We start from the raw sequence: 53934 nt of genomic DNA on the forward strand, positions 1-53934 counted from the left end.
CGCCGGGGCCGTTCTGGGAAGCCGGGCCGGTTTTCATCCATGAAGCGGCGTGCAGGCGGCGGCGCTGCAATGGCCGCCTGCCGACGGTGGCGCGGGGCGGGGCGCGGACGATCCGCGCCTATGACGCGGATCACCGGATCGTCTATGCGGAAAACCGTCTGGTGGACGACCCGGCGGCGCTGGAGATGGAATTGCGCGGCGCGCTGATCCATCCCGATGTCGCCTATGTCCATGTGCGAAACTCGCGCGCCGGCTGCTTTGCCTTCCGGGTGGAGCGGGCCTAGGATTTCCCGCCTTGAAGGATGACGCGGCTGGTGGTCAGGGCGGCGATGAACATGCCCTGGCTGAGAACAAAGCCGATGACCATCCATTTGGCGGCGGCATCGCCCCAGATTTCGTCCGCCAGGAACATGGCGAACACCCAGGCCAGCGCATGCAGGATGTGGAAGACCACGTCGCGCTTGCCGATAAGGAGGCGGTTTTCGCGGACGTGCGGGTCCGCCCCTGAGGCCGCCTGCGCCGGACGCCGTATGGATTTCAGGAGATAGTTGGCGCCGGCGAGCGACACGGCCGATAGACCGGCGATGGAGGCGATGAGCGGGGCGTCCTGCGGCGCGAACAGCCAGGCGGCGATCTGGACCAGTCCGGCCATGACAAAGAGCAATCCGGCCAGCCGTTCGGCCGCGGCGCGCGGATTGTCGCGGCGTCCGCCCAGCGGCAGCACCAGCTTGGGCAGGAGATTGCCCGCCACGATCAGCAAGCCGCCCATCGCCATGCCGATGATGCGCTTGGCGGCCATGTTATCGATGCCGCCGAATTCCTTGATAAAGGCGACGCCAATGACCGTGATCACAAGCAGTGATCCAAGGGTGGCGGCGGTCTTGTCGGACCGGGTCAGGGATTGCGTGCTCATTGATCGGCTCCTTTGGTTTCCGGCGGCGTATTTTCCGCCGGCCCGGCGTTCTGCAACTCCCAGCCGAAGGCGCGGGCGAAGCCCAGAAGGGCTTCTTCCAGAACGGACAGTTTCAACTGATAGACCACCGATTTTCCCTGCTTCTCGGAAGTCACGAGATCGGCTTCGCGGAGGACCGCGAAATGCGCCGACATGGTCGATTGCGCCACATCGAAGTGGCTCGACAGTTCGCCCGCGCTCATCGGCCGCTTCCTGAGCAGTTCAAGGACGCGGCGTCGCGTGGGGTCGGCAAGGGCTTTGAAGGCAGTGCTCATATCGACATTTAGCCAAACATCGAAATAAAAAGCAAGCATGATGACGGGATTTTATCGATAGGTGAATTAATTCAGTGGCCTAGAGGGCGGAATCGAGCGCCGGGCGGAGCTTGTTTTCGATGATGTCCCCGGTCAGCGGGCCGGCATGGCGGGCGATAATGACGCCGTTGGAATCAATCACGAAGGTTTCAGGGACGCCGGTGACGCCCAGCTCCAGCCCCATGCGCCCTTCCGGGTCCGCGCCGACCGCGGCGAAGGGGGAGCCGTGACGCTGCAGGAAGGCCTCGCCCGCGCCCGGCTCGCGCTCCTTGTAGTCGATGCCGTAGAGCGGGACGCCCTCTTCGGCGAGGGCCATCAGGAGCGGGTGTTCGGCCAGGCACGGCGTGCACCATGACGCCCAGATATTCACCAGGGCCGGGCCTTCGGGCAGGCCCTCCGCCGGGTTGAAGCGGTCATAGCCGGTCAGCGCCGCCAGCTCGACCTGCGGGAAGGGCTTGCCCGCCATCGGGTCGCGCGCCTCGGGCTCTCCCCGCACCAGCAGGGAGAGAAAGGCGAGGATAACGGCCAGCAGGATGGCCAGCGGCGTGAAGGCGATCAGGCGCGTGCTCATGGCCGTGTCTTATGAAGTCAGGCCGCCGCGGCCAAGGGCGCGCGGCGCCGCACGCATCATTCTTCGCCGCCCTGGTTCAGTTGCGGATCCGGCGCGGGATCGCCCGCGAACAAATCCCGGTATGCCGGGGCGATATATTGCGCGATGTCCGCCTGCGGCAGGACAATTTCATACGAGCCCTCGGCATAGGGGCCGACCGCGTAGGGCGGATAGTAGAGCTTGATTCCGCCGGCCTTGCCGTCTTCGGTGGAGGGGACGAGCGTCATCAGGTCGAAGGACGAAACCTCGGGCGCGGTCGCGTCTTTGATGGCGTCCATCCACATGGGGTCGACGTCTTCCGAAGCCTCCCTGTATTCGGCGAAGCGCTCGCGTTTGGCCTGCAAGAGTTTTCCCCTGGCGATGGCGGAAAGCCCGTCCCAGGTTTGCTGGTCCGGGACGAAGAAATCGCTGGTGACGAGCAAGCCGGATTCGGTGAAGGACCAGGTCAGCGTGTCGTAATAATTATTGCCGTGGGCACCGCCGGTATATTCCCAGACCTGCCCGATCAGGCTGGCGATTTCGCCATTGTCGAAGGGGGCGGTCCATTCCACCTCCCGCGTGTAGGGGCGGAAGGGATAGTCATTGGCCTCGGCGTCTGCCTTGCCCTCCTCGGCCGTTTGCTTGAAGTGCTCAGCCGCGGCGTCCGCCTCCACGAAAATCTGCTCATAGAGCGCGCGGTCGCGGGAGAGGACCTCTTCCGGCGTGGATATTTCAATCGTGGCGGTGCCGGTCTCCTCCTTGAGGGAGAAGGGGGCCTCGGCGGCCCAGTCGCCGGCGCCGGCCGCGTCCTGTCCGGTTTCGGCGGTGTCCTGCGCGGCTGGCGGTTGTTCCGGCGCGGGCGTTTCCGCCTCGCGGTCACAGGCGGCGAGGGCGATGATGACGGCGGCGCCGAGCAGCAATCGGATTGGGGCGGTCATGTGTCTCTCCCGGTAATCGAAAATTCCTAAATGTCGCCGAAATCGCCGCCACGGCCCTTGCCGGAAGCGAAACGGCCCGCGCCCATGGCGCTTTCGCCGCTGCGGATCACCTCCGCGCCGCGTGCGAATTCGCGTTCGAGCGCGCCCATCATATCCCCATCCAGCCCTTCGCGCGCGCTTTTCCAGTCGGCCAGCATGCCGTTGGGCGGATAGGCGGCGATCTGACGCGCCAGCTCAAGCGCGGTTTCCAGCGCCGCCCCGTCTTCGGTCAGGCGGTTGGCGAGGCCGATGGCGAAGGCCTCTTCCGCGTCCATCTTGCGGCCGGTCAGGATCAGGTCCATGGCGCGGGACTCGCCGATCAGGCGCGGCAGGCGCGTCGTTCCGCCATCGATCAGGGGGACGCCCCAGCGGCGGTTATAAATGCCCAGATACGCCGATTTCGCCATGACGCGGAGGTCGCACCAGAGCGCCAGCTCCATGCCGCCGGCCACGGCCGGGCCTTCTATGGCGGCGATCACGGGCTTGGAAAGCTGCAGCCGCGTCGGGCCCATCGGCCCGCCCGGGTCCAGCGCCTCGCCCGTGGGCGGGGCGATGTCGAGGCCGGTGTCCCGCGAGACGGTCTTGAGGTCCCAACCGGCGCAGAATGCGCCGCCCTCGCCGGTAAAGACGATGACGCGGATATCCGCGTCATGCTCCAGAGAGAGGAAAGCTTTTCGCAACTCGTTCGCAGTTGCAGCATCAACGGCGTTGCGCGCGGCGGGCCGGTTGATGGAGACGGCCGCGATATTTTTATCGCGTGTGAGAATAACCGGGGCGGTCATGGACCTTTCCTTATGCTCATGCGTCATATCAGCAAACACATGCGCCGCGTGGACGGCGCGCGCTGGCTTGGCTAGATAACTGCCAGCTACTCAAATGCATCCCGATGATAAGGAGCCCGCCCATGGCGTCCAAGGACAGTTTCAATTGCCGCCGCGAAATGAAGGTCGGCGACAAGACCTATGTATATTTCGACCTGAAGGAAGCCGAGAAGAACGGCCTCGACGGCATTTCGCGACTGCCCTACACGCTGAAAGTGCTGCTTGAGAATTTGCTGCGCCGCGAAGACGGCAATCTGGTCACCAAGGCGCAGATCGAAGCGGTTCGCGACTGGATGGAAAAACGCTCCAGCCATACCGAGATCGCCTATCAGCCCGCACGCATCCTGCTGCAGGACTTCACCGGCGTTCCCGCCGTGGTGGATCTGGCCGCCATGCGCGACGCGGCCAAGGAGCTGGGCGCGGACCCGGACGCCATCAATCCGCAGGCGCAGGTCGACCTCGTCATCGACCACTCCGTCATGGTCGACTATTTCGGCAACCCGACCGCGTTCAAGAAGAATGTGGAGCGCGAGTACGAGCGCAATCTGGAGCGCTACAAATTCCTGAAATGGGGCGCGAGCGCGTTCAAGAATTTCCGCGTCGTGCCGCCGGGCACCGGCATCTGCCATCAGGTGAATCTGGAATATCTGGGCCAGACGGTCTGGACCAAGGAAGAGGACGGCGTGGAATACGCCATGCCGGACACCCTTGTCGGCACGGACAGCCATACCACCATGATCAACGGCCTGTCGGTTCTGGGCTGGGGCGTGGGCGGCATCGAGGCCGAGGCCGCGATGCTGGGCCAGCCGATCTCAATGCTGATCCCGCAAGTCGTCGGCTTCAAGCTGACCGGCAAGCTGGCCGAGGGCGTGACCGCCACCGACCTGGTGCTGACGGTCACCGACATGCTTCGCCAGCACGGCGTGGTCGGCAAGTTCGTCGAGTTCTTCGGCGAGGGGCTGGACACGATGTCGATCGAGGACGAGGCCACGATTTCCAACATGGCGCCGGAATATGGCGCGACCTGCGGCTTCTTCCCGACCGACGACGACACGCTGCGCTATCTGGAGGCCACGGGCCGCGATCCCGAGCGGATCAAGCTGGTCGAGGCCTATGCCAAGGCGCAAGGCCTGTGGCGCCCGGAACAGGAAGAGCCGCTCTACTCCTCCACGCTGGAGCTGGACCTGGGTTCGGTGGTGGCGTCCGTCGCCGGGCCGAAACGCCCGCAGGACCGCATCGAGCTGTCCAACGCCGCCGACAAGTTCGCCGAGGATCTGGCGGATGTCTTCAAGAAGGCCGAGGACGGCCATCGCCGCGTGAAGATCGAGGGCGAGGATTATTCCATCGGCCATGGCGACGTGACGATTGCGGCCATTACCTCCTGCACCAACACGTCCAACCCGTCCGTGATGATCGGCGCGGGCCTTCTGGCGCGCAACGCGCTGGAGAAAGGGCTGGAGGTCAAGCCGTGGGTGAAGACCTCTCTGGCGCCGGGCTCCCAGGTGGTGACCGATTATCTGGAGCGCGCGAATTTGCAGGACGATCTGGACGCGCTGGGCTTCAATCTTGTGGGTTATGGCTGCACGACCTGTATCGGTAATTCCGGTCCGCTGCCCGAGCCGATCTCGGCGGCGGTGAAGGAAGGCGATCTGGTCGCCACCTCCGTTCTCTCCGGCAACCGCAATTTCGAGGGGCGGATCAGCCCGGACGTGAAGGCGAACTATCTCGCCTCTCCGCCGCTGGTCGTGGCCTATGCGCTGGCCGGCTCCATGAATATCAACCTGACCGAAGACCCGGTCGGCTATGACAAGGAAAACGAGCCGGTCTATCTGAAAGACATCTGGCCGAGCACTCAGGAGATCAAGGATCTGGTCCGCACTTCCATCACGCCGGCCATGTTCGAGGAACGCTACGGACAGGTCTTCGAGGGCGACGAGGACTGGCGCGCCATCGAGGTGACGGGCGGTCAGACCTATGAGTGGGACGAGGAGTCCACATACGTCCGCAATCCCCCTTATTTCGAGGGCATGTCCAAGACGCCCGACGCCAAGACCAATGTGAAGGGCGCGCGGATCATGGCCCTGCTGGGCGATTCCATCACGACCGACCACATTTCTCCGGCCGGTTCGATCTGGAAAGAATCCCCCGCCGGCCAGTATCTGATCGAGCACGGCGTGGAGCCGCGCGAGTTCAACTCCTACGGCTCGCGCCGGGGCAATCACGAAGTGATGATGCGCGGCACCTTCGCCAATATCCGCATCCGCAACCAGATGACCCCGGAAAAAGAGGGCGGCTACACCAAGTACATCCCGTCCGGCGAAGTCATGCCGATCTATGACGCGGCGATGAAATATATCGAGGACGGCACCGATCTGGTGGTGTTCGCCGGCAAGGAATACGGCACCGGCTCCTCCCGCGACTGGGCGGCCAAGGGCACGATCCTGCTGGGCGTGAAAGCCGTTATCGCCGGATCGTATGAGCGGATTCACCGCTCCAACCTGATCGGCATGGGCGTGCTGCCCCTGCAGTTCGAGGAGACGAGCTGGGAAGAGCTGGGCCTGAAAGGCGACGAAAAGGTCGATATTCCGGGCATCGAGGGCCTGACCCCCGGCGCGGAATTCGACATCACGATCACCACGGCCGACGGCGAGACGAAAACCGCCAAGGTTCGCGCCCGGATCGATACCGAGAACGAGCTGGAATACTATAAAAACGGCGGCATCCTGCACTACGTGCTGCGCAATCTGGCCGCCTGATCCGCTCTCAATGAGTGAAAAGAAGGGCCGGCGAGGCGACTCGCCGGCCCTTTTCTTTTCGTTACAGCGACAGAATCATTTGCGGCTGGCCGTCGGAGGTCTTCTCCGCCGTGCGGCCGTCCGCGCCGATGACGCAGGAAACGCGCTTTCGAAAAGCCGAGAAGCTGTCGAATTTCACGACATCGACGGGCTCATGGAAGTCCAGCGTGATGCGGGCGCGGCCGTTGTCCGAGAGTTTCTGGACGCCGATCACCTCGCCCGTGAAAGGCTGGCCCAGATAATGGCCGCTGACCTGAGCGCCGACCGCGACCGGAGTCCGGGGCCGGTTGCCGCAGGCGGCGTGGATGGTGTTCCAGTCGCGATAGCCATACTGGCGCGCGATAAGCTCCAGCGTCTCGCTGTGGGAAAGAAAATCGCCGTCCTCGGCAAGGCGTGCGCGCAGGCGTTTCGCCTGATTCTTGAGCGCATCAAGGGCGGGAAGGGGTGTTGAGTCATTCATAGCAAGCCTGTTCCAGTTACAAGCATGCGGAAATTGGACGGGCGCTCGCATTGCCATCGGACCGCATGCTGTTTTCTGAAAACAGCAAGGCCGTGAATAAGGCGGAAGACTCCACCGTGACGATTGCTCGCCCGCGAGCGGCGGGCGCTTCCTCAAGGCCCAGGGCGCGCTCGATACGGCGTCCCGGCGCGGCGGTCAATGCGGATATGCGCCCGTGACCGGCCATAACAGCGAAGTGATTGGGCCGTGCGCGGGGGCGGCGCTTATCCTTCGGGCATGATGTTCAAGACCCTCAGCCTTTCCGCCGCCCTGCTTGCCGCCGCCTGTTCCGCCGAGGCCGCGGACAAGCCGGTGGTTCTGGAGCTGTTCGTCAGCCAGGGCTGCTCTTCCTGCCCGCCGGCCAATGCGCTGATGCGCGACCTTTCGGCGGAACGTGACGACCTGCTGATCCTGACCTATGGCGTGACCTACTGGGATTATCTGGGCTGGGAAGACACGTTCGGCGATCCGGAGTTCACCGAACGCCAGCGCGACTATGCCAAGGCGTTCAACGCCAAGCGGGTCTATACGCCGCAAATCGTGGCCGATGGGACGCTGGAAGGGGTCGGATCGCGGCGCGGCGACGTGGGCGGTTTTATAAAAAGCCGCAAATCCGGCGCCGCTACAGGACCGGAAATCACCACGGAAACCGCCGGCGACGCGGTGTCTGTGACCGTCAAAGCGGCCGCCGCGCCGAAAGGCGGGGCGGATGTGTGGCTGGTGCGGTATCAGCCGGGCGAGGTCAGCGTGGATGTCTCGCGCGGGGAAAATGCCGGGCGCACCTATACGGCGGTCAATCCGGTCACCGATATCGAGCGGCTGGGCGAATGGACGGGCGGAACGGAGACATTTTCCGTCGCCGATGACGGAAACGGCGCCGCGGTGCTGGTCCAGACGCGCGGGCTTGGGCCGGTGCTGGGCGCGGGGCGGTTGCCGTAGGCGGCTTTTCCCGTCTGCTTGACGTGGTCAGGCAGACGGTCACCCTGTCCGCATGAAAGCCAGAACCTGCCTTGCCGCCTTTATCTTCCTTGCGTTCAGCCCGGCTGAAGGCAGCGCCCAGACAGAAAATGCTTTTGAAGAGCTATACACGCCGCTTATCGATAGAAGCGCCTGCCGGCCGGGCAGCGTTGACTTGGCGGGCCTCGGCAACCGGGTTCCGGTCAGCTTCAGCCCGAGCAATTGGGAGTATGCGGAACGGCAGGCGCTCATTCCGCCCGGGGCGCGGTCTTCCGCAGCGATCACAAACGAGGCATTCAAGGAAAAGCTCGATCAGAGCGTTACGCGGCGATTTCTCCGGAATGAGTATCCTCTAACTGGCCCGGAATATCTGGACTTTTACGAGACCCATGATGGCGACAAGGCGGGAGAAGGAGAGCCAGTCCATGGCCGGTTGACGGGTCTGTACGGCTTTTATCCGGACCTTTTCCGGTCCCGGATTCATGACGCATGGCGCGGCGTGATTTCCGGCGATTATGAGCGAAGCCGCCAGCGCGTCGAAGAGATCAAGACCGAGACTGTGAGCGTCAGCGCGGGAGATTACGGAGACCAAACGCCCACGGACGGCTCCGATATGCGCCAACTGACCGCTGGTCTGGCTTATCTCAATGCCGGCCTTCTGGAGGAGGCGCTTCTTGAGAGGGATGCGCAGGCGAGCAATCCCGAGGAGAGTTTCCGTGAAGCGGTTGAGATGATTGATCCAGATTGCGCGCCGCGCCTGAATGGATTGGCGGCGCTGACCTGGCTCGACCATCGTTCGCGTGGCGAAACTGACCCGGATCAGCTCGAACAGATCAGGTTGCGGGCGAGTCTGGCGCTGGGGCAGCTGCCCTATCACGAGGTCCCGTTTCATTATTGCAAGGGCGCGGACCGTTATCTGGCCATTCTCGGGCGAAGCGTTCCAGCCGAACGGCCCTCCGATGGGGCGCGATCTCCGTACGAACTCCTCGCCGCGCCGATTCTGCGCGCCTGCCCTAGACCCGCCAGGGCGGATTGAGGCGGTTTTCGCCGGCGTAATAGAGGATGAGGCGGTTGCCGTCGGGATCTGTCAGCTGGGCTTCGCGCCAAAGCCAGGACTGATCTTCGGGCGCGGTCTCGAATTCGATTCCGTTGCGCTCATATAGCGCGACGGCGAAATCCAGCGCCTCGGCGCTTTCATATTCGAAATAGACTTTCGGGCCGGACCCGGCCGCTTCCGGATTGAGGGAGATGGAGAGCGTGGCCTCGCCCTCCGGCGTTTCGAAGCGGCAATAGTGCGGCGAATCAACGATCAGCGCGAAGCCCAGCTTCAGCCAGAAGGCGCGGGCGCGCGGGATATCGGCAACCGGAAACGTGACCTGGTTCAGACGCATCCCTACTGCCTAGCGGGCATGGGGGACGCGCGCCAGCGCCGGGTCATCGCAAGTAGATTGGGGAAGGAGGGATGTCGGCTGGGCCGCAAGACGCAGATCCCGGGGGCTGGGGGGCTGTCAAAACCAGGATGCGGACTTATCGAAGCAGCACCAGCCGACAATTCACACTCTGAAAGCAGGATTTGTCCGCAGCCTGACCGAAATAAGGCTATTGCGTGGCGCCGGTTAAATCTTGGTAATATGGTTTTCGTGATGAGAGGAGACGATTTGGGAGATCCCATATGAGTCCGCCCGCCGCAAATCAGTCCGGCGGGCGCTCCAGACGCCGCGCGCAGGTCGCCTTCGACCGGCGCGAGCTGGACGCGATCCTGTCGCTCTACGGGCGGCAGGTGGCCGGCGGCGAATGGCGTGACTATGCGATCGACCATCTCGAGGACCGCGCCGTGTTCTCCGTCTTCCGCCGCGCCAGCGAGGCGCCGCTCTACCGCATCGAAAAGCACCCGCAACTGGCCCAGCGCCAGGGCGCGTATATGATTGTCGGCATGGGCGGACAGATTCTCAAACGCGGACGGGATTTGGCGATGGCGCTGCGCATTCTCGAGCCGAAACGACTGCGGCTGATCGGTTGAGCGGCCCATCCGTTCTTGAAGCCTGGCGCGAAAAGGTCGCGGCCGGAACGCTAAAGCGCGATCCCGAACAGGAGCACGCGGCGGAGATTCTGTCCCGCGTTTCCGAGGGCGTCGGCCAATCCGGGCGCGGCTGGTTCGGGCGGAAGAAAAGCGCGCCGCCGGGGCTTTGGATCTACGGCCCCGTGGGCACCGGCAAGTCCATGCTGATGTCGCTGTTCTTTGAACACGCGCCGCTGCGCGAGAAGCGCCGCCTGCATTTCCACGACTTCATGGCCGAGGTTCACGACGATCTGGAAACGCGCCGCAAGGCCGGGGAGAGCGACCCGATCCGCCAGACCGCGAAGGTGATGGCGAAATCGGCGAGATTGTTCTGTCTGGACGAGGCGGAAATCAACGACATTGCCGACGCCATGATCGTGGGCCGGTTTTTCGATCACCTGTTCGGGGAGGGGGTGACGGTGGTCGCCACCTCCAACCGGGCGCCGACGGAGCTGTATGAGGGCGGCATCAACCGCCAGCTCTTCATGCCGTTCATCGATCTGATCTGCGAGTCGATGGAGGTGGTGCAGCTGGACGCCGGTCACGATTACCGGCGGCAGGCGCTGGCCGGGGAGGATCTGTGGCTGACTCCGCTGAACGCGGCGTCCGAACGCAAGCTGGAGACGCTGTGGGAGCGCGCGACCGGAGGGGCGTCTGAAGAGGCGGAGTCCGTGATGGTGAAGGGGCGGGTGTTGAACGTGCCGCGGGCGGCGGCGGGATGCGCGCGTTTCCCGTTCGAGGATCTGTGCGGCCGGGCGCTGGGCGCGGGGGACTATCTGGCGCTGGCGCGGCGATACCGCGTGCTGTTTGTCGAGGATATCCCGGCGCTGGACGAGAGCCGGCGCGACGCGGCGAAACGCCTGGTGACGCTGATCGACGCGCTCTACGAGAACGACACGGTGCTGGTGGCGCGCGCTGAGTCGGAGCCGGAACAACTCTATGGGCGCGGCGATTATTCCTTCGAGTTTCAACGCGCCGCCTCGCGAATACAGGAGATGAGACGCGCGGAGATCACGCCCCACAATCAGTAGGAGAGCCTGATCCATGTCCCGCAGAACCATCGGAGTGAGCGACAAGCTCGACGCCTATATCGTCAGCGCCAACCGCGAGGAGCATCCCGCCCTCGCCCGGTGCCGCGCGGAAACCGCGGAGCGCGACGACGCCAATATGCAGATCGGCGCCGAGCAGGGCGCGTTCATGGCGTTTCTGGCGCGGCTGACCGGGGCGCGAATCTATATCGAGGTCGGGACATTCACGGGTTATTCGGCGCTGGCCATGGCCCTGCCCATGAAGGAAATCCACGGTACGAACGCGCGCGTCATTGCGTGCGATATCTCGGAAGAGTTTCTGGACATCGCGGAGGGCTACTGGAAGGAAGCCCGGGTTGATGACGTGATCGAGAAACGGCCCGGCGGCGCCATGAACAGCCTGAAGGCGCTGGGCGCGGAAGGGCTTTCCGACAGCGTGGACATGGTCTTCCTGGACGCCGACAAGGAAAATTACGGCGCCTATTACGAAGAGGCGGCGAGCCTGTTGCGGCCGGGCGGGCTGATGGTGCTCGACAATGTTCTGTGGAGCGGCAAGGTGGCCGAGCAGGACGCGGACGATCCCGCCACGCGGGCGTTGCGCGAAGTGGCCGTGACGGCGAAATCCGATGGCCGGTTCGACCAGGTTTTCCTGTCGCTGGGCGATGGCCTGTTGCTGCTGCGCAAACGCGATGCGGCGGCCTCTCATATTGACGGGCCGGACGCGGCCAGCGGGCGGTATCCGCCGGAGAACGCCTGATAATCGGCGCGCGCTGCACAGCCCTGCTTGCTTGCCGGGGCTTAGACCCGTATATCCCTGCCCCTCTCGTCAATGAGACGTGGCTGGGTAGCTCAGCTGGTTAGAGCGCAGGACTCATAATCCTGAGGTCGGGAGTTCGAGTCTCCCCCCCGCCACCATTTTCTCTTTTTCAATTCAACGATTTCGGCGGTGAAAGCTGTAAGCGGCCGCCGCAATGGTTGCTACGGCCGCTGCGAGATAGCCGATAAAATTGATGAACTGGACCCGGGCGGCGGCGGCCGGGTCGTCGAAGACGCGCGTCCAGCCGGGCGCGGTTTCGCTGTTGATGCGCGCCAGTCCCCAGAGCGCGGCGGCGGTCTCTGCCATGAGGGTGGCCGCAAGCACGAAGAGCGCGGCTTTCAGGAAAGCGCTGAACATCCGGCGCGGCGTCGGCTGGAACAGGCAGGGGATCAGCAGGACGAGGCCGAGGATCAGCCCCAGCCACCAGGTCGCCAAAAGGCCGACGAGGCTGGCGCCGGCCCGGCCATGCAAGGCGGGCGGAATATCGAATTGCGAGAATTTCCAGTCATGGAACCATGACGGGCTGACCGGATAGGTGAGCTGGTTCTGCAGCGCGCCGAGCGCCGCGGCCAGAAGGCAGGCGATCAGCATGCAGAGCGGTATGAGGAGCGCCTTGCCGGAATTCATGGCTATTTTCCTTTCCTCCGGGCTCGTCATGGAAATGCTAGGCGGGGAGTGCCGCCGCCCGGCGGAATGCGTCCGATAAAGAGTCCGCATAGGCGTTCAGATCACATAGCGGTGAAGCTTCAAGGCTGGTTAGCAGGCGCTGTTGTTCAGCGCGCAACGCGCCGCGGTCCGCGGCGAGAGATCGGGCGATGCGGACATAGTCGTCCTCGTCCGCGGCGATCCATTCCGGCCGGTCCGCCGCCGTCAGCAGGCTGACGCCCATGCGGGCGTAGAAAGCGCGGCCGGGCAGGCTGACCACCGGGGTTCCCATCCACAGGGCGTGGGCCGTGGTGGTGCAGCCATTATAGACCAGCGGGTCCAGCGCAATGTCGACGCCGCGATAACGGGCCATGCCCTGGCTGAAGGATGAATGGCCTTCAAAGTCCAGACGCGCCGGGTCCAGCCCGGCGGCGTCAAACAGGCCTGCGATCCGGGCGCGATTGGCCGGCTCCGCGAAGGCGCGGGATTTAAGGAGGAGATGCGCGTCCGCGACCCCGGAGACGACACGCGCCCACAGGCGGATTGTGGGGAGGTTCAGCTTGGCGGCGTTGTTCAGGGACCCGAAGACGAGATTATCCCGCGCGACCTTGCTGCGCTCCTCCGGCATGCCCGGCGGCGGCCTGAAGACCGTGAAACAGGCGGGAAGACGGATGACGCGTTCGGCGTAGAGGCTCTCTTCCTGCGGCGGGCAGACATGGGGATCGGCGATGATGGCGTCCATGAAGGGCGCGCCGCTGGTAAACGTATAGCCGAGGAATCCGGCCTGTCTGGGCGCGGGGCGCCGCGCGAAGATTCCGGGACGGGCGCCGCTGGTATGACCGATCAGATCCACCAGCAGATCCGGCCCCTGCGCGGCGATGCGCGCCGCCGCGTCCGTATCGTTCAGACCGTGAATGGACTCTACCCCGCCATAACGCCGGATGCGGTCCGCCTGCGCCGGGCCAGGCGGACGGGTGGCGTAGACGGTCAGCTTGAGACCGCTGCGCGAGATCCGTTCCAGCGCGGGTTCAATAAGCTGGGCGATCGGGTGTTCGGAGCCCAGATGCCCGCTCACCAGTCCCACATGCTTGAGGCCGCCCGCCGACGCGGCGCGGGGCGCGGGCGGCGCCGTTTCCAGAAGGGCCGCCAGACGGCGGTGTTCCGCCGCCACGAAATCTGCGCTCTGGCCGGGGGTGAGGATAAGCGCGAATAGATAGGCGGAAATCGTGGCCGGGACGGGCGTCTGGTCCAGAAGCTGGCGGTAGATGGCCAGCGCGTCCTCCGGGCGCCCCATTGAAACGAGGCAGTGTGCGATGCGCAGCTGCGGCTCCGCAGAGTTCGCGCCCCGCCGGACGGCAGACTGGAAATAGGGCAGTGCGCTGACATAGAGCCCCAGCTCATGAAACAGCGCCCCGATGCGGTAGGGCGGATCGGGATCGTCCGGGTGCTGGCTGGAGAGTTTCTCCCACAGCCGTGCCGCGCCCTTCCGGTCGCCCCGCTGTTCCGCCGCCCGGGCCAGTTCAGCTAGTTCCGTCCCCTCCATGCCCGGCAGAAGACCCTGACTTGGCGGGCCGGGCAAGCGTGAAGCCCGCGTTCTCGCGTCATTTCCGAAAAATGCTGATCGATTCCGCAAAAGGCTTTGCATCGGCGAAATCGCGGAGATGGCGAAGGCGGTAGCGCTCAGTCTGGGGGCGTTTCAACGATTGGAGGTTCCCATGAACACGTTTGCCAGAACATTCGCCGCCGCGCTGATGGCCGTCAGCGCCGCCGGGATCGCGGCCCCGGCCATGGCCGCCGGACCGGCGGAGACCGAAACCCTGAAAATCGACCGGGCGGCGCTGGCCGATCCGGCCTATGCCGGGGCGGTGATCGAGAAGATCGAGCGCACGGCGCAGAAAGTCTGCCGCCAGGAGAACGCCCACGGCGCGATGAGCGACCGCGGGCTGCGCATCTGCATGGCCGACACGGTCGAGCGCACGGTCGCCGAAATCGGGTCGCCGGCGCTGGCGCGGGCCCTTGAGGGCCGTGCGGCCCCGATGCGTCTTGCCAGTCATGCGGCGGACGGCCCACGATAAGCGCCACCATCCAGCGAGCGGCCCATGAGCGAGACCGACATTCTTGAAATCCTGCTGCGCGGGGCGGCGATGGGCATGACATTGCTGATCGCCGTCGCGTTCTTCAGGCTGTGCGGGCGGTCGCAGGCGGCGCGTTTCGGCGCGCTGTTCGCGTTGTCGGCGGCGGTCTATATCCCGCTCGCCTCGCCGCTGATCGCGGACAGTCTGGGGCTGGCCGCGCTTCCGCTGGGCTACTTCGCCAATCTGGAAGTGGTGTTCTTCTGGTGGTTCGCGCTGGCGCTGTTCTGCGACGATTTCCGCTGGAAGAGCTGGCGGCTGGCGCCCTTTGTCCTGGTCGCGGCCTTTCTGGCGCTGGAGAGGACGGCGGGCCTGCCGCCGGACATGCGCGTCGCCGCCGGGCTGGGCTGCCGCACGATTGCGCTGATCCTGATGATTCATGTCCTGATTATCGCGCTGAAGGACTGGGGCGATGATCTGGTCGAGCCGCGGCGCAAGTTCCGGGTGCTGGCCAGCACCGTGATCGCCCTTGTTTCAGGCGTCACCGTGACGCTTGAAATGTGGGTGGTGTTCGCGCCCAAGCCGGACGGGCTGCACATGCTGCAGGCCGTGGCGTTTTTCGTGACGGCGGCCGGGGTTGGCGGATGGCTGCTGCTGGCGCGCCGCCATTTATTGCCCATGGAGAGCCGCCGGCCCGCCGTGGTCAGCGTGCAGACCGGCGCGCGTCCGGGCGTGGCGCCGGAAGACCGGGCGCTACTGGACCGGCTGATCGCCTTCATGGAGGCGGGCGGGTTTGCCGAGAGCGGGCTGACGGTGCGCAACCTGGCCGAACGGCTGAACACGCAGGAACATCGCCTGCGCGCGGTGATCAATCAGGGGCTGGGTTACCGCAATTTTGCGGCGTTCCTGAACCGCTACCGCGTGGATGCCGCGAAAGAGGCCCTTTCCGACCCGGGACAGGCGCGGCGGCAGGTGCTGCAGATCGCGCTGGATCTGGGCTATGGCTCCATCGCGCCGTTCAACCGCGCCTTCCGCGACGCCACCGGGGAAACCCCGACCGGCTACCGCAAGGCGGCGCTGGCGGACGGAACGGCCCCCGCGCCACCGGCCTCATCCCAAGCGCCGGCGCACTAGGCCGGATAGGCTGTTTCCAGCGCGGCGATGTCAATTTTCTTCATGCCGATCAACGCTTCCATAAAGCGGCCCGCTTTTCAGGTCCGGGTGTTCCAGCATGCGGAGCAGGACTTCGGGCGCGATCCGCGAAGATGCACTGAATTTGTCGGTCAACCATGCGCGGGGCATTTCGCGTCAATCAACGGGACTCAGGATCTCCCCGATTGAGTGCGTGTGACGAGGAACGTTTGTACGGGATCGTCATTTAATGATGCCGCCGCCGTTACGTATTCAGGATTTTGAACACGATGCTGATCCGTACCCGGTTCCAGAATGATCATCCGTTGGCGGAGCAATTTCGCGAGATGGTGAAGATGCCGGACTTCCCTTGCGTGGGAGCCAAGTCCGCGATGGCGCGCTCGCGCATGGACTTTCTGGTGGCGCGCAAATTGAGTTCGGGCTGGGATGATCTGGTCATTCATGCTCACCTGGTCGAGGTGGTCAGGCGCTACCTTGATGACCGGCAGGTCTTCCGGACACTGATCGTTCTTTTCGAGGAGGAGGACGCTCTGACGGAAGCCGATTTCGAACGGCTTCTCTGGGAGCGCGCCCAGTCGCTGGCTGACAAGGATGAATGGCTGGGTTTCAAGAGTGACCCGGATGTCAGCGACGATCCAGCTAATCCGCACTTTTCGCTCAGTTTTGGCGGTATGGCGTTTTTCGTGGTGGGACTGCATCCCGCAGCCAGCCGGCCGGCGCGCCGTTTCGTAACGCCCGCCCTTGTCTTCAACCTGCACGATCAGTTCGAACAGCTTCGCGAGAGCGGGCGGTACGAGAAACTGCGCCAGTCCATCATAGAGCGCGATATTGTGCTGAGCGGGTCACCCAACCCAATGCTGGCCCGGCACGGCGAAAGTTCGGAGGCGCGCCAGTATAGCGGGCGCGCCGTGGCGGACGGGTGGGAGTGCCCGTTCCGGAGGAGGAGTTCAGCGCATGAATGATCGTATCATAAAGCCGAGGAGCGGCGCCGCGTTCGAGTTGTCAAAAGGACAGACCTTGACGGTGATTGACCCTGAAGGCGGTCAGGTGGCCGACCTTCTGGCCTTTCGAAAGGATGACACGAGGGAAGTCATCTCTTCCGGCCGCACGCTGGACTATGCCAGCCGTATCTATCTGACGCGCGGGGACAATCTCTATTCAAACCGTAGCAATATCATGCTGACGATCGAGGAGGATGACGTGGGGCGGCATGACTTCCTTCTGACGCCGTGCTCGGCCGATACGTTCCGCATCATTTATGGCGATGAAGAACCGCATCGCGGCTGTTTCGGAAACCTGGCGGCGGCGCTGAAACCGTACGGCGTTCAGCCGGATGACATACCAACCGCATTCAACTGCTTCATGAACGTGCCCGTTAACGGCGAGACCGGGGAATTCACTGTGGAGCCGCCAATCAGCAAAGCGGGCGACCGGATTGTTTTCCGTGCAGAGCAAGACCTTATCATCGGCCTGACCGCCTGTTCCGCGCTGCAATCCAATGGCGGTTCCTTCAAGCCGATCCATTACCGGATCGGCTGAGCGGCTTTCCGCCTAATCCAGCGCTCTTGCGTGCCATTCCAGATGATCGTCGATGAAGGTCGAGATGAAGTAGTAGGAGTGGTCGTAGCCGGGCTGGCGGCGCAGGCTGAGGCTCTGGCCGGTTTCGCGGGCTGCGGCCTCGAAGATTTCCGGCTTCAGATGTTCTTCCAGGAATTCGTCGTCCTCGCCCTGATCGATCAGGATGTGGGCGTCTGACGTGCGGCCGGACTGGATCAGGGCCGTGGCGTCCCATTCCGCCCACGCTTTCTCGTCGCCGCCGAGATAACCGCCGAGCGCCTTCTGGCCCCAGGGAACCTGGCTGGGCGCGACGATGGGAGAGAAGGCGCTGCAGGTGCGGAACAGGTCCGGCTGGCGGAAATGATGGACCAGCGCGCCGTGCCCGCCCATGGAGTGGCCGAAAATGCCGGCGCGCATCTTGTCGACGGGGAAGTTGGAGAAGATGAAGTCCGGCAGTTCCTCGGCGATATAGGTTCCCATCTTGTAGTGTTTGGCCCAGGGATCCTCGGTCGCGTCGAGATAGAAGCCTGCGCCCTTGCCGAAATCATAAGTGTCCTGGTCGGCGACATCGTCGCCGCGCGGGGAGGTGTCGGGCGCGACGATCACCATGCCGAGATCGGCGGCCTTGCCCTGCGCGCCGGCCTTGGTGATGAAATTCTGCTCCGTGCAGGTCAGGCCGGAGAGCCAGAACAGGACCGGGAACGGGCCGTCGCCCGGCGGGGTATAGACGCCGAACCGCATGGGACAGGAGAGGGCGTCGGACTGATGCTCGAACACGGCCTGCTCGCCGCCGAAGCATTTGTTCTCGCTGATCGTCTCCATGTCGTCTCCTGTGTGGATTGGTGGTCTGCTCGAAGGTCAGTCTAACGGCTGCGGCGGATGGCCTGAACCACCCGCTCCATGCCGTCGAGGAAGGAGGAACGGTCGCGCGGGGAAAAGGGTTTCCCGCCGCCGCCCATCTGTCCCGCCTCACGCAGGGAGGCCATGAGGTCCCGCGTGGCCAGCGCGGCGCCGATATTGTCCGGCGTGAACGCCTCGCCCCGGTGATTGATGGCCCGCGCCCCCGCCTCCAGACAGCGATGGGCCAGGGGGATGTCGCCGGTGACGCAGAGATCGCCCGGCGCGATGCGCTCCGCGATCCAGTCATCGGCGGCGTCGGCGCCCTCGGGCACGATCACCAGCTCCACCAGCGGATGATCCATGCGCCGCAGGCCGCCATCGCACACCATCAGGACCGGCGCGCCGTGGCGCTCGGCCACGCGCACCGTCTCGTCCTTCACCGGGCAGGCGTCGGCGTCGACATAGATTTTCAAGCGCGCAATCCCGTCATTGAACGACCGGCAGTTCAATCCATGAGGCGTGTTCGGCGCCGTGATGAACCGTGTTGGCCGCGCGCACGCCTTCGCTCTCATTATAATTTTCGCCGCCGGTATTCAGGTTGCGGACGAATTTCGGGAAGTTGGAGGAGGTGACCTCCACCCGGATACGGTGGCCCGGCTGGAATTCCACGCTGGTCGTCATGGGGGTGAGGTCCAGCGTGTAGACCTCGCCGTCCTGCATCATGACTTCGGTATCATAGCCCTCGCGGTAGCGGGCGCGCATGATGGTGTCGTCGATGATCCAGGCCGTGCCATCGGGCGCCACATCGACCAGCTTGACCGCGAAATCGGTATCCGGCGCGTCGGAGGAGACCGCCAGCACCGCGTCCACGAAGCCGGTGACCTGCATCGGTTCGGTCAGCGGCTCGCTGGTATAGACCAGCACGTCCTCGCGCGCCTCGACCGGGCGCTGGTCGAAGGCGCCGGGGGTCACGATGCCGCCATTGCAGCAATCGCCGCCGCCAATGGTGAGGACCGGAATCATCGGGTCATAGATGAAGCTGTCGGACCCGTCGCCGGCGGGCGCTTCCCGCATCAGCGTTCCGTCGCCATAGAGGCTGTTCGCGCCTTCGTCGCTCTGCAGATAGAGGCGGACGGGTTCGGCCTCTTGCGGCGGCCAGACCTCCGCGCTCTGCCATTTATTCAGGCCCATCGTGTAGTAGCGGACATGCGGGGTGTCGGCGGCGAAGGCGGTCTCGTCGCCCTTCAGCCACTTGCCGAACCAGGCGAAGATTTCTTCGGTCGTGTCGAAGCTGGTGTCGCCCACATTGCGCGCGCCGACGACCGTGTCGGGGCCAAGGTCAAAGAACTGGCAGTGCGGGGTGGGGGCGATGACGGCGTACTGGTTTTCCCGCGCCTCTGCGTCGGAGGCGTTTTCGCGGACGTGATTGAACAGCGCCATGTTCGGGCCGATGGAGACATCGTACCAGCTATTGAACCACAGGGCCGGGACGCCCCAGTCCTCGTTGTCGTGATAGAGGCCGCCCTCGAACCAGTCCTGATCGTCCGGCTTGCGCTGGATGAATGCGTCGAAGGTGGCCGGCGGCTCCCCCAGGCCCGACAGCATGTCGGACACGGGCAGGTGCGAGATGCGGGTTTTCCAGTCGACTTCGGGCTTGGAGGCGGCGAGGTCGTTATATTCGCCGATGCGGGCGCGCGTGGCCGGGTCGAGACCGGAGGGGAGCTGGGCGCGCAGCGGATTGTCGACATTATAGAGCCAGACGAAGAACAGGCTGCGGGGCACGCCGCCCGTGTACCAGTTGCCCTGTTCCTGAAACTCGCCGACGCGGCCGATCCCGGCGCCGGAGGCCATGGGCACCATGGCGGCGTGGGCCGGGTGATCCTGCGCGGCCAGCGCCAGCTGCCACTCGGCCGATGAGGAACAGCCCAGCGTGCCGACCTTGCCGTTGGACCAGTCCTGATCCTCGATCCAGTCCAGCGCGTCATAGCCGTCGGTGCGCGGATAGCCGAGAATCTCGAACTCGCCTTCGGAGAAATAGCGTCCGCGCTCGTTCTGGACGACGAAGGCGTAGCCGCGATTGACCGACTCCGCGGCGAAACGCAGGCGTCCGCCCGACAGCTCGTTATAATTATACGGGGTGCGCCAGAAGACGGTGGGCAGCGGGCCTTCGGCGCCTTTCGGGCGGTAGATGTCTGTGGAGAGGCCCACGCCGTCGCGCATCGGGACGAGAACTTTCTTCTCCACGTCCGCCTCTTCGGCGAGCATCGCGCGCAGCGCGTCCTCGCTGTATTTCGAGAAATCCTCCGCATTCGCGGCGGCGCCGGCCGCGGCCAGAGCAAAGCCCGCCAGTATCAGGCGCTTGAGCATAAACTGTCTCCCCGTCTTCATGACGGGGCGGATAGTGACGCGTGCGGCGGGCCGGGTAAACGCCCGCTCCGCCGCACCCGTTCAATACAGCGTCCTAGTACTCGATGACCGAGCGGATGCTGTCGCCGTCATGCATCAGGTCGAACGCCTTGTTGATGTCGTCCAGCGGCATCTTGTGGGTGATCATGTCGTCGATATTGATGCGGCCTTCCATATACATGTCGACGATCTTCGGGACGTCCGTGCGGCCCCTGGCGCCGCCAAAGGCCGATCCCTTCCAGACGCGGCCCGTGACAAGCTGGAACGGGCGGGTGGAGATTTCCTGGCCCGCGCCCGCGACGCCGATGATGATGGACTGGCCCCAGCCCTTGTGGGCGCATTCCAGCGCCTGGCGCATGACATTCACATTGCCGATGCACTCAAAGCTGTAATCGGCACCGCCGCCGGTCAGCTCCACCAGATGGCCGACAAGATCGCCGTCCACCTCGTTCGGATTGACGAAATCGGTCATGCCGAACTTCTCGGCGATGGCGCGTTTTTCGGGGTTCAGGTCGACGCCGACAATCTGCCGCGCGCCGATCATCTTCAGGCCCTGAATAACATTCAGGCCGATGCCGCCGAGGCCGAACACCACGGCCGTGCAGTTGGGCTCCGCCTTGGCGGTGAAGACCACCGCGCCGATGCCGGTGGTGACGCCGCAGCCGATGTAACAGACCTTGTCGAAGGGCGCGTCATTGCGGATCCGCGCCAGCGAGATTTCCGGCAGGACGGTGTGATTGGCGAAGGTGGACGTGCCCATGTAATGGCGGATCGTCTCGCCCTTGTAGGAGAAGCGGGAAGTGCCGTCCGGCATCACGCCCTGGCCCTGTGTGGAGCGCACGGCCTGACAGAGATTGGTCTTTGGGTTCAGGCAATATTCGCATTCCCGGCACTCCGCGGTGTAGAGCGGGATGACATGATCGCCCGGTTTCAGGGAGGTCACGCCCGGGCCGACCTCCTGCACCACGCCCGCGCCCTCATGGCCGAGGATGGCCGGGAAGGCGCCTTCGGGATCGTCGCCCGACAGGGTGAAGGCGTCGGTGTGGCAGACGCCCGTCGCCTTGATCTCCACCAGCACTTCGCCGGCTTTGGGGCCTTCCAGATCCACTTCGTCGATGACCAGCGGCTCTCCGGCTTTCATGGCGATTGCGGCGCGGGTTTTCATGGGCGTCTCCTCTTTGAAATGACTGTCGGTCTAATGGCGTTAAATCGGGATCTAGTGGGCGCGGCCATCAATGGCGTGCGCCTTCAGCTGTTCCAGCGTGACCACAGATAACGTGGCTTCATGGGTTGCGGCCAGCACCACGCGCGGCGCTTTTCCAGCCTCATAGGCGTCTTTCCAGCGCGCCGCGCACAGGCACCAGCGGTCGCCGTCCTTCAGGCCGGGAAATTCGAATTCCGGACGCGGCGTGGACAGGTCATTCCCCTGCGCCTTCGAGAATTCCAGGAAATCATCGGTCAGTTCGGCGCAGACCGTGTGAACGCCCCGGTCCATCGGGCCGGTATTGCAACAGCCGTCGCGAAAAAAGCCGGTAAGTGGATCGTGGCTGCAATCATCCAGCGGGCCGCCCAGAACATTGCGGGCCTTGGTCTGTTGGCGGTCCATCAGTTCAGAACGTCCTGCAATTCCTCGTGCTTTTCGATCGTCGCCTTGGCGAACGGGCAGAGCGGAATGATCTTCACGCCTTCCTTGCGCGCGTCCTCGACCCCGCGGCGGACCAGCTTTTCGCCCACGCCCATGCCGCGCATCGCGGTGGGGACGCCGGTGTGGTCAATGATGATGCGGCTGGTCCCGGCCCGGGAATAGGTCATTTCCGCCGTCTCGGCGATGCCCTCGACGCGGGCCACGTAGCGGCCCTTGGACTCGCCATCCTCGCGCGTGATGGTTACGGCGGTGTCGCTGCTCACGCCAGAAGCTCCCTGTGTTCTGGATGGTCCTCGAACCAGCGGGCGGCGTAGGAGCAGACCGGATCGACTTTCCAGCCCTCCGCGCGGGCGTCCCGGACGGCGCGCGCCACAAGGCGGTCCGCCAGGCCCTGGCCGCGCAGCTCCGGCGGCGTATAGGTGTGATCGATGACCATGACATTCTCTTTCAGCCTGTAGGTCAGTTCGGCCTCGGCGCCTTCGACCTGCAGGCCGTAGCGGCCGCTTGCGCCGCTGCGGTCATGGCGGATGGAATCATCGGGCGTGTCGAGCATCACGGATTTCCGCTCCAGACTGATGAGGGGATTTCATAACAGTTTCGCCGCGCGCCGTCGCGTGCGCTCTTTGGGTGACAGTGCGGCATTCTTGCGCATGCGCGGTCTGGTTGCGTTTGACTTTTCGCGGCGCGGCCTATCATAGGTTAATCGAATTCATTCGGTGGCCTGCGGTTCCGCAGGCGGCGGCATACAAGAAACATGATTGATCTGAAGAACAAGACGGTGCTGATCACCGGCGCGTCCCGCGGCGTGGGCGCGGCGGCGGCGGAATCCTGCATGAAGGCCGGCGCGCGCGTGCTGATGCATTACGGACGCGACCGCAAGGCGGCGGAGGCCGTGGCCGAGAAGATCGGCGCGAAGAAAAGCGATCTGATCGAGGCGGATCTGAACGTGCCGGAACATCCGGCGGCGGTCTGGGCGGCGGCGCTGGACCGGGCGCACCGCATCGATGTGCTGGTCAATAATGCCGGCATCTTTCAGGCGACGCCGGTGGACGGGTCGGACCTGGAATGGGTCGAGGGCTGGCGGCGGACGCTGCAGGTGAATCTGCTGGCGCCGGCGCATCTGTGCCGGGCGGCCTGCGCGCATTTCTCCGGCCAGGGCGGGGGCATTATCATCAATGTCGCCAGCCGCGCCGGGCAGCGGGGCGACGATATCGACCATTCCGCCTATGCCGCGTCCAAGGGCGGCCTTCTGGCCCTGACCAAGACGATCGCGCGGGGCAGCGGCCACAAGAACGTGCTGGCCTACGGCATCGCGCCGGGCTGGATCGAGACCCGCATGGGGCCGCAGGACATCGAGGCGCGCGCCAACGCGATCAAGGACATCCCGCTGGGCCGCGTGGCGAGCCCGGAAGAGATTGGCGATTTGATCGCCTATCTCTCCACCGGAACCGTCCCCTCCATGACCGGGGCGACGATCGACGTGAACGGGGCGTCCTACGTCCGCTAGTCAGGGTTAGCCGAACTTCGAGAAATCCGGCTCGCGGCGCTCGAAGAACGCGCCGGCGGCTTCCTTGAACTCGTCCGAGCCGAGGCGTTCATTGAACAGCTTGCCTTCGCGCTGCATGCGCGCGGCCAGATCCTCCGCCGGGGCGCGCAGCAGCGTCTTGGCGTCGGCGACCGCGCCGGGGGCGAGTTTCGCCAGCTTGCGGCAGCGGGCCGTCGCCTGCTCGATCAACTCCTCATCGGCGAAGACCCGGGCGACCAGTCCGGCGCGCTCGGCTTCCTCGGCCGACAGTTTTTCGCCCAGCAGCAGCATCTCGGCCGCCTTCGCGCAGCCCATGACGGCCGGCATGGTGATGGAGGAGGCGAATTCCGGCGCCAGCGCCAGCTTCACGAACGGGGTGGAGAAGGTCGCCATGCGGGAGGCGTAGACCAGATCGCAATGCAGCAGCATGGTCACGCCAATGCCCACCGACAGGCCGCCCACCGCGGCGACGACCGGCTTTTTCGCTTCCATCAGCGCGGTCATGAAACGCTCGACCGGGGAGGGGCCGTCCTCGGAGAAGGGCGGGTGTTCCAGAAAGTCGTTGAGATCGTTGCCGGCGGTGAAGGAATCGCCCTCTCCCGCGAACAGGACGACGCGGATTTCGGGGTCGTTCTGCGCGCCGTTCAGCGCGTTGGCGGCGGCGTCATACATCTCGCGCGTCAGGGCGTTCTTCTTGTCGGTGCGGGAAAAGGCGATGGTGCGCACGCCTTCGGCGTCAGAGATTTTCACGTATTCGGTCATTAGAGTTTCCCTTCGTAATCGCCGCGCGCAAGGCCGGTCAGGAAACGATAGACCGTTTCCATCTCTGCGTCCGTGAAGCCGTGCGCGATGGCGTCGTTAAATATCTTCAGTTCGTCGGCGACCGCGCCGGACAGGCCCCGCCCCTTTTCGGTCAGGTAGACGCGGCTGGCGCGGGCGTCGTCCTTCTCCGCCCCGCGGCGGACCAGGCCCGATTTCGCCATGCGGTCCACCAGCCCGGTGGCCGCCGGCGCGCCGAGGCCGATCCCGACCGCCAGATCGCCGATGCGGCAGCCGTCATGCCGGTTGAGAAAGAACAGCGCGCCGCCTTGCGAGACCGTCAGCCCGATAGAGGATTTCAGGTGATTATTGGCGTCGCGGAAGACGCGCGTATGGGCGCGTTCGAGAAGCAGGAAAAGGCGACGGTCAACGGCGCGGGCGATAGCCATGGCACGGAATCTAGCATGTTATATTTTGTATGTGAATAATAATTGGCGGTTTTAGCGGTAACGCCACACCCGGGTGCGCCTGATATCCTGATCCTGCAGGCCCTCCGACCGCCGGGCTTCGTATTGGGCCAGTTGTTCGACGCGCTGGCGCGGCAGCCGGGCGCGGCCCGGATCGCCGATGAAAACCTGACAGCCTTGCGCGGCGCAATCCGATAGCCAGCCGCCGATCGCCCCGGCCGTGTCGTCATAGAAAATATCACCCGCCAGAATGACATCCCATTCGCAGGGCGCGCCGACAAGGTCGCCCAGGCGCCCCTCAATGTCCTCCCCGTTGAGGCCTGCATTCAGGGCGATGGCGTCGATGGCGTAGGCGTCCAGTTCGCTGGCCGTCACCCGCGCGCCGGCGCGCGCTGCCGCGATGCCGGTTACGCCGCAACCTGACGCGAAATCCAGAATATTTCGTTTATGAAATAAATCGGGATGGTCCAGTACGTAGCGCGCCAGCGCCTGCCCGCCGGCCCATGCAAACGCCCAGAAAGGCGGCGGCAGTCCGGCGGCCTCCAGTGATTCTTCCGAATGACGCCAGATGCTGAAGCCGGGATGGGCCAGATACAGGCGAAGCTCGGGAGCCAGAGGCGGCGACTGGATGCGGGTGACCGAGCGGATGAAAGCTTGGCGGGCGGCCGGATTTGCGTGATCAATGGGGCCCAGCGCAGCCGGTTCGTCCGAGAAGGAATCGCTCATGTTCACGACCCTACGCCTGACCATAGGCGATAAACACCTTTCATCCTGGTCGCTGCGGCCGTGGCTGGTGATGAAGACGTTCGGCCTGCCGTTCGAGGAAGATTCGATCAGGCTGGACCGACCCGACACCGCCGATGAGATCGCCAGGCGGTCGGAGGCCGGCAAGGTGCCGGTTCTGAGGGCGGGCGACCTGACCGTCTGGGACTCGCTGGCGATCATCGAATATCTGGCCGAGGCGTTTCCCGATCAGGCGGTGTGGCCGGCGGACCCCGCGGCGCGGGCCGTGGCGCGCAGCGTGTCGGCGGAAATGCATTCCGGGTTCGGCGCGTTGCGCAGGCTCTGGCCCATGAAGTTTGCGGATCTGGATATAGGCGGGGAGATCACGCCGGATCTGGAAGCGGATCTGAACCGGATTGACGCCATCTGGCGCAATTGCCGCCGGGATCATGGCGCGGACGGCCCGTTCCTGTTCGGCGCCTTTTCCGCCGCGGACGCAATGTATGCGCCCGTCGTGTCCCGGTTCATGACCTATCGCGGCAGGATCGGCGACAAGGTTCTGGACGCCTATTGCCAGACCATCTGGGCCCTGCCCGGCATGCGGGAATGGAGCGAAGGCGCGCGGACGGAGCGCGCCTTCTAGGCTCAAGCCGGGATAAATTTCAGGGCGACGCCGTTATTGCAGTAGCGCAGCCCCGTGGGCACGTCCGGCCAGTCATCGAAGACATGGCCCTGATGCCCCAGACAGCGCGCGCAATGATATTCGCGCCGGGGCGTCCACAGGCGAAGATCCGTCTTTTCGCCCAGCGCGCCTTCGATGAAGGTGTAGAAGCTGGGCCAGCCCGTGCCGGAATCGAATTTCCATTCGGACTTGAAAAGCTCCAGCTCACAGCCCGCGCAGACAAACACGCCTTCGCGTTTCTCGTCGTTCAGCGGGCTGGTGAAGGCGCGTTCCGTGCCTTCCTTGCGAAGCACCTTGTAGGCCAGCGGATCAAGGCGCTCTTTCCACGCATCGGCGGAAAGGTCGCGCCATTCGGAGTCCTTGAAAGCGTCCTCCGGATCGGAGGCGGCTTTCGCGCAGCCGGGAATGGCAAGGCCGGAGACCAGCCCGCCAATCACCAGGTTTCGTCGTGTCGTTTTCATGGCTTGCAATATAGGGCGGGCGCGGACGATGTCCGTTCACAAGGCCATCACGATCGGGTTCCGGTTTTCGTGAAGCTGCGGGGCGCGCGCCGGGCGCACTTGAAAATTGTTTGGCGAACATCAATTCACATTCCTGAAGAATGACAATCGATGGAGTCCCGGACAATGACGAAGCTGCTTGTGCTGTACTATTCCAGCTATGGCCATATCGAAACCATGGCCAAGGCCATAGCCGAGGGCGCGCAAGGCGTTGATGGCGTTCAGGTCGATATCCGCCGCGTCCCCGAAACCGCCCCGGAAGCGGTTGTGAAGAATGCCGGTTTCAAGACCGACCAGGATGCGCCGGTTATCGAAGGCCCGGATGCGCTGGGCGATTATGACGGCGTGGTGATCGGCGTGCCGACGCGATACGGGAATATGTGTTCGCAGATGCAGGCCTTCTGGGACCAGACGGGGCCGCTCTGGCAGAAGGGCGCGCTGATCGGCAAGGCGGGCGGGGCTTTCACCTCGACCGCGTCCCAGCATGGCGGGCAGGAAACAACGTTGCGCGCGGTGCAGACGATGCAGCTGCATCACGGCATGGCGGTGATCGGCGTGCCCTATAGCTGCACCGGTCTGGTGGGCGTTGACGAGGTTTCGGGCGGCACGCCCTATGGCGCTTCCACCATCGCGGACGGCGACGGCAGCCGGCAGCCCTCGGATAACGAGCTGGGCATCGCCCGCTTCCAGGGCGAGCATTTCGCGAAAATGGCGAAAAAGCTGGCGGCCTAGGCCTTGCCGGTCGCGGCGGGGTCCGGCGTGTCGGCGGCGCGCCAGAGATAGAGCGCGGCATAGCTGCGCCACGGGCTGAAGGCCTCGCCAATTTCGCCGAGCTGTTTGGGGCTGGGGGCGTCCTCCAGCCCCGCCGCTTTCCGCCAGCCCTGCCGCACGCCCAGATCGCCGGTCGGCCAGATATCGGGCCGGGCGAGCGTGAAGAGCAGGAACATCTGCGCCGTCCATTCGCCAATCCCGCGCACCGCCGTCAGGCGCTGGATGACCTCATCGCCATCCATGCTCTCGCAGAGCCGGCGCTCAGGCACCTCGCCAGCGTCGGTTTTCCGCGCCAGATCGATCAGGGCCAGCGCCTTGTTGCGAGACAGCCCGGCGCTGCGCAGGTGCTCGATATCGGCTTTGGCCAGAATGGCGGGCGGCGGCGGACCTTCGCCGCCATACAGGGCGGCGAAACGGCCATAGATCGTGGCGGCGGCCTTTCCCGAAAGCTGCTGATAGACGATGTGCCGGGACAGCGCCTCATATGGCGTGTCGGACTTTGCCTCCAGCGTAAGCACGCCGTGTTGTTCGATCAGCGTGCTGAAAGCGGGATGGGCGCGGGCCAGGCTGTCGGCGGCCTCCTTGCTCACTGCGCGTCCTGTTCGTTCTCCACCGGGGCGCCGGTCTCGTCACGAATGTCGAAGGTTGCGCCGGAAAGCCGGGGCAGGGATTCCAGCTGCGGCTTGATGGCGTCCAGATCGCCCACCACGACAAGGATCATGTTGTCCAGTTGCAGGCGCTGCGCGGCGGTCTGGCGCATGTCTTCGGCGGAGACGTCCAGAACGCGGGGGACATAATCCTCCAGCCAGTCGCCGGGCAGATCGTGGAAATCGGTGAAGGCGATCTGGTCGATCAGGCCCCAGGGGGAGGCGTTCTTCAGCACGAAAATGCCGGCCATATAGTTACGCGTGCGCTCGGCCTCGTCCTTCGGCGGAGCCTCCGCGCCAAGACGCTCTATTTCCTTGAAGACCTCCCCGAGCGCGGCCCCGGTCACGTCGGTCGTGACGTCGGCGCGGAAGCGCCAGTAGCCGTCCTGATAGTTGTACAGGATCTGCGAGGTGGGGGAGTAGGTATAGCCCTTGTCCTCGCGGATATTCTGGGTGATGCGCGAGGAGAAAGACCCGCCGAGCAGGGCATTGGTCACTTCCAGCGGAATGGCGTCTTCATTCTCCGGTCCGAAGACGGGCAAACCCAGATATATGGTGGATTGCGGCGCGCTGGCGCGCGGCACCAGAATGACTTCCGGACCCATGCGCGGATCGGGCGGGGCGACCAGCGGCGCCGGGCCTTCGCGCCAGTCTCCGAAGCTCTCGCGTATTGCCGCTTCCGCGGCGTCGCGGTCGAACCGGCCGGCGATATAGATATGGGTGCGCTCCGCGCCAAAATTCTGCTCGTAATAGGCGCGCACGTCGTCAATCTCGTAGGAGCGCAATTGAGCCTCTGTCGGGAAGACGCGGCCATAGGGGTGATCGCCGTATAGCGCGCCAAGAAAGGCGGAGGCGGCCTGCCCGCGTGGCTGGCTGAGCGCGACGGAGAGATTGCGGATGAAGTTGGCCTTCACGCGCTCCATATCGTCTTCGGGCAGGGCGGGGCGCTGGATCACGTCGCCCATCAGGGCGATGGCGTCCGGCGCGTGGCCGGAGAGGACGGCCATGTCGAACGCGGTGACGTGGGGGTCGACGCCGACCTCCAGATCGCCGCCCATTTCGGCGGCCGCGATGGCGATTTCCTCGCCCGTCCGTTCGCCCGCGCCTTCACTCATCAGCTCCGCGGCGATATCGGCCAGCCAGGTATTCTCGCCCTCATTGACATTGCCGGTGCGGATGCGCGCGCTGATCGTGGCTTTTGGCGCCAGGCCGAACGGGATGAAGGTGATTTTCAGGCCGTTATCCAGCTCGACCGTGTCGATCTCGGGCAAATCGAAATTCTTCGGCTCGCCGGCTTTTGGCCGTTCGGCCAGCCAGTCGCCGTCATTGCCGCCGGTTTGCGCGCCGGCAGGCAGCGCGATGAGCAGGGCGAAAAGCGTGATGAGGCGTGCCATGATCGTCCGCTCCTATTGCTGATCCTGTGCCGCGCCCGGCTCTATCCGCAGGACGGTGCGGTTGCCGGGGCGCAGATATTCTTCGGCGGTTTCCAGCATCAGGGCCGGGGTGACATTGTCGAAGCCGCCTTCGATGCGGTTGATCCGGGCCGGGTCGTCGTCGAACAGGGCGAACGAGGCCAGCAAATCGACCAGGCCGAAACGGGTGGGCGAGTCCACCACGCCGTAGAATTCCGACAGCAGCTTGGTTCTGGCGCGCGCCAGTTCCGCTTCTGTTACCGGCTCGGTCCGCAGGCCTTCGACCACGCCATCCACCGTGGTCATGATTTCCTCCGGCGTGAATTCCTCGCCATGGATCATGGCGGCGGTCCACAGCATCGGCCCGTCATAATTGAACATATTGCCCAGCAGATTGATGCCGCCCTCGACGCCGGAGGCGTAGCCCTTGTCCTTCACCAGAGCCTGATAGAGCCGGCTGTCCTCGCCCTGGATCAGGATCTGGTCCAGCAGCGCCATGGCGTAATATTCGTCCGTGCCGCGTTCGGGCATGTGATAGGCGAAGGCCAGCGCCGGCCGCGGCGCCAGCGGATCGGTCTTGGCGGCGGTTTTCTCTTCTTCCTGACGCGGTTCGGAGATGTCGGGCAGGGTTATGGCGTCGCCCTGCGGGATAGGACCGAAATATTTTTCGACCCATCTGGTTGCTTTCGCGGGGTCGAAATCGCCCGCGATCACCAGCACGGCGTTGTTCGGGGCGTAATATCTGTCGTGGAAGTCGCGCGCATCTTCCAGCGTGGCGGCCTCCAGATCGTCCAGCGCACCATAGAAATTATGCGCGTTATACCAGTTCTCATTGGCGTATTGCGGCATGTCGAGCCACGGAAAACCGCCATAGGGCTGGTTCAGGACGTTTACCTTGACCTCATTGGCCACGACGCCTTGCTGGTTCGCCAGCTTTTCCTGAGTGATGTCGGGGAAGGCCATGCGGTCGGCCTCGATCCACAGCACAGGTTCGAGCGCGCTGGAGGGAACCACCTCGAAATAATTGGTGAAATCGAAGCGCGTGGAGCCGTTATTCACGCCCCCCGAACCATTGATGAGCTTGTCGAACTCGCCCTTTTCGGCATGGCGCGAGCCCTGAAACATCAAATGCTCGAACAAATGCGCAAAGCCGGTGCGGTCGCGCGGCTCGATCCTGAAGCCGATGCCGTAATAGACGCCCACCGTGACGGTGGGGATGGTCGAATCCGGGGCCATGACAACGCGCAGGCCGTTATCCAGCGTCTGGTAGCTGACATCGATGCGGATGCCGGATTCAGCACTATCGTCCGGCGCCGCCGTTTCCGGCGGATCCTGCGCGTCCTCGCGCCCGGAATCGTCCGGGCCGCAAGCGGCGAGAAGGGAAAAGGCGGCGATGGCCGCAAAAATTCTTATAGACACCCTGGTCATCTCAATCCCCCCACGCATTTCAAGCCCCGCCGCGATTGCAGTCCGCGCGGGCCGTTCCGTCAAGAGCGCGAAACGCTCCGTGAAGCCAGTTTCACCCGGCGGACAGAAGGCGGACATTCGCAGGACATATATCGCGCGCCGGATCAGGCCAGAAGGAACAACTGTACGCTGGCATAGCCGGCGGCCAGCAGCAGGCCCGCCTCCCGGTTCGATTTGAACAGGCCCAGACAAAGCGCCCCGTCATCGGGGCGGAAGCGCGCGGCCTGCCAGCCCAGATGGGCCGCGAAGGGCAGGGCCGCCAGCGCGGCAATCCATGAAAGACCGGCCGCGTAGCCCGCCGCCGCCGCGGCGATCGCGCAGACGGCATAGAAAGCGGCGACCCAGAGCGGCGCATGGGCGCCGAACAGGCGGGCCGTGGATTTCACCCCGACCAGCGCATCGTCTTCCTTGTCCTGACAGGCATAGATCGTGTCATAGCCGAGCGTCCAGAACACAAGGCCCGCATAGAGGATCAGTCCCGGCGCGCCGAGTGTTCCCGATGCGGCGGCAAAGCCGACCAGCGCCGCCCAGTTGAAGGTCAGGCCCAGCCAGGCCTGCGGCCACCAGGTCAGGCGCTTCATGAACGGATAGCCCGCGACCAGCGGGATGGAGCCAAGCGCCACGATCTGCGCCGGCAGGGGGAGCAGCAAGAGGACCGCCAGCCCGGCCAGACACTGGGCCAGCAGGAAAGCCCAGGCGGCGCGCAGCGTGACCGTCCCGGCCGCCAGCGGACGGTCGGCGGTGCGGGCGACCTGCGCGTCCAGGTCACGGTCCACGATGTCATTATAGGTGCAGCCCGCGCCGCGCATGGCGACCGCGCCAAGGGCGATCAGCAGGGCCCAGAGAAGATCCGCCGCGCCATAGCCCCGGCCGATCCCGGCCAGCGCGATCCCGGCCCAGCCGGGCAGGCCTAGCAGCCAGAAACCGGCGGGACGGTCATAACGCGCCAGCCGCAGATAGGGACGGATGGCGCGCGGGGCGCGGTCGACCCAGCTTTGCGGCAGGCTGTCCTGTACGCGGCGGTCTTCGGAGCGCGTGATCATGGGAACCCGGAATAAGGACAAGGCGCGGTCCCGCCAAGGCGTCCGCGGCGCCTGGAAATGAAAACGGCCCCGTCTTCATGTGAAAACGGGACCGTCATTTCAATGTTGCAGCGGGCGCGTCAGGCGGCGCTGGCGCCCGGCGTCAGCCGCTCCACGGTTGTCTTGACGATTATCATGACGGACGCGGCGGCCAGAACCACGCCATAGCTGGACAGGATCGCGGTCAGATACTGGCCGAGTTCCGGAATCGGACCCAGCGCGCCGGCGCCGCCGGCGATCAGGAAGATGGCGGCGACCAGAACGCCCCGGCGGTGTTCAAGTGAAACGAACCATCCGCCGGCGAGTCCCAGAATAACCAGGATCAGGCCTGCGTATTCGAATGTTACGAATGCAAAGATGATTGCGGCAAGAACGGCGACCGCCCAGATAATTTTAGCCAAAGACATGCTTTGCCTCCCCATTTTTTTATCACCCGCGAATCGATTTCTTCGCGTGGCGCGCGAATACGCTAAGTCCAACATGACGAAACGATCAAGCTTTTATTAAACGGAGTGCGCGGGCCGCCGGCCAGGGCCGGGGGCGTTTCACAGATGTGGTTGACAATCATTCGCATTTGCATGAAAGATACGGCCATGATCGTTTGTCTCTGTAACCGTCTGAACGACAAGAGCGTGCGTCAGGCCATCCAGACCGGCGCGCAAAAGGCCGAGGACGTCCATGCCAGCTGCGGCGTGGAAGTCAGCTGTGGCGGCTGCCTGAACCATATCGAGGGCATGCTGCGCGAGATCGAGACGGGCGATACGCTGCGCGAGACTGTCGCGGCCTGAAGATTGGCGTCTGGCCATGATCGCCGGCGGCGATTAGCATGCCTGCATGCAAGGCGATTCCAAAGTTATCCAGTATCTCAATGACGCGCTGACGCACGAGCTCACCGCGATCAACCAGTATTTCCTTCATTCCCGCATGCTCGGGAACTGGGGCATCTCCGTCCTGGCCAAGAAGGAGTACGAAGAATCGATCGATGAGATGAAGCATGCCGATACGCTCATCGAACGGGTCCTGTTCCTGGACGGGCTTCCCAATCTTCAGCGCCTGAACAAGCTGAAAATTGGCGAGGATGTCCTGGAAATCCTGGAATGCGACCTTGAGCTGGAGAAAGAGGCGCTGATCCTTTATCGCGACGCGGTGGAGCATTGCGAGGGCGTCCGAGACTATGGCAGCCGCGATCTGTTCGCCGATATCCTGCGCTCCGAAGAAGACCATGTCGATTATCTGGAAACCCAGATCGAACTGATCGGCCGCATCGGCATCGAGCGGTACATCCTGCTTCAGTCCGAGCCGAACGAGACCTGAAGCTTCCTTTGTCCACAGCATGTGGATTAACGCTTACTGCAATCAAGTCGCTGATATAGAAGCGGTTTAACCTGTCATTAAGGTTAATATCCCCAGTCTGGCCACAGGGGAGGGCAGAATGCTCGAAGGACCCGCTATAAGCCGGACAGACTCAGACAATACCCAGTTTCGCGCCGTTGGCCGGCGTCTCGCCTCGCGTTACGCGCCATCCCTGCTGGAGCAGCCGGATGCGGCGCTGGAGGCCTTGATCCGTGAGATCGAGAGCCGCGACGCGGCGAACGACCATGAACCGCCGACCGGCAAGAAAGCGGTCTAGACGGCGCCCGTTTCTAGTCCGCCGGGGCGGGCCATGATTCCAGTTCGTCCAGCAAGCGCGCATTAAATCGCTCCGGCGCCTGGATATGAGGCGAGTGAGCGAGATCGGGGAATTCGATCAGGCGGGCTTGCGGAATACGGCCCGCCGCGTCCTCGCCCAGAACCGAATAATCGCCAAGGCGTGACTTTACGGCCTCTGGCGACCAGCCCTTGCCGATGGCGGTATTATCCTTCTCTCCGATAAAGAGCAGCGTGGGAGCCGTGATGGTTTCCAGCTCGTGGATCACGGGCTGGGTGAAGACCATGTCGGTGGTCCTCGCCTGGCTCCAGGCGACGATATCGCTCTCATCGCCGCGATACATTCCGGCCAGCATATCCACCCAGCGGTCATACTCGTCCCGCCATTCGCCGGCGTAATAGGTTGATTTCTGATAGGCTTTAATGCCCTCGGCGCTGGTCTGCTTCTGGCTTTCGAACCAGGCGTCGACGCCCAGATAGGGCACGCCTTCCGCCTTCCAGTCCTCCAGCCCGATCGGATTGACCAGAACCAGACCGGCGGTCGAATCCGGAAACTGCATCGCATATCGCATGGCCAGCATGCCGCCCATGGAATGGCCCATGACGATGGCCGGACCGGCGTTCTCAGAGTCCAGCAGGGCGTGCGTGTTCGCCGCCAGCTGGTGCAGGGAATATTGATAGGCGGCGGGCTTGGAGGATTTGCAAAAGCCGATCTGGTCAGGCGCGATGACGCGATAACCGGCTTCCAGCAGCGGCCCCATCACGCCTTCCCAGGTCGCCGCACAGAAATTCTTGCCATGCAGCAGGACAACCGTCTGGCCGTTCGCCGTATCGGGCGCGACGTCCAGATAGGTCATCTGCACGTCCTCTCCCTGAGAGGAGAAATCGAACGTCCGGACGGGATAGGGGTAATCGAAGCCTTCCAGCATCGGCCCGTAGGCGGGCGGCGTCTCATCCGCCGCGGCCATGACAGGCGCGGCGGCGAACAGCAGGAGCGAGGCGAGAACGGTTTTGAGGGACGTCACGATCAGCCCGCCGCCACGGTCTTGCGATTGACGAATTCGCGGATGCCGTCCTGCGCCAGCTCCCGGCCATAGCCGGATTTCTTGACGCCGCCGAAGGGCAGGCGCGGGTCGGAGGCCGTCATGTCATTGATGAAGGTGGCGCCGGCCTGCAGGCGTTCGATCGCCTGTTCCTGCTCCGCCTCATCCTTCGTCCAGATGACCGAGGACAGGCCATAGCGGTGGTCATTGGCCAGCGCGATGGCGCGGTCCAGATTGACCGCGCGGAAGAATAGCGCGACGGGGGCGAAAATCTCGTCGTCATAGGCGGGGGAGCCGGGGGATATCTCCTCCAGAATGCCGGGCCGGTAGAACGCGCCGGGTCCGTCCATCACTTCCGCGCCCCATGTGCGCACGGCGCCAGCCTCGATGGAATCGAACACCTGGGCGTGGATATCCTCGCGCGCCTTTTCGGAGACGAGCGGGCCGATATCGGTGTCCCCGTCCATCGGGTCGCCGACTTTCAGCGCCTGAAGTTTCTCAAGGAACAGCGCCTTGTAGTCCTCATAGACATCCTCGTGCACGATGAAGCGCTTGGAAGCGATGCAGGACTGGCCATTATTGATGGTGCGCGCCTTCACGCCGATCTCGGCGGCTTTCTCCAGATCCGCGGAAGGCATGACGATGAAGGCGTCCGAACCGCCAAGCTCCAGCACGGTTTTCTTGATTTCGGCGCCGGCGGTTCCGGCGACGGCGGAGCCTGCGGGCTCGGACCCGGTCAGGGTGGCCGCCTTGATGCGGTCATCCTTCAGGACGCGCTCGACCCGGTCAGAGCCGATCAGAAGGGTGGTGAAGGCGCCGTCCTCGAAGCCGGCCTTTTTGAAAATCTCTTCGATCGCCAGTGCGCATCCGGAAACGTTAGAGGCGTGTTTCAGCACGCCGGCATTGCCCGCCATCAGGGCCGGCGCGGCAAACCGGATGACCTGCCAGAACGGGAAGTTCCACGGCATCACCGCCAGAACTGGTCCAAGCGGCAGGTGGCGCACGAAGGATTTTGATTTGTCCGCCTCGATTACCTCGTCGGCGAGGAAGCTTTCCGCATTGTCGGCGTAGAAGCGGCACGCCCAGGCGCATTTCTCAGCCTCGGCGCGGGCCGCCGTGATGGTCTTGCCCATCTCTGACGTCATCAGCTTCGCCCAGCGGTCCTTGTCCTGCTCCAGGATATCAGCCGCCTTGCGCATCTTTTCCGCGCGGCTTGCGAAATCCGTTCGCTTGAGACTGGCGCAATAGGATTCCGCCTGCGTCAGCGCCTTGTCGATATCGGCGTCCGACGTGGGCTCATAGGTCTGGATGGTTTCGCCGGTGGCGGGGTTGACCGATTTCAGGCTCATGGCGCGGACCTCTCTGAAGGGCGGAGCGTTGACGGGGCGTTCGCCCCTGATAAGACGCCAGATATGGCCGTTGTTCCACGACTTTTCATCGACGCCGCGCTGGGAAAAGGCGCGGAAATCGCGCTGGAGAAGGATCAGGCGCATTACCTGGTCAATGTCATGCGCCGCAAGGACGGCGATCCGGTGCGCGTGTTCAACGGAAAGGACGGCGAATGGCGCGCCGAGGTGGCGCAGGCGACCAAGCGCGCAGCCACGATAAAGCTGGCGGAACAGACGCGTCCGCAACACGCGCCGCCCGATCTGTGGCTGCTGTTCGCGCCGGTGAAAAAATCCCGCACCGACTTCATTGTCGAAAAGGCGACCGAGCTGGGCGCGGCGCGCATCGCGCCGGTCTTCACGCGCTATACCAACAGCGAGCGCGTGCGCATGGACCGCATGGAGGCGCTGGCGCGGGAGGCCGCCGAGCAGACCGAACGGCTGGACCTGCCCGACATCGCGGAGGCGCGGACCCTGGATCAGGCGCTGGACGGCTGGGACGCGGCGCGGCCGCTGATTTATTGCGATGAGGGCGGGGAGGTTCCGCCTATGCTGAAGGCGCTGGGCGGACTGGAGACCGGCAAACTCGCCGTTCTGATCGGGCCGGAGGGCGGGTTTTCCGAGGATGAACGGGCGCGCCTGAAATCGCTGGATTTCGTGCGGCCGGTGAGCCTTGGCCCGCGCATTCTGCGCGCCGACACCGCCGCCGCCGCGGCGCTGGCGCTGATCCAGAGCGCATGGGGCGATTGGGACTAAGTTTGCGGTTGCGCGCTTGCGAAGTCCGGAGCCGCGTCCTAACTCCCGCTATTACTCCCAAGCCGTCCGAGGCCGCATGTCCGCCAATTTCGAAAACAATCGGCCTATCGAGTCGAAATCCGACCTGATCGAGGCGCTGGCCCAGGGCGGCAAGCCTCAATCCGAATGGCGTATCGGCACAGAGCACGAGAAGTTCGGCTTCCGGCTCGCCGATCATGGCCCGCTTCACTATGAAAGCGACGGTCCCAGCGTGCGCAAGATGCTGGAGGGCATGGCGCGGTTCGACTGGGAAATTGTCGCCGAAGACGGCAAGCCTGTGGCGCTGAAACGCAATGGCGGCTCCGTCACGCTTGAGCCGGGCGGACAATTCGAGTTGTCCGGCGCGCCGCTGGAAACCCTGCACCAGACCTGCGCGGAGGTGAATCGCCACCTGAAAGAGGTGCGCACGGTCGCCGACGAGATCGGCGCGGGGTTTCTGGGGCTCGGCTTCTCGCCGAAATGGAGCCTGGAAGACACGCCGCTCATGCCCAAGGCCCGCTACAAGATCATGCGGGACTACATGCCCAGGGTCGGCGCGCTGGGCCATCAGATGATGTTCCGCTCCTGCACCGTGCAGGCCAATCTGGATTTCGCGGACGAGGCGGACATGGTGAAGAAGTTGCGCGTGGCGCTGGCGCTGCAGCCGGTCGCCACGGCGCTGTTCGCCAACTCGCCGTTCGCGGACGGCAAGCCGAACGGGTTCCTGTCCTACCGCTCCCATATCTGGACCGATACGGACGCAGCGCGCACCGGCACGCTGCCCTTTGCCTTCGAGGACGGTTTCGGGTTCGAGCAATATGTCGACTGGGCGCTGGACGCGCCGATGTATCTGGTGGTGCGCGATGGCCGGCTGATCAACGCGGCCGGGGAAAGCTTCCGCGATTTTCTGGACGGCAAGCTGCCGCAACTGCCCGGCCAGAGGCCCAATATCGGTGATTGGGAGACCCATCTTTCCACGCTGTTCCCGGAAGTGCGGCTGAAGACGTTCCTGGAAATGCGCGGCGCGGATTCCGGGCCGTGGTGCCGCCTTTGCGCCCTGCCGGCGTTCTGGGTGGGGCTTCTTTATAATTCCGCCAGTCTCGACGCGGCGTGGGATCTGGTGAAGGACTGGACGGCGGAAGAGCGCGAAACCATGCGCATGGAGGCGGCGCGCACCGCCCTGAAAACCCCGTTCCGCGGCCGCACGCTGCAGGATATCGCAAAACAGGCGCTGGATATTTCGCGCCAGGGACTGAGCCGCCGTGAGCGCCTCAACGCTCATGGCGAGAATGAGTCGCTGTTCCTGGACGAAATACAGGAAATCGCGGACAGCGGCGTGACGCCCGCCGAAACCCTGCTGGATTCCTATTACAGGGAATGGGGCGAAGACGTGGATCCGGTCTTCGAGAAGCTGGCCTATTAACTTGCCAGCCGGACTTTCCGTTCTGTTAAAAACCCCGTGAGGGATGCTTGGCGCTTTTCAATCGCCGTGCTCTAGTGCGCGCCGACACAAAAACGCCATAACGGAATAAGGGGAGACGGCGTGAGCGATACCAACGCGGCTGTTGAAAGGGTATGGAACGACCATAGTTTCTTTGGTCATCCAAAAGCCCTTCTGATCCTGTTTTTCACCGAGATGTGGGAGCGCTTTTCCTATTACGGGATGCGCGCCCTGCTCATCCTGTACCTGACACAGCATTTCCTGTTCTCCGATCAGCGTTCGGCGATGATCTACGGCGCGTACACCGCGCTTGTTTACGTCATGCCGGTGATCGGGGGCACGCTGGCCGACCGCTATCTGGGGTCGCGCAAAGCGGTGACATTCGGCGCAATCCTTCTGGTGCTGGGCCATTTCGGCATGGCGTTCGAAGGGACGCGGGCCGAAGAAACCGTGAACTATGCCGGTTCCGAATACGAGCTGGTGGTTGAAGGGCGCGGCGACGAAACGATGAATTTCCTGGTCTCGGAAGCGGGCCGCACGCCGGTCTCCTTCGCCGAGGAAGGCATCGTGTTCGAGGACGCGGCCCCGGCCGGCCTTCCCGGCACAATTCCCGCGGACGAATATGAGATCACGGTTCAGAAGAACAATTTCTTCCTGAGCATCTTCTACCTGTCCCTGGCGCTGATCATTTCCGGCGTCGGCTTCCTGAAAGCCAATATCTCCACCATCGTGGGCGACCTCTACCGGCCTGACGATCCGCGGCGGGATGGCGGTTTCACCATCTTCTACATGGGCATCAATCTGGGCGCGGCCTCGTCATCGCTGCTTTGCGGCTGGCTGGGCGTCGCCTATGGCTGGAAATACGGTTTCGGCCTCGCCGGCATCGGCATGCTTCTGGGCCTGCTGGTCTTCCTGTGGGGGCAGAAATTCCTCGCCGGGCTGGCCGAGCCGCCCAACCGGGAAGACCTCAAGTCCAAGGTGTTCGGACCGATCAACAAGGAATGGATGGTCTATCTGGGCGGCGTCGGCATGGTGCTGGTCTCCTGGATCCTGATCATGAACGAGGCTTTCGTCGGCGACCTGCTGAACGTGTTCGGCCTGTTCATGATGGCGGTGATTATCGGCCTGTCGCTATTTGTCTTCGGGCGGCCGGAGGACGGCAAGAATCCCAAGATGGAAATCGGGCTGTTCGTGCTCGGCTTCCTGATCATGGCCGTGCCAATCCTGTGGTCGGCCGGCGTGACGCTGGGCATTGCCGAGGCGGCCCCGCAGGCGCTGATTACCTGGCCGCTGGCCATCGGGGCGATCCTAGTGGCGGGCGTCGTGGTGCTGGACGTGATGAAGATTCCGTCCGTGGACCGCGACCGGATGCTGCTGGCGCTGTTCCTGATCATGCTGCAGCTGCCCTTCTGGGCGCTGTTCGAGCAGGCGGGTTCGTCCCTGAACCTGTTCACCGACCGCGTGGTCGACCGCAGCGTGTTCGGCCTGTTCACCGTGCCCGCGCCGGTGTTCCAGTCGCTGAACGCCATCTACATCTTCACCCTGGCGCCGCTGTTCGCCTGGCTCTGGGTGGCGCTGGCCAAGCGCGGGCTTGAGCCCAACACGGTGGCCAAGTTCGGCCTCGGGATCCTGCAGCTGGGTCTGGGCTTCATCGTGCTGGTGCAGGGCATCAACATGACCGCCGCGGCGGCGCTGGTGCCGGTGATCTGGATCTTCCTGATCTACCTGCTGCACACCACGGGCGAGCTTTGCCTCTCCCCGGTGGGCCTGTCGGCGGTGACCAAGCTGTCCGTGCCGAAGGTTGTCGGCATGATGATGGGCGCGTGGTTCCTGGCGTCCGGCTTCGGCAACTACCTGGCCGGCATCATCGCCGCCAGCACGGGCGCCGAGACCGTGGGCGGCCAGATCGTCAATATGGAAGCGGCCAAGGACCAGTACGCCAGCGTCTACATGAATGTGGGCATCGTGGCGGTGGTCATCGCGGTGATCGTGCTGGTGCTGTCGCCCTTCCTGAAGCGGCTGGGGCATGGCCGGGCCGAGTCCCTGAAGCCGCATCCGACTGAAACGGAAGCGGGCGGCCCGTCGCTGGACCGCACCTCGGGCGCGCCGTAAGCCTCGCCTGAGCCGTTGAATGAGAAAGGCCGCGGAGGATGATCCTCCGCGGCCTTTTCTTTTGCGTGATCGCACAGCAGAGCGGACTAGAAGGTGCCGCGGAAGGTCAGATAGCCGGTTACGCCGTTCTGTTTCTCGCGCGTTTCATATGCGGCGAGCTGTCCGGTATCGCGCGGGCCGTCAAAGAAATCCCGGCGGCGGGCGAAATCGACATTGCCGATATTCTCCAGCGACAGGCGCACGGTGACGCCCGGAACGCGGGTGGTCTCGACAAAAACGTCCAGATCGCCGGGCCCGTTCTCGAACCGGCGCACCTCGTCGATGAAGTACAGCTCGACGTCGCCGCCCTGATAATAGTCGAAGCCGTAGGAAAATTTCCGGTCGGGGAAGTCCTGCCGGAACTCGACATACCATTCCTCGTGCCGCCGGTCGGAGAAGATGCGGGTGCGGCCCGTGACCGGATCGGTGACGCTGGAATCCCCGGTTTCCGCGTAGGCTTCCAGCTGCGCATTGGTCAGGCCAAGGCGGTCCAGCGGCGCGGTCGCGCTGACCCGGGCGCGCCAGTAATCGCCGTTTCCCAGATTGCCCGGCGCGTCGAAACGCTTGCCCGGTTCGCCGATGGGAATGAGGTCCTGAACCTCCTCGACATATCCGAACTCGCCCAGCAGGGTGATGACGCCCTCTGTCCAGAACCGCTTTTCCCATTCGCCGCGCAGCCGCCAGGTGCGCTGCGGCTTGAGGTCCGGATTGCCGACATTGGTCTGGTCATCGCTGAGCGAGGAAGAGGTGACAAAGTCGAAGAAGTTGAGCTGCGCCACCTCGCGTTCGGCGAGTAGGCGGATCTGGCGGTCGCTGGCGTAATCCCATGTCACGGCCAGGGACGGCTTGGGATAGATGAAGTCCCGTTCGGCCTGGACGGAGCCGGACTGGGTGATGCGCGAAACCTCCACGGTCAGGCCCGGCTCGATGGTCAGGCGGTCGCTCGGCTCCCACACCCAGGAGGCAAACGCCTCGCCGCGATATTCCTCCACCTTGGCTTCGGTCACCGGCAGGGGAATGACCACGAAGCCATTACCTTCATCAACGGTCAGATCGACATCGGATTCGAGGAAATTATAGGCACCCTCGACCCCGAAATCGAAGGCGCTGCGCGGCGACTGAATCCATGTGACCACGCCGCGCAGAATGGATTCGCCTTCGTCATTGGCGATGGTCTGACGCGTTCGCTTGTTGAATCCCCCGGAGTCGAAGCGGCTGGAGGTCTGTTCGGATTGAAACTCCCGCAGTTTCTGCAGGCCGATCAACTTGAAGGAAAGCGCTTCGCCGAAATCGCGCTCCACGTCGCCGCCGAAAGAGAAATTCTCGCTGCTGTCATCGATGAACAGTTCATCGAGCCGCAGGAATTCTCCGTCCGGGCCGAAGGCGCGGCCCGGTTCGGGATATTCGTACCAGCGCCAGTCCGCGTCGGCGTTGGCGCGCACGGTCCAGGCCCCCAGCTCGATCTCCGTATTCCCGGCGATCTTGTAGTTGCGGAACGTGTCGCGGCCTTCCTCTTCACGCCGCTCGATCAGGGTCCCGTCAGGCCGGAACAGGAATTCCGGACCGTTCCAGGGCGCGCGGTAGCCGTCTGACTCGAAGCTGACCGTATAGTCGGCGCGCCCGGCCTGGCCGGAATAGGATGCCTCGCCGAACGGCACGACGGGTTCGCCTTCCTGAATCCGGAAATTGGCCTCCCAGGCGCCGCTGCCGCCGGATGCGCCCTCGGCGCGCACCACATTGACCACTTCGGTCTGGCCGCGCATGTCGATGCCGCTGACAGAGCCGCGAATATGCTCGACCCGCTCCACCTGGCTGGCCGGAATGCGCTGCAGGATGGAGCCGAGCGATTCCTTGGAGCTTGGCCGTTCGCCGTCGATCAGGACATTGCCGGCCGCGCCGCCAAAGCCGCGCACCGACTCGCCTTCATCCATGCTGAAGCCCGGAACCCTCTGAACCATGTCCAGCGCGGTCAGGGCGTTGAATGTCTCGAAGAAGACCGGCTGATAGGTCAGCACCGCTTCCGGTTTGGCGGGCTGAGCCGGCGTGTCGTCATCGGCGAAAGCGGCAAAAGGAAATATTGCCGCCGCTGCGCAGGCCGCGAGTAATGTGCGTTGCATGTTTGTCTGTCCCCACAAGAAAACGCCTCCCCGAGGGACAAGGTGACAGCGGAGAGGGCGTTTGACCCGTTAAGTTCGGGACACTGTTTTCACATCCCCGTGATAAGTCTATCCCGGAGGTAAGAATGTGAAATCATTGTAATAATGACCGGCATGGAGGCGCGGCCGGAGGGCTTTTAACCCGCGCCGCCCACCGTCAGTCCGGCGATTTTCAGGGTCGGCTGACCCACGCCCACCGGAACGCCCTGACCGCCTTTGCCGCAGACCCCGATGCCCGGGTCCATCTTCATGTCGTTGCCGATCATGGAGATCCGGGTCAGCGCCGTCGGGCCGTCGCCGATCAGGGTCGCGCCCTTCACGGGGTGAAGGATCTTGCCGTTCTTCACGCGATAGGCCTCGGTGCACTGGAAAACGAATTTGCCGTTGGTGATGTCCACCTGGCCGCCGCCGAAATTCACCGCATAGACGCCGTCCTCCAGCGAGGCGACGATGTCGTCCGGGTCGTCCTGCCCGGCCAGCATGAAAGTATTGGTCATGCGCGGCATGGGCATGTGGGCGTAGGATTCGCGGCGGCCGTTGCCGGTCGCCTCCATGCCCATCAGGCGGGCGTTCAGGCGGTCCTGCATATAGCCGACCAGAATCCCGTCCTCGATCAGCACGGTGCGGTCGGTCGGCGTGCCTTCGTCGTCGATGGTCAGGGAGCCGCGGCGCTCGGCCATCGTGCCGTCATCGACGACGGTCACGCCCGGCGCGGCGACGCGCTGTCCCATGCGCCCGGAAAAGGCGGAGCTGCCCTTGCGGTTGAAGTCGCCTTCCAGTCCGTGGCCGACGGCCTCATGCAGCAGCACGCCGGGCCAGCCCGGACCGAGCACCACATCCATTTCGCCCGCCGGAGCGTTTTCGGCTTCCAGATTGACCAGCGCCTGACGCAGCGCCTCGTCGGCGGAGCCTTTCCAGGCGTCGGGCGTGATCCATTGTTCATAGGTGGTGCGTCCGCCCGCGCCGGCCGAACCGGCCTCGCGGCGGCCGTCTTTCTCGACAACGACGGAAACGTTCAGCCGCACCAGAGGTCGGGCGTCGCGGTAAAGCTCGCCTCCGGCGCGCAGAATTTCAATGTCGCGGCGCGAGCCGGCCAGAGAGGCGGTCACCTGAACCACGCGCGGATCTTTCGCGCGGGCATAAGCGTCGATTTCCTGCAGCAGCTTGACCTTGGCCTCGAAGGACGGGGCGGCGCTGGGGTCGACATCGGTATAGAGTTTGGCGTTGGTCCGCCGGGGCGGTTCGGCCATCACGCCGGAGCGGCCGCGCTTGGCGCTCTCGGCGGCTTCGGCGGCCCGCTTCAGGGCGGGCACGCTCATCTCTGCCGAGTGGGCGTAGCCTGTGGACTCGCCCGCAACGCAGCGCAGGCCGAAGCCGCGCGTCAGGTCATAGGCGGCGGTTTTCAGCCGGCCATCGTCGAACACGAAGCTTTCAGATACGCCCCGCTCGATAAACAGCTCCCCGTCATCGGCGCCGGTCAGCGCCGCGTCGAGGATCGGCTCGGCGGCGTTCAGATCAAGATCGTCCTGCGGGGCGTCGAAGGGCATGGGAGCTCCTGAAGGTTTGCTTTCCCTAGAGATAGCAGGCCAAAGGCCGGTTGCGAGTCCCCGCAAACAGTGGCGGCGGGCGCCTCAGCCCGTTTCGGTGACCGTGAACCTCTCCAGCTCCCGCCTTGGCATATCCCAGTCCGGGGCGAGTTCGGAGGCTTTCTTGTAATCGAAATAGGCCTCTTTCACGCGGCCGGTCTGTTCCAGGACAACGGCGCGGTTGAAATGGACAAGATGCGGCTCTTTCACCCCGAGGCTGAGCGCCTTGTCGAAATCGGCCAGCGCGGCGTCAAAGCGTTTCTGGGTTCTGAAGACCGTGCCCCGATTGGCGTAGCCCTCTCCGATTTCCGGGCGCATCCGGATGGCGGTCTGGTAGTCGGACAGCGCGTCGTCGATCCGTCCGCCGCCCGCCGCGACGATGCCGCGATTGATGTGGGTGGCGGCCCGGTCGCGTCGCGACATGTCCTCGTCCAGCGCCTCGGTGCAGGTGCGCCAGGCGGACCGGGAGTAGTTTTGCGCCTCCGCCGCCTTGTAGCAGGCGGCGGCCGCGGTCTGGCCGATGACCAGTTGCCCGGCGCCCGCCGCGCCGGACATTCCGGCGGCGAGAAGGAAAACGGCAAAAATCGAATACGGCCTCATGGGAGCCTCCCGTCCTCTGGAGGCGCCGCGCGGCGGACCGTCAGTAAAAACCGGCGCGTCGCGCGCGCCCTGATGACCTGTATCATACCACTTTTCACCTGATGCGGGAAACATGAAGGAGGGAATCCGCGCCGCGCCCTGCGACAGGATGCGCGCAGTTAAGACGCTGACTTGCATGTCGGGGGCTTCTATATTCGCGCGCACTTGGCTAAACGACGCCGTCAATTGACTCGTATTCCGAACAGGCGCCTTGATGGGCGGCTGTCTGCAGAGTGCTCGGGGATCCTATGATCGCATCCATTCTACACGCCGCCCTCGCGGCCGCTTCGCTTCCTGTCATGGGCGCGCCCGAAGACGGGCAGGTCGGTTTCCAGCAAGCCGCCACGCCGATCATGGAAATGCTGACCGGTTTTCACCTGTGGCTGCTGGTGATCATCACCGCCATCGTGCTGGTCGTTCTCGGCCTGATGCTGTGGGCCGTCATTCGCTACAACGCGAAGGTTCGCAAGGACCCGGCGAAATTCAGCCACAACACGCTGGTCGAGGTGATCTGGACCGCCGTGCCCGTGCTGATCCTGGTCGTGATCGCGGTGCCGAGCTTCAAACTGCTCTATTATCAGGATGTCGTTCCGGAAGCCGATCTGACGGTGAAGGCCACGGGCTATCAGTGGTACTGGGAGTATTCCTACCCGGATCAGGACATCTCCGTGACCTCGCTGATGCTGCCGGAAGAAGAGGCCGAGCGCCTTGACCGTCCGTATCTGCTGGCGACCTGGGACGGAACCGATTACGCGAATGCGGGCGCGCTGGTCGTGCCGGCGGGCGCGGTTGTGCGGGTCCAGACCACGGGCGCGGACGTGATCCATTCCTGGACCGTGCCGGCCTTCGGCGTCAAAACCGACGCCATTCCGGGCCGCCTAAACGAACTCTGGTTCCGGGTCGATGAGCCGGGGATCTATTTCGGTCAGTGTTCGGAGCTTTGCGGCAAGGATCACGCCTATATGCCGATCGAGGTGCACGTGCTGCCGACGGAGCAATTCACGGCCTGGGTCAACGAACAGACGGGCGGCGACACGCAACTCGCCGCCGCGGACACGCAGTAAGGAGCGTTTTTGGACATGGCGACCGCTGAAGCGCACGCGCACGACGATCACAAGCCGGGCTTTTTCACCCGCTGGTTCCTGTCGACGAACCATAAGGACATCGGAACGCTCTACCTGATTTTCGCGATCATGGCCGGCCTGGTCGGCGGCGCGATGTCATGGCTGATCCGCATGGAGCTGCAGGCGCCGGGCATCGGCGTGCTGACCGCCTTCACCGGCGGCGACCCCGAGGCGGCCAAGCATTTCTACAACATGCTGATCACCTATCACGGCCTGATCATGATCTTCTTCATGGTCATGCCCGCTCTGATCGGCGGTTTCGGGAACTGGATGGTGCCGCTGATGATCGGCGCGCCGGACATGGCCTTCCCGCGCATGAACAATATCTCGTTCTGGCTGCTGCCGTTCGCGTTCGCGCTGGCCGTGCTGTCCATGTTCGTGCCGGGCGTGGGCGCGTTCAACGGCTTCGCCGGGGGCTGGGTGCTCTACCCGCCGCTATCGACCATCGGGCATCCGGGCGCGGCGATGGACTTGCTAATCCTGTCGCTGCATATCGCGGGCATCAGCTCCATCCTTGGCGCGATCAACTTCATCACGACCATCTTCAACATGCGCGCGCCGGGCATGACGCTGCACAAGATGCCGCTGTTCGCCTGGTCCGTTCTGGTCACCGCCTTCCTGCTGCTGCTGTCGCTGCCGGTTCTGGCGGGCGCCATCACCATGCTGCTGACCGACCGTAATTTCGGGACGACCTTCTTCGACCCGTCCGGCGGCGGCGACCCGGTGATGTTCCAGCACCTGTTCTGGTTCTTCGGCCACCCGGAAGTGTACATCCTGATCCTGCCGGGCTTCGGCATCATCAGCCACATCGTCTCGACCTTCTCCCGCAAGCCGATCTTCGGCTATTTGGGCATGGCCTACGCCATGGTCGCGATCGGCCTGATCGGCTTCATCGTGTGGGCGCACCACATGTACACGGTCGGCATGAACGTGAATCTGAAGGCTTATTTCGTGGCGGCGACAATGATTATCGCCGTGCCAACGGGCATCAAGATATTCTCATGGATCGCGACAATGTGGGGCGGATCGATATCGATCCGGACGCCCATGCTGTTCGCGCTGGGCTTCATCTTCCTGTTCACCGTTGGCGGCGTGACCGGCGTGGTTCTGGCCAATGCCGGCGTCGATCAGGCCCTGCACGACACCTATTACGTGGTGGCGCACTTCCATTACGTGCTGTCGCTGGGCGCGGTCTTCGCGATCTTCGCGGGCTGGTATTACTGGTTCCCGAAAATGTTCGGCTACATGTACAACTCGCTGATCGCGCGCATCCACTTCATCCTGACGTTCGTGGGCGTGAACATCATCTTCTTCCCGCAACACTTTCTGGGTCTGGCCGGCATGCCGCGCCGCTATATCGACTACCCGGAAGCGTTCGCGTTCTGGAACCACGTCTCCTCCATGGGCAACTATCTGTCGATGGCGGGCGTGCTGGTGTTCATGATCGGCATCGTGGAAGCGTTCCTGGTGCGCCGCCCCGCGGGCGCCAATCCGTGGGGCGAGGGCGCGACGACCCTGGAATGGTCGCTGCCGTCTCCGCCGCCGTTCCACCAGTATGAGGAGCTGCCGCGCATCCGCTAGAAGCGGGGCGCGGCCTCACCTCCCGCAAAGGGAGCCGGGCTGACCAAGATGAGCGATACAAGCGCAGCCATACCGGCGGGCGTCGCCAGCTGGCGTGATTTTGTCACGCTGATGAAGCCGCGTGTCATGTCGCTGGTGGTGTTCACCGCCGCGGCCGGGATTCTGGTCGCGCCGGGATCCATTCATCCGGTGCTGGCGGTGGCCTCCATCCTGTGCATTGCGCTGGGCGCGGGCGCGTCCGGGGCGCTGAACATGGGGCTGGAAGCGGTTCAGGATTCCCGAATGAGCCGCACGCGCGGACGCCCGACGGCCACAGGCCGGATCGCGGCGGCGGACGCGCTGGCCTTTGGCGGCGCGGTTGCGATGTTTTCCGTGCTGGGCCTGGCGCTGGCCGCGAATTATGTCGCGGCGGGGCTTCTGGCCTTCACCATCTTCTTCTACGCGGTGGTCTATACGCTCTGGCTCAAGCCGCATACCGACCAGAATATCGTGATCGGGGGCGCTTCCGGCGCGCTTCCGCCCGTGGTGGCGTGGGCCGCGGCGACCGGAACCGCGCCGCTGGAAGCCTGGATTCTGTTCGCCATCATTTTCATCTGGACGCCGCCGCATTTCTGGGCGCTGGCGCTGCTGGCCAAGGACGACTACGCCGCCGCGGGCTATCCCATGATGCCCAATGTGCGGGGCGATGACGCGACCCGCCGCCAGATCTGGATCTATGCGCTGCTGACCGCGGCGGTCGGGTTTGCCCCGCTGGCGGTGGCGCTGGGGGGCTGGGTCTATCTGGCCGCCGCCTCGGTCGCCACGGTCCTGTTTGTCGTTCCGGCCTGGCGCCTGCGCCGGGAGGGATCGGCGAAGAACGCAAAGTCACTCTTCGCGGCCTCCATCCTGTACCTGTTCCTGCTGTTCGGCGCGCTGATCGCCGAACATGGCTTCGGTCTTTACGCGCCGCTGTTCGGGGCCGCGTGATGGCTGAAGAGGAAGACCGCACCGATCCGCTGACCGGCCGCCATGATCCGCAGGATCACCGGCCGCAGGGCTATCGCGCCATGACGCCGGAAGAGATGAAGGCGCGCAAGCGGCGCAATCTGGCCATCGCGCTGGCGCTGGCGGGATTCGCCGTGTTCGTTTTCATCGTCACGGTGATCAATCTGAAGAACGGCATACCAGACAGGCCTCTCTGACATGTTCAAACTGTCCAACAAGATGATGCTGACCGGCGGCGTGGCTGTTGCGCTGGGCATGGTTGGCGCGGCTTACGCCGCGGTTCCGCTGTACAATCTGTTCTGCGCGGTGACCGGTTATGGCGGCACCACGCAGGTTGGCGGGGGCGAGGATGTCTCGGTCATCGACCGGACGGTGAATGTGCGCTTCGACGGCTCCGTCTCCCGCGGCATTCCGCTGAAGTTTGAAGCGGCGGAGACGCGCGAGGACCTGAAAGTGGGCGAACGCGCGCTGGCCTTCTACAAGGTGACGAACCAGGCCGATTACCCGGTCGACGTGACCGCCACCTATAATGTCACGCCCTACAAGGCGGGGCCGTATTTCGTGAAGCTGGAATGTTTCTGCTTCACCGCTCAGCGTTTCGAGCCGGGCCAGACGCAGGAGCTTGCGGTTCTGTATTACGTGGACCCGGAGATGGACGACGAAGGCACGCTCGACGACGTCCGGACCATCACCCTCAGCTACACTTTCTTCGAACAGAAAACGGACGGGGAAAGCGTGGCCGCTGCGGATGCGGCGACAAGTCCCGCTTCCGGCGGCTAGCATCGGTTGCGGCGGCGTGATTTATGAGGGTATAGCTCGCATCGACTTCTTTCCCGCGCCGGGGGTGGCGCGGGCCGTATGATTATAACCTAGCGGGGAACGCCATGGCGGATCACGCCGTCAAGCACGACTACCATCTTGTAAATCCCAGCCCGTGGCCGCTGGTCGGCTCCATTTTCGCCTTCGTCCTGGCGATCGGGCTGGTTGTCCTGATGAAGGGCTTTGTCAGCGACGCCGCGTCGCCGCTGCATTTCTTCTTCGGCGAAGGTCAGCCCTGGCTGCTGGGACTCGGCGCGCTGGGCATCATGTATGTGATGGTCGGCTGGTGGCGCGACGTGATCAAGGAATCGCGCAGCGGCGACCATACGCCTGTGGTCCAGATCGGTCTGCGCTATGGCATGATCCTGTTCATCGCCTCCGAGGTGATGTTCTTCGTCGCCTGGTTCTGGATCTTCTTCGAAGGCGCGATCTTCCACGAAGCGCGCCTGACCGAGGGCTGGGGCCAGTTCCCGCCTGAAGGCATCGAGACCTTCGACCCGTTCCATATTCCGCTGATCAACACGCTGATCCTGCTGCTGTCGGGCACCACGGTTACCTGGGCGCACCATGCGCTGCAGATCGGCAATCGCCGGGACGCCAAGCTGGCTCTGGCGCTGACCGTGGTTCTGGGGCTGTGCTTCACCTCGCTTCAATTCTACGAATACGCCACGGCGCATTTCGCCTTCTCCGGCTCGCTCTATGGCGCGGCCTTCTTCATGGCGACCGGCTTCCACGGCGCGCACGTCATTATCGGGACCATCTTCCTGTTGGTGTGTCTGATCCGCCTGATGGCGGGCCATTTCACGCCCGAGAAGCATTTCGGTTTCGAGGCGGCGGCCTGGTACTGGCACTTCGTTGACGTGGTGTGGCTGTTCCTCTTCACCTTCGTCTACGTGGTCTATGGCTGATGAGGCGGCCGCGAACCCGATCGCGGCCGGGCTGAAGGGGCGTTGCCCGCGTTGCGGGGAAGGCTTTCTGTTCAGCGGTTTCCTGAAGATCGCCAATGAGTGCGACGCCTGCGGGCTGGACTTCGGCGGGGAGGATGTGGGCGACGGTCCCGTCGCCTTCATCGTCCTGATCGTCGGCTTTGCCGTGGTCATTCCGGCCCTGATCGTCGAGGTCGCCTATGGCTGGCCGTTCTGGCTGCACATGCTGGTCTGGCTGCCCCTGACCCTGATCGGCTGCCTGGCGCTGATGCGCCCTTTCCGCGGCCTGATGTACGCGCTGCAATACAAGAACCGGGCGGAAGAGGCCCGGCTGCGCGAAGACTGACCGCCCCGCCATGATTTTCCGCCCGCAACCCGTAATGACCGCCGCCGCGCTGATCGCGCTGGCCGTTCTGATCTGGCTGGGCGTCTGGCAGCTGGAGCGGCGGGAATGGAAACAGGACCTGATCGCCGAGTATGCGGCCGTGTCCGCCGGCGAGCCGGTGACGCTGGCCACGGCGATTTGCGGCGGCGGCGAGTTCCGCCAGCGCCCGGTCCTGCCGCCAGAGCCGCGCGGCGGCCAGTCCGTCCGCATGTATGGCTTCGATAGCGAGGGCAATCCCGGCTGGCGCATCCTTCAGGTCGCGGACGCGCCGGGATGCCTGACGCAGGCGCGGGCCGTTCTGGTCCAGACCGGGTTCGAACATTTTGCCACCGGCGTGATGGATAGCGTGGAGCTGCTGCGCCTGGCCGCCACGCCGGAGCCCGGCGCGTTCACGCCGGAAAACATTCCCGGCTCCAATGAATGGCATCGTTTCGACCGCGCGGCGCTGGCGGTCGAATTCGGCCTCGCCCCGGATGCGCTGGCCGATGTCTGGGCGCGGCAGGACGCGCCGCCGGCGTCCCTGTCCAGCACGCCTCCGTCCCGTCATCTGGGTTATGCGCTGACCTGGTTCGGTCTCGCGCTTACGCTCATAGGGGTATATTTCGCGTACCACGTGCGCGAGGGACGTTTTCGACTGAAATAGAGTGGCCCGCCTCTTGCGGAGATCGCATCGGTAAAGAATTCTTTAACGGTGTTTTCTCAATGGCGAGCTTGATGACGCTCCTGCAGGACCCTGCCGATATGTTTGGCGCACTGAAGGAAAATGACGTCTTCCTGCGGCCGCCACAGCTGTCGGATTTCGAGGAGTGGGCGGAACTGCGCGCCGAGAATCGCGGCTTCCTGACGCCGTGGGAGCCATCCTGGCCGACCGACGACCTGACCCGTCCCGCCTATAAGCGCCGCCTGCGCCGCTATGCGCAGGACATGCGCGATGAAGCCGCCTATCCGTTCCTGATCTTCCGCTCTTCCGACGGCGCCATGGTGGGCGGGGTGAATATTTCCGGCCTCAAGCGGGGGGTGCTTCAAACCGGGACAATCGGCTACTGGATTGGCGAGAAATTCGCGCGCCGCGGCTATGCCCGCAGCGCCGTGACCGCCGTTGTGCGCTTCGCGTTCGAGACGCTGAACCTGCACCGGGTGGAGGCCGCCTGCATCCCGACCAATGAAGGCTCCCGCCGGGTGCTGGAGCGCGTGGGCTTCCGGCTGGAGGGGTATGCCCGCAACTATCTGCGCATTAACGGCGAGTGGCAGGACCATCTTCTGTTCGGCATCGTGCGCGGCGACACGGTCAATGGCGGCGGCGTGAAGGACGAGGACGCGAACCTGCCGCTGGAGGCGGAACTGCCTGCCGCCATCGAGCAGGGCCGGATAGAGCCGCACTTCCAGCCTATCGTGTCGCTGAAGACCGGGGCGCCGCTGGGGTTTGAGGCGCTGGCCCGCTGGAACCACCCGAAGAAAGGTCTGCTGACCGCGGAGACTTTCATGCCGGTCGTTGAGCGCGGCGGGCTGGGGCCGATACTGGCCAAGCGCATGATGGCGGCCTCGTGCGGGGAGCTGCGCACCTGGCGCAATCTGAAAATCTCGCCGGCGGGGCTTTACGTGGCGGTGAATATCGCCGGCTCCGACATTGGCGCGTTCGATCTGCCGGACACCATCGCCCAGCTACGCGCCAAGGCGCATTTGCCGGGCGGGACGCTGCGCCTCGAAATCACCGAGTCTGACGCCATTCAGGATATCCGCGCCGCGCGCGACATCCTGGAGGGCGCGCGAAAAGCGGGGGCTTCCATCGCGCTCGACGATTTCGGGGCGGGGCATTCTTCGCTCACGCGCCTGTCACACCTGCCTCTGGATGCGGTGAAAACGGACCGCGACCTGTCTATCCGCGCGGTGAAAGATCCCGCCGCCCGCGCCGTCATGCGGGCCGTGGTCAGTATCGCCGAGGATCTGGGGATCGAGGCCGTGGCCGAGGGCGTGGAGACCGAAGCGGCCTTCCGCCTGGCCGCCGAGATGGGCTTTGACGGTGCGCAGGGGCTGGGCATCGGCGATGCGCGTCCGGGCGGCGATGTGGAAGCCAAGCTGAAAGGCTGAGTCCGCGACACGCTTGCGGCTGGAAGATGGGAACGGTCTTGCCTATGTTTCCGGGCGATGACTGATTTTCAAACCGCCCCGACCGACGATCCCGCCTTTCCCATTTTCGAACCGGACACCGAAATTCCGGCGAAAAAGACTTTTGGCGTGGACGCCGACATCAAGATTCCCGCCTTCTCCAAGGCGAACGAATATGTCCCCGATTTCGATGACGCCTACCGCTTCGACCCCCAGACGACCATGTCGATCCTGGCCGGGTTCAAGCACAATCGCCGCGTCATGGTTCAGGGCTATCACGGCACCGGCAAATCGACCCATATCGAACAGGTCGCCGCGCGTCTGAACTGGCCGCTGATCCGGGTGAACCTGGACAGCCATGTCAGCCGCATCGACCTGGTGGGGAAAGACGCCATCGTCCTGAAAGAAGGCAAGCAGGTCACCGAATTCCGCGAAGGCATCCTGCCCTGGGCGATCCAGCGCCCGGTCGCGCTGGTCTTCGACGAATATGACGCCGGGCGCCCGGACGTGATGTTCGTGATCCAGCGCGTGCTGGAGGCGCAGGGCCGCCTGACCCTCTTGGACCAGAACCGCGTGATCCGCCCGCACCCGTCCTTCCGCCTGTTCGCGACCACCAACACGGTGGGCCTTGGCGATACGACGGGCCTGTATCACGGCACCCAGCAGATCAACCAGGGCCAGATGGACCGCTGGTCGCTGGTCACCACGCTGAATTATCTCGACCATGAGGAAGAGGTGGAGATCGTGCTGGCGAAATCGCCCGCCTACCAGAATGACGAGGGGCGCGAGGTGATCGGCCGCATGGTCTCGGTCGCCGACATGACCCGGAACGCCTTCATGAATGGCGATATCTCCACGGTGATGAGCCCGCGCACAGTCATCAACTGGGCGGAGAACAACCAGATTTTCGGCGATCTGGGCCTGTCCTTCCGTCTCACCTTCCTGAACAAGTGCGACGAGCTGGAGCGCCCGACCATCGCCGAATTCTATCAACGCGCCTTCGGCGAAGACCTGCCCGAGGCGGCGA

General features: G+C 64.1%; 60 protein-coding genes and 1 tRNA gene (1 of these 61 only partly in view). 31 read left to right on the forward strand and 30 right to left on the reverse strand.

What is annotated here, in order from left to right:
* Positions 1–284, forward strand: a 284-nt coding sequence (locus tag H2040_RS03710) for a DUF1203 domain-containing protein (RefSeq protein ID WP_287154568.1), incomplete at its 5' end; no start/stop codon positions are given.
* Here the strand turns inward: H2040_RS03710 and H2040_RS03715 are convergent.
* The 5 genes from H2040_RS03715 to H2040_RS03735 form a co-directional block, all read right to left on the reverse strand.
* Positions 281–913 (reverse strand): hypothetical protein, encoded by a 633-nt coding sequence (locus tag H2040_RS03715; protein WP_287154569.1) that lies wholly within the window; start codon positions 911–913, stop codon positions 281–283. The genes H2040_RS03710 and H2040_RS03715 overlap by 4 nt on opposite strands.
* Positions 910–1227, reverse strand: a complete 318-nt coding sequence (locus H2040_RS03720) for an autorepressor SdpR family transcription factor (protein WP_353844785.1) — start codon at positions 1225–1227, stop codon at positions 910–912. The genes H2040_RS03715 and H2040_RS03720 overlap by 4 nt, the downstream gene beginning before the upstream one ends.
* A 79-nt stretch (positions 1228–1306) precedes the next feature.
* Positions 1307–1837 (reverse strand): DsbE family thiol:disulfide interchange protein, encoded by a 531-nt coding sequence (locus H2040_RS03725; RefSeq protein WP_287154571.1) that lies wholly within the window; start codon positions 1835–1837, stop codon positions 1307–1309.
* Positions 1838–1893: 56 nt separating this feature from the next.
* Positions 1894–2793: a DUF3298 and DUF4163 domain-containing protein gene (locus H2040_RS03730; protein ID WP_287154572.1), complete on the reverse strand. Its 900-nt coding sequence runs from the start codon at positions 2791–2793 to the stop codon at positions 1894–1896.
* A 26-nt stretch (positions 2794–2819) separates the two neighbouring features.
* Positions 2820–3614 carry a crotonase/enoyl-CoA hydratase family protein gene (locus tag H2040_RS03735; RefSeq protein WP_287154573.1) on the reverse strand — a complete coding sequence of 265 codons (795 nt, stop codon included), beginning with the start codon at positions 3612–3614 and terminating at the stop codon, positions 2820–2822.
* Between the two features lie 122 nt (positions 3615–3736).
* Between H2040_RS03735 and acnA the strand changes: the two genes are divergently transcribed.
* Positions 3737–6409 carry an aconitate hydratase AcnA gene (acnA, locus tag H2040_RS03740; protein ID WP_287154574.1) on the forward strand — a complete coding sequence of 891 codons (2673 nt, stop codon included), beginning with the start codon at positions 3737–3739 and terminating at the stop codon, positions 6407–6409.
* A gap of 61 nt (positions 6410–6470) precedes the next feature.
* Here acnA and H2040_RS03745 read toward each other — a convergent pair whose 3' ends face one another.
* On the reverse strand, positions 6471–6908 hold the full coding sequence (locus H2040_RS03745; protein WP_287154576.1) for a glyoxalase superfamily protein: 438 nt from the start codon (positions 6906–6908) through the stop codon (positions 6471–6473).
* Between the two features lie 276 nt (positions 6909–7184).
* Here H2040_RS03745 and H2040_RS03750 point away from each other — a divergent pair, with 276 nt between their 5' ends.
* Both H2040_RS03750 and H2040_RS03755 read left to right on the forward strand, forming a co-directional pair.
* Positions 7185–7886 (forward strand): DUF1223 domain-containing protein, encoded by a 702-nt coding sequence (locus tag H2040_RS03750; RefSeq protein ID WP_287154578.1) that lies wholly within the window; start codon positions 7185–7187, stop codon positions 7884–7886.
* 52 nt (positions 7887–7938) lie between these two features.
* Complete coding sequence (locus H2040_RS03755) at positions 7939–8940, forward strand: hypothetical protein (RefSeq protein ID WP_287154580.1); 1002 nt, start codon at positions 7939–7941, stop codon at positions 8938–8940.
* On the opposite strand, the gene H2040_RS03760 is transcribed toward H2040_RS03755, so the two are convergent.
* Positions 8918–9295, reverse strand: a complete 378-nt coding sequence (locus H2040_RS03760) for a VOC family protein (RefSeq protein ID WP_287154582.1) — start codon at positions 9293–9295, stop codon at positions 8918–8920. The two genes, H2040_RS03755 and H2040_RS03760, sit on opposite strands and share 23 nt — an antisense overlap.
* Positions 9296–9576: 281 nt before the next feature.
* Between H2040_RS03760 and H2040_RS03765 the strand changes: the two genes are divergently transcribed.
* From H2040_RS03765 to H2040_RS03780, 4 genes are all read left to right on the forward strand, one after another.
* Positions 9577–9924, forward strand: a complete 348-nt coding sequence (locus H2040_RS03765) for a DUF2794 domain-containing protein (RefSeq protein ID WP_022698618.1) — start codon at positions 9577–9579, stop codon at positions 9922–9924.
* Positions 9921–10994, forward strand: a complete 1074-nt coding sequence (gene zapE, locus H2040_RS03770; protein WP_287154585.1) for a cell division protein ZapE — start codon at positions 9921–9923, stop codon at positions 10992–10994. Before H2040_RS03765 ends, zapE begins: the two co-directional genes overlap by 4 nt.
* A gap of 13 nt (positions 10995–11007) precedes the next feature.
* Complete coding sequence (locus tag H2040_RS03775; protein WP_022698616.1) at positions 11008–11748, forward strand: O-methyltransferase; 741 nt, start codon at positions 11008–11010, stop codon at positions 11746–11748.
* 81 nt (positions 11749–11829) lie between these two features.
* Positions 11830–11906: transfer RNA gene (locus tag H2040_RS03780), tRNA-Met, on the forward strand.
* Between the two features lie 16 nt (positions 11907–11922).
* On the opposite strand, the gene H2040_RS03785 is transcribed toward H2040_RS03780, so the two are convergent.
* Together H2040_RS03785 and H2040_RS03790 are read right to left on the reverse strand one after the other, a co-directional pair.
* Positions 11923–12435, reverse strand: coding sequence for a hypothetical protein (locus tag H2040_RS03785; RefSeq protein WP_287154588.1), 513 nt, complete (start codon positions 12433–12435; stop codon positions 11923–11925).
* Positions 12436–12472: 37 nt separating this feature from the next.
* Positions 12473–14032 carry an O-linked N-acetylglucosamine transferase, SPINDLY family protein gene (locus H2040_RS03790; protein ID WP_287154590.1) on the reverse strand — a complete coding sequence of 520 codons (1560 nt, stop codon included), beginning with the start codon at positions 14030–14032 and terminating at the stop codon, positions 12473–12475.
* Positions 14033–14168: 136 nt separating this feature from the next.
* Between H2040_RS03790 and H2040_RS03795 the strand changes: the two genes are divergently transcribed.
* From H2040_RS03795 to H2040_RS03810, 4 genes are all read left to right on the forward strand, one after another.
* Positions 14169–14528 (forward strand): UrcA family protein, encoded by a 360-nt coding sequence (locus H2040_RS03795; RefSeq protein ID WP_287154593.1) that lies wholly within the window; start codon positions 14169–14171, stop codon positions 14526–14528.
* A gap of 24 nt (positions 14529–14552) precedes the next feature.
* On the forward strand, positions 14553–15659 hold the full coding sequence (locus H2040_RS03800; RefSeq protein ID WP_287154595.1) for a helix-turn-helix domain-containing protein: 1107 nt from the start codon (positions 14553–14555) through the stop codon (positions 15657–15659).
* 287 nt (positions 15660–15946) lie between these two features.
* A complete protein-coding gene (gene gntA, locus H2040_RS03805; RefSeq protein ID WP_287154597.1) occupies positions 15947–16639 on the forward strand; it encodes a guanitoxin biosynthesis heme-dependent pre-guanitoxin N-hydroxylase GntA in 693 nt (230 codons plus the stop codon).
* Positions 16632–17216, forward strand: a complete 585-nt coding sequence (locus H2040_RS03810) for a DUF1989 domain-containing protein (protein ID WP_287154599.1) — start codon at positions 16632–16634, stop codon at positions 17214–17216. The genes gntA and H2040_RS03810 overlap by 8 nt, the downstream gene beginning before the upstream one ends.
* A gap of 12 nt (positions 17217–17228) precedes the next feature.
* On the opposite strand, the gene fghA is transcribed toward H2040_RS03810, so the two are convergent.
* From fghA to H2040_RS03845, 7 genes are all read right to left on the reverse strand, one after another.
* Positions 17229–18056 carry an S-formylglutathione hydrolase gene (gene fghA, locus H2040_RS03815; RefSeq protein ID WP_022698610.1) on the reverse strand — a complete coding sequence of 276 codons (828 nt, stop codon included), beginning with the start codon at positions 18054–18056 and terminating at the stop codon, positions 17229–17231.
* Between the two features lie 41 nt (positions 18057–18097).
* Positions 18098–18547 (reverse strand): YaiI/YqxD family protein, encoded by a 450-nt coding sequence (locus H2040_RS03820; protein WP_287154603.1) that lies wholly within the window; start codon positions 18545–18547, stop codon positions 18098–18100.
* A gap of 13 nt (positions 18548–18560) precedes the next feature.
* A complete protein-coding gene (locus H2040_RS03825; protein WP_287154605.1) occupies positions 18561–20441 on the reverse strand; it encodes a CocE/NonD family hydrolase in 1881 nt (626 codons plus the stop codon).
* Positions 20442–20535: 94 nt separating this feature from the next.
* On the reverse strand, positions 20536–21645 hold the full coding sequence (locus H2040_RS03830; RefSeq protein WP_022698607.1) for an S-(hydroxymethyl)glutathione dehydrogenase/class III alcohol dehydrogenase: 1110 nt from the start codon (positions 21643–21645) through the stop codon (positions 20536–20538).
* Positions 21646–21696: 51 nt separating this feature from the next.
* Positions 21697–22086, reverse strand: a complete 390-nt coding sequence (locus tag H2040_RS03835; RefSeq protein ID WP_022698606.1) for a DUF2237 family protein — start codon at positions 22084–22086, stop codon at positions 21697–21699.
* Positions 22086–22388 (reverse strand): GNAT family N-acetyltransferase, encoded by a 303-nt coding sequence (locus H2040_RS03840; RefSeq protein ID WP_287154609.1) that lies wholly within the window; start codon positions 22386–22388, stop codon positions 22086–22088. The genes H2040_RS03835 and H2040_RS03840 overlap by 1 nt, the downstream gene beginning before the upstream one ends.
* Entirely contained in the window at positions 22385–22678 is a 294-nt protein-coding gene (locus H2040_RS03845) for a GNAT family N-acetyltransferase (protein WP_287154611.1), read from the reverse strand. Before H2040_RS03845 ends, H2040_RS03840 begins: the two co-directional genes overlap by 4 nt.
* 201 nt (positions 22679–22879) lie before the next feature.
* Here H2040_RS03845 and H2040_RS03850 point away from each other — a divergent pair, with 201 nt between their 5' ends.
* Positions 22880–23632 (forward strand): SDR family NAD(P)-dependent oxidoreductase, encoded by a 753-nt coding sequence (locus tag H2040_RS03850; RefSeq protein WP_022698603.1) that lies wholly within the window; start codon positions 22880–22882, stop codon positions 23630–23632.
* 6 nt (positions 23633–23638) lie between these two features.
* Here the strand turns inward: H2040_RS03850 and H2040_RS03855 are convergent, their stop codons facing one another.
* From H2040_RS03855 to H2040_RS03865, 3 genes are read right to left on the reverse strand one after another with little or no spacing between them, the layout of a single operon-like run.
* Positions 23639–24412, reverse strand: a complete 774-nt coding sequence (locus H2040_RS03855) for an enoyl-CoA hydratase (RefSeq protein WP_287154615.1) — start codon at positions 24410–24412, stop codon at positions 23639–23641.
* Positions 24412–24858, reverse strand: a complete 447-nt coding sequence (locus tag H2040_RS03860) for a MarR family winged helix-turn-helix transcriptional regulator (RefSeq protein ID WP_287154617.1) — start codon at positions 24856–24858, stop codon at positions 24412–24414. The genes H2040_RS03855 and H2040_RS03860 overlap by 1 nt, the downstream gene beginning before the upstream one ends.
* 51 nt (positions 24859–24909) lie before the next feature.
* Positions 24910–25602 (reverse strand): class I SAM-dependent methyltransferase, encoded by a 693-nt coding sequence (locus H2040_RS03865; protein ID WP_287154619.1) that lies wholly within the window; start codon positions 25600–25602, stop codon positions 24910–24912.
* Here H2040_RS03865 and H2040_RS03870 point away from each other — a divergent pair.
* Entirely contained in the window at positions 25601–26242 is a 642-nt protein-coding gene (locus tag H2040_RS03870) for a glutathione S-transferase family protein (RefSeq protein WP_287154621.1), read from the forward strand. The genes H2040_RS03865 and H2040_RS03870 overlap by 2 nt on opposite strands.
* A 2-nt stretch (positions 26243–26244) precedes the next feature.
* Here H2040_RS03870 and msrB read toward each other — a convergent pair whose 3' ends face one another.
* Positions 26245–26742 (reverse strand): peptide-methionine (R)-S-oxide reductase MsrB, encoded by a 498-nt coding sequence (msrB, locus tag H2040_RS03875; RefSeq protein ID WP_287154623.1) that lies wholly within the window; start codon positions 26740–26742, stop codon positions 26245–26247.
* Between the two features lie 165 nt (positions 26743–26907).
* On the opposite strand from msrB, the gene wrbA reads away from it, so the two are divergent.
* Positions 26908–27513, forward strand: a complete 606-nt coding sequence (gene wrbA / locus H2040_RS03880; protein WP_022698597.1) for an NAD(P)H:quinone oxidoreductase — start codon at positions 26908–26910, stop codon at positions 27511–27513.
* On the opposite strand, the gene H2040_RS03885 is transcribed toward wrbA, so the two are convergent.
* The 5 genes from H2040_RS03885 to H2040_RS03905 form a co-directional block, all read right to left on the reverse strand.
* Positions 27510–28142 (reverse strand): DNA-3-methyladenine glycosylase family protein, encoded by a 633-nt coding sequence (locus tag H2040_RS03885; RefSeq protein ID WP_287154626.1) that lies wholly within the window; start codon positions 28140–28142, stop codon positions 27510–27512. The two genes, wrbA and H2040_RS03885, sit on opposite strands and share 4 nt — an antisense overlap.
* The gene (locus H2040_RS03890; RefSeq protein WP_287154628.1) at positions 28139–29593 is read right to left on the reverse strand and encodes a M16 family metallopeptidase; all 1455 of its coding nucleotides are present in this window, start codon (positions 29591–29593) and stop codon (positions 28139–28141) included. The genes H2040_RS03885 and H2040_RS03890 overlap by 4 nt, the downstream gene beginning before the upstream one ends.
* Positions 29594–29605: 12 nt before the next feature.
* Positions 29606–31039 (reverse strand): M16 family metallopeptidase, encoded by a 1434-nt coding sequence (locus H2040_RS03895; protein WP_287154630.1) that lies wholly within the window; start codon positions 31037–31039, stop codon positions 29606–29608.
* 143 nt (positions 31040–31182) lie between these two features.
* Positions 31183–32121 carry a 4-hydroxybenzoate octaprenyltransferase gene (ubiA, locus tag H2040_RS03900; protein ID WP_287154632.1) on the reverse strand — a complete coding sequence of 313 codons (939 nt, stop codon included), beginning with the start codon at positions 32119–32121 and terminating at the stop codon, positions 31183–31185.
* A gap of 119 nt (positions 32122–32240) precedes the next feature.
* Positions 32241–32567 (reverse strand): hypothetical protein, encoded by a 327-nt coding sequence (locus tag H2040_RS03905; RefSeq protein WP_022698592.1) that lies wholly within the window; start codon positions 32565–32567, stop codon positions 32241–32243.
* A gap of 186 nt (positions 32568–32753) precedes the next feature.
* Between H2040_RS03905 and H2040_RS03910 the strand changes: the two genes are divergently transcribed.
* From H2040_RS03910 to H2040_RS03920, 3 genes are all read left to right on the forward strand, one after another.
* Entirely contained in the window at positions 32754–32948 is a 195-nt protein-coding gene (locus tag H2040_RS03910; protein WP_161624626.1) for a (2Fe-2S)-binding protein, read from the forward strand.
* 46 nt (positions 32949–32994) lie between these two features.
* Positions 32995–33474 carry a bacterioferritin gene (gene bfr / locus H2040_RS03915; protein ID WP_022698590.1) on the forward strand — a complete coding sequence of 160 codons (480 nt, stop codon included), beginning with the start codon at positions 32995–32997 and terminating at the stop codon, positions 33472–33474.
* 118 nt (positions 33475–33592) lie between these two features.
* The gene (locus tag H2040_RS03920) at positions 33593–33790 is read left to right on the forward strand and encodes a hypothetical protein (RefSeq protein WP_287154636.1); all 198 of its coding nucleotides are present in this window, start codon (positions 33593–33595) and stop codon (positions 33788–33790) included.
* 13 nt (positions 33791–33803) lie between these two features.
* Here the strand turns inward: H2040_RS03920 and H2040_RS03925 are convergent, their stop codons facing one another.
* Both H2040_RS03925 and H2040_RS03930 read right to left on the reverse strand, forming a co-directional pair.
* Positions 33804–34775 (reverse strand): alpha/beta fold hydrolase, encoded by a 972-nt coding sequence (locus H2040_RS03925; protein WP_353844786.1) that lies wholly within the window; start codon positions 34773–34775, stop codon positions 33804–33806.
* Between the two features lie 59 nt (positions 34776–34834).
* Complete coding sequence (locus H2040_RS03930; protein ID WP_287154641.1) at positions 34835–36199, reverse strand: NAD-dependent succinate-semialdehyde dehydrogenase; 1365 nt, start codon at positions 36197–36199, stop codon at positions 34835–34837.
* A gap of 63 nt (positions 36200–36262) precedes the next feature.
* Here H2040_RS03930 and H2040_RS03935 point away from each other — a divergent pair, with 63 nt between their 5' ends.
* The 3 genes from H2040_RS03935 (at position 36263) to H2040_RS03945 (ending at position 40562) form a co-directional block, all read left to right on the forward strand.
* On the forward strand, positions 36263–36991 hold the full coding sequence (locus tag H2040_RS03935) for a 16S rRNA (uracil(1498)-N(3))-methyltransferase (RefSeq protein ID WP_287154643.1): 729 nt from the start codon (positions 36263–36265) through the stop codon (positions 36989–36991).
* Between the two features lie 76 nt (positions 36992–37067).
* Positions 37068–38432, forward strand: a complete 1365-nt coding sequence (locus tag H2040_RS03940) for a glutamate--cysteine ligase (protein ID WP_287154645.1) — start codon at positions 37068–37070, stop codon at positions 38430–38432.
* A 120-nt stretch (positions 38433–38552) separates the two neighbouring features.
* Positions 38553–40562: a peptide MFS transporter gene (locus tag H2040_RS03945; RefSeq protein ID WP_022698581.1), complete on the forward strand. Its 2010-nt coding sequence runs from the start codon at positions 38553–38555 to the stop codon at positions 40560–40562.
* Positions 40563–40648: 86 nt separating this feature from the next.
* Here H2040_RS03945 and H2040_RS03950 read toward each other — a convergent pair whose 3' ends face one another.
* The 3 genes from H2040_RS03950 to H2040_RS03960 form a co-directional block, all read right to left on the reverse strand.
* Positions 40649–42718, reverse strand: coding sequence for a TonB-dependent receptor plug domain-containing protein (locus H2040_RS03950; protein ID WP_287154649.1), 2070 nt, complete (start codon positions 42716–42718; stop codon positions 40649–40651).
* A gap of 176 nt (positions 42719–42894) precedes the next feature.
* On the reverse strand, positions 42895–44304 hold the full coding sequence (gene tldD / locus H2040_RS03955; protein WP_287154651.1) for a metalloprotease TldD: 1410 nt from the start codon (positions 44302–44304) through the stop codon (positions 42895–42897).
* Positions 44305–44388: 84 nt separating this feature from the next.
* Positions 44389–44943 (reverse strand): tetratricopeptide repeat protein, encoded by a 555-nt coding sequence (locus tag H2040_RS03960; protein ID WP_287154653.1) that lies wholly within the window; start codon positions 44941–44943, stop codon positions 44389–44391.
* Between the two features lie 287 nt (positions 44944–45230).
* Between H2040_RS03960 and coxB the strand changes: the two genes are divergently transcribed.
* The 10 genes from coxB to cobS form a co-directional block, all read left to right on the forward strand.
* Complete coding sequence (coxB, locus tag H2040_RS03965) at positions 45231–46046, forward strand: cytochrome c oxidase subunit II (RefSeq protein WP_022698577.1); 816 nt, start codon at positions 45231–45233, stop codon at positions 46044–46046.
* A gap of 15 nt (positions 46047–46061) precedes the next feature.
* Positions 46062–47687, forward strand: a complete 1626-nt coding sequence (gene ctaD / locus H2040_RS03970; protein ID WP_287154656.1) for a cytochrome c oxidase subunit I — start codon at positions 46062–46064, stop codon at positions 47685–47687.
* 48 nt (positions 47688–47735) lie between these two features.
* A complete protein-coding gene (locus H2040_RS03975) occupies positions 47736–48653 on the forward strand; it encodes a heme o synthase (RefSeq protein ID WP_287154658.1) in 918 nt (305 codons plus the stop codon).
* Complete coding sequence (locus H2040_RS03980) at positions 48653–48868, forward strand: cytochrome c oxidase system small membrane protein (protein ID WP_287154660.1); 216 nt, start codon at positions 48653–48655, stop codon at positions 48866–48868. Before H2040_RS03975 ends, H2040_RS03980 begins: the two co-directional genes overlap by 1 nt.
* Before the next feature lies 1 nt (position 48869).
* The gene (locus H2040_RS03985; protein ID WP_287154662.1) at positions 48870–49451 is read left to right on the forward strand and encodes a cytochrome c oxidase assembly protein; all 582 of its coding nucleotides are present in this window, start codon (positions 48870–48872) and stop codon (positions 49449–49451) included.
* Between the two features lie 104 nt (positions 49452–49555).
* Positions 49556–50398 (forward strand): cytochrome c oxidase subunit 3, encoded by an 843-nt coding sequence (locus H2040_RS03990; protein WP_022698572.1) that lies wholly within the window; start codon positions 49556–49558, stop codon positions 50396–50398.
* Positions 50391–50762, forward strand: coding sequence for a DUF983 domain-containing protein (locus H2040_RS03995; RefSeq protein WP_022698571.1), 372 nt, complete (start codon positions 50391–50393; stop codon positions 50760–50762). Before H2040_RS03990 ends, H2040_RS03995 begins: the two co-directional genes overlap by 8 nt.
* A gap of 34 nt (positions 50763–50796) precedes the next feature.
* On the forward strand, positions 50797–51444 hold the full coding sequence (locus H2040_RS04000; RefSeq protein ID WP_287154666.1) for an SURF1 family protein: 648 nt from the start codon (positions 50797–50799) through the stop codon (positions 51442–51444).
* A gap of 71 nt (positions 51445–51515) precedes the next feature.
* Positions 51516–52889: a GNAT family N-acetyltransferase gene (locus H2040_RS14345; RefSeq protein ID WP_022698569.1), complete on the forward strand. Its 1374-nt coding sequence runs from the start codon at positions 51516–51518 to the stop codon at positions 52887–52889.
* A gap of 57 nt (positions 52890–52946) precedes the next feature.
* Positions 52947–53934, forward strand: partial view of a cobaltochelatase subunit CobS gene (cobS, locus tag H2040_RS04010; RefSeq protein WP_287154668.1) — the 5' portion only. 20 nt of this gene lie beyond the right edge of the window; 988 of the gene's 1008 nt are visible here — the first part of the coding sequence; its start codon is at positions 52947–52949; the stop codon falls past the right edge of the window.

The organism is Euryhalocaulis sp. (genome assembly GCF_013911995.1).
In the GTDB taxonomy this organism is placed as follows: Bacteria; Pseudomonadota; Alphaproteobacteria; order Caulobacterales; family Maricaulaceae; genus Euryhalocaulis; species Euryhalocaulis caribicus.

Bases quoted from the DNA above. Each gene is read 5' to 3' on its own strand.
- H2040_RS03860 (WP_287154617.1), bottom strand. From the start codon at position 24,858: ATGGCTATCGCCCGCGCCGTTGACCGTCGCCTTTTCCTGCTTCTCGAA.
- H2040_RS03825 (WP_287154605.1), bottom strand. From the start codon at position 20,441: ATGCTCAAGCGCCTGATACTGGCGGGCTTTGCTCTGGCCGCGGCCGGC.
- H2040_RS03850 (WP_022698603.1), top strand. From the start codon at position 22,880: ATGATTGATCTGAAGAACAAGACGGTGCTGATCACCGGCGCGTCCCGC.
- coxB (WP_022698577.1), top strand. From the start codon at position 45,231: ATGATCGCATCCATTCTACACGCCGCCCTCGCGGCCGCTTCGCTTCCT.
- H2040_RS03890 (WP_287154628.1), bottom strand. From the start codon at position 29,593: ATGGCACGCCTCATCACGCTTTTCGCCCTGCTCATCGCGCTGCCTGCC.
- H2040_RS03920 (WP_287154636.1), top strand. From the start codon at position 33,593: ATGCTCGAAGGACCCGCTATAAGCCGGACAGACTCAGACAATACCCAG.
- H2040_RS03730 (WP_287154572.1), bottom strand. From the start codon at position 2,793: ATGACCGCCCCAATCCGATTGCTGCTCGGCGCCGCCGTCATCATCGCC.
- H2040_RS03910 (WP_161624626.1), top strand. From the start codon at position 32,754: ATGATCGTTTGTCTCTGTAACCGTCTGAACGACAAGAGCGTGCGTCAG.
- H2040_RS03985 (WP_287154662.1), top strand. From the start codon at position 48,870: ATGTTCAAACTGTCCAACAAGATGATGCTGACCGGCGGCGTGGCTGTT.
- H2040_RS03895 (WP_287154630.1), bottom strand. From the start codon at position 31,039: ATGACCAGGGTGTCTATAAGAATTTTTGCGGCCATCGCCGCCTTTTCC.
- H2040_RS04000 (WP_287154666.1), top strand. From the start codon at position 50,797: ATGACCGCCGCCGCGCTGATCGCGCTGGCCGTTCTGATCTGGCTGGGC.
- H2040_RS03750 (WP_287154578.1), top strand. From the start codon at position 7,185: ATGATGTTCAAGACCCTCAGCCTTTCCGCCGCCCTGCTTGCCGCCGCC.
- tldD (WP_287154651.1), bottom strand. From the start codon at position 44,304: ATGCCCTTCGACGCCCCGCAGGACGATCTTGATCTGAACGCCGCCGAG.
- H2040_RS03935 (WP_287154643.1), top strand. From the start codon at position 36,263: ATGGCCGTTGTTCCACGACTTTTCATCGACGCCGCGCTGGGAAAAGGC.
- H2040_RS03845 (WP_287154611.1), bottom strand. From the start codon at position 22,678: ATGCTCGACACGCCCGATGATTCCATCCGCCATGACCGCAGCGGCGCA.
- msrB (WP_287154623.1), bottom strand. From the start codon at position 26,742: ATGAAAACGACACGACGAAACCTGGTGATTGGCGGGCTGGTCTCCGGC.
- H2040_RS03940 (WP_287154645.1), top strand. From the start codon at position 37,068: ATGTCCGCCAATTTCGAAAACAATCGGCCTATCGAGTCGAAATCCGAC.
- H2040_RS03755 (WP_287154580.1), top strand. From the start codon at position 7,939: ATGAAAGCCAGAACCTGCCTTGCCGCCTTTATCTTCCTTGCGTTCAGC.
- ubiA (WP_287154632.1), bottom strand. From the start codon at position 32,121: ATGATCACGCGCTCCGAAGACCGCCGCGTACAGGACAGCCTGCCGCAA.
- H2040_RS03950 (WP_287154649.1), bottom strand. From the start codon at position 42,718: ATGCAACGCACATTACTCGCGGCCTGCGCAGCGGCGGCAATATTTCCT.
- H2040_RS03795 (WP_287154593.1), top strand. From the start codon at position 14,169: ATGAACACGTTTGCCAGAACATTCGCCGCCGCGCTGATGGCCGTCAGC.
- H2040_RS03995 (WP_022698571.1), top strand. From the start codon at position 50,391: ATGGCTGATGAGGCGGCCGCGAACCCGATCGCGGCCGGGCTGAAGGGG.
- gntA (WP_287154597.1), top strand. From the start codon at position 15,947: ATGCTGATCCGTACCCGGTTCCAGAATGATCATCCGTTGGCGGAGCAA.
- fghA (WP_022698610.1), bottom strand. From the start codon at position 18,056: ATGGAGACGATCAGCGAGAACAAATGCTTCGGCGGCGAGCAGGCCGTG.
- H2040_RS14345 (WP_022698569.1), top strand. From the start codon at position 51,516: ATGACGCTCCTGCAGGACCCTGCCGATATGTTTGGCGCACTGAAGGAA.
- H2040_RS03810 (WP_287154599.1), top strand. From the start codon at position 16,632: ATGAATGATCGTATCATAAAGCCGAGGAGCGGCGCCGCGTTCGAGTTG.
- acnA (WP_287154574.1), top strand. From the start codon at position 3,737: ATGGCGTCCAAGGACAGTTTCAATTGCCGCCGCGAAATGAAGGTCGGC.
- H2040_RS03990 (WP_022698572.1), top strand. From the start codon at position 49,556: ATGGCGGATCACGCCGTCAAGCACGACTACCATCTTGTAAATCCCAGC.
- H2040_RS03975 (WP_287154658.1), top strand. From the start codon at position 47,736: ATGAGCGATACAAGCGCAGCCATACCGGCGGGCGTCGCCAGCTGGCGT.
- H2040_RS03960 (WP_287154653.1), bottom strand. From the start codon at position 44,943: ATGAGGCCGTATTCGATTTTTGCCGTTTTCCTTCTCGCCGCCGGAATG.
- H2040_RS03830 (WP_022698607.1), bottom strand. From the start codon at position 21,645: ATGAAAACCCGCGCCGCAATCGCCATGAAAGCCGGAGAGCCGCTGGTC.
- H2040_RS03835 (WP_022698606.1), bottom strand. From the start codon at position 22,086: ATGGACCGCCAACAGACCAAGGCCCGCAATGTTCTGGGCGGCCCGCTG.
- wrbA (WP_022698597.1), top strand. From the start codon at position 26,908: ATGACGAAGCTGCTTGTGCTGTACTATTCCAGCTATGGCCATATCGAA.
- H2040_RS03765 (WP_022698618.1), top strand. From the start codon at position 9,577: ATGAGTCCGCCCGCCGCAAATCAGTCCGGCGGGCGCTCCAGACGCCGC.
- H2040_RS03905 (WP_022698592.1), bottom strand. From the start codon at position 32,567: ATGTCTTTGGCTAAAATTATCTGGGCGGTCGCCGTTCTTGCCGCAATC.
- H2040_RS03735 (WP_287154573.1), bottom strand. From the start codon at position 3,614: ATGACCGCCCCGGTTATTCTCACACGCGATAAAAATATCGCGGCCGTC.
- H2040_RS03715 (WP_287154569.1), bottom strand. From the start codon at position 913: ATGAGCACGCAATCCCTGACCCGGTCCGACAAGACCGCCGCCACCCTT.
- H2040_RS03725 (WP_287154571.1), bottom strand. From the start codon at position 1,837: ATGAGCACGCGCCTGATCGCCTTCACGCCGCTGGCCATCCTGCTGGCC.
- H2040_RS03720 (WP_353844785.1), bottom strand. From the start codon at position 1,227: ATGAGCACTGCCTTCAAAGCCCTTGCCGACCCCACGCGACGCCGCGTC.
- H2040_RS03775 (WP_022698616.1), top strand. From the start codon at position 11,008: ATGTCCCGCAGAACCATCGGAGTGAGCGACAAGCTCGACGCCTATATC.
- H2040_RS03855 (WP_287154615.1), bottom strand. From the start codon at position 24,412: ATGACCGAATACGTGAAAATCTCTGACGCCGAAGGCGTGCGCACCATC.
- H2040_RS03785 (WP_287154588.1), bottom strand. From the start codon at position 12,435: ATGAATTCCGGCAAGGCGCTCCTCATACCGCTCTGCATGCTGATCGCC.
- H2040_RS03870 (WP_287154621.1), top strand. From the start codon at position 25,601: ATGTTCACGACCCTACGCCTGACCATAGGCGATAAACACCTTTCATCC.
- H2040_RS03800 (WP_287154595.1), top strand. From the start codon at position 14,553: ATGAGCGAGACCGACATTCTTGAAATCCTGCTGCGCGGGGCGGCGATG.
- H2040_RS03745 (WP_287154576.1), bottom strand. From the start codon at position 6,908: ATGAATGACTCAACACCCCTTCCCGCCCTTGATGCGCTCAAGAATCAG.
- H2040_RS03930 (WP_287154641.1), bottom strand. From the start codon at position 36,199: ATGAGCCTGAAATCGGTCAACCCCGCCACCGGCGAAACCATCCAGACC.
- H2040_RS03980 (WP_287154660.1), top strand. From the start codon at position 48,653: ATGGCTGAAGAGGAAGACCGCACCGATCCGCTGACCGGCCGCCATGAT.
- bfr (WP_022698590.1), top strand. From the start codon at position 32,995: ATGCAAGGCGATTCCAAAGTTATCCAGTATCTCAATGACGCGCTGACG.
- H2040_RS03925 (WP_353844786.1), bottom strand. From the start codon at position 34,775: ATGGCCGCGGCGGATGAGACGCCGCCCGCCTACGGGCCGATGCTGGAA.
- H2040_RS03865 (WP_287154619.1), bottom strand. From the start codon at position 25,602: ATGAGCGATTCCTTCTCGGACGAACCGGCTGCGCTGGGCCCCATTGAT.
- ctaD (WP_287154656.1), top strand. From the start codon at position 46,062: ATGGCGACCGCTGAAGCGCACGCGCACGACGATCACAAGCCGGGCTTT.
- H2040_RS03760 (WP_287154582.1), bottom strand. From the start codon at position 9,295: ATGCGTCTGAACCAGGTCACGTTTCCGGTTGCCGATATCCCGCGCGCC.